Source organism: Ruegeria sp. YS9 (genome assembly GCF_024628725.1).
Classification (GTDB): Bacteria; Pseudomonadota; Alphaproteobacteria; order Rhodobacterales; family Rhodobacteraceae; genus Ruegeria; species Ruegeria atlantica_C.
Map to the genome: position 1 here is coordinate 341,521 of NZ_CP102409.1, position 57,671 is coordinate 399,191.

A 57,671-nucleotide genomic window follows, 5' to 3' on the forward strand; every position below is an offset into this window, starting at 1 on the left:
GTGGCCTCGAGCATTTCCAGATCGAAATTGGTGCGCTGCTCCAGCCGTTGGGCCTCCAGCAACTTGCCCTCACCGACCAGCTGGTCGAGCCGGATGCGCAATTCCTTTTTGATGCCGATGATCGCCTGCTGCATCGTCGGTTTCGGCGTGACGTAGTGCGAGTTCGCATAGACGCGCACCTGTTCCATCGTTGCGGCGCGCTCGCCGGTCAGCGGGTCGAATTCGGTGATGCTTTCCAGTTCCTCACCGAAGAACGAGAATTTCCAGGCGCGATCCTCAAGGTGGGCGGGCCAGATTTCCAGGGAATCGCCCCGTACCCGGAAGCTGCCGCGCTGGAAGGCCTGATCGTTGCGGCGGTATTGCTGGGCCACCAGATCGGCCATCACCTGCCGCTGGTCGTATTCGTTCCCGACCTTCAGATCCTGCGTCATCGCCCCGTAGGTCTCGACCGAGCCGATACCGTAGATGCACGAGACCGAGGCCACGATGATCACGTCATCCCGTTCCAGCAGCGCCCGCGTGGCCGAGTGGCGCATCCGGTCGATCTGTTCGTTGATCTGCGATTCCTTCTCGATATACGTGTCCGACCGCGCGACATAGGCCTCGGGCTGGTAGTAGTCGTAGTAGGAGACGAAGTATTCGACCGCGTTTTCCGGGAAGAAGCCTTTGAACTCGCCATATAGCTGCGCCGCCAATGTCTTGTTGGGGGCAAGGATGATGGCCGGGCGCTGGGTTTCCTCGATCACCTTGGCCATCGTGAAGGTTTTGCCCGTACCGGTCGCCCCCAACAGAACCTGATCGCGCTCGCCATCCAGAATACCGCCCGCAAGTTCCTTGATCGCGGTTGGCTGGTCTCCTGCGGGGGCGAACTCCGTATGCATGACAAACCGTTTGCCGCCTTCCAGTTTCAGGCGGGCCCGAACATCTTCGGTTGTCATTTGGGTCTTGTCGGAATGGGCGTATGGCATGGGCGGGCTCCGGATCAGGCCCTTACATTTGTTCTTATTTTGTCCAACTGCAAGGGCTGATCCGGTACAAATCCCCCAGTTTCGACACTGGGCAGATACGCATCCGGATCGTGATCCGAGCCAACCTTGCCGGCCAGCGCGGCAAACTCGCCGATGAGAGCCTTCGTCATCATCGGTTTGACGGCGATCACGGCAAGGGCTTCGGTCGAGGGCATCGCCCGGATGTTCCCGGGGTTTGCGTCGACGTCCGGAGTGCGTTCGCGATGGATCATCTGATTATCCTTTGGCTGATTGATGGAAGATCATAATAGGTCCAGATGACAGTTTCTGGCATTGGCTTGCTTCGGTGATCCGCGACAATTGTTGTCTTGTCCCGGGCCGCACTCTGACGCATAAACAGGTCCAGCCAAGTGAGTACGGAGAGGCGACATGCGCGCACGGATTTACCAGCCTGCAAGGAATGCGATGACTTCAGGGATGGCCAAGACCCGCAAGTGGGTTCTGGAATATGCCCCCGCTTCGGCACGTGAGGTTGATCCGCTGATGGGCTGGACATCATCCAACGACACGCAAACCCAGATACGCCTGAAATTCGACACCAAGAAAGAGGCGATGGATTACGCCCGGGACAATGGTATCGACGCGCAGGTCAGCGAGCCGCACAAGCGCAAACCCAACCTGCGCGCACGCGGCTACGGGGAAAACTTCGCCACCGACCGCCGTGGTCCCTGGACTCACTGAATGATCGAAATTCGCGAGGCCGACCCGACCTCGGACGTGTTGCGCCCGATTGTCGAAGCGCATTTCGCCCACAGCGAATCGGCCGGCCCTGCGGAAAGCAACCACACGATGAGCGCAGAATCACTGGCCGGACCGGGTATTCGATTCTGTGCGGTTTTCGACGATCAGCAGGCTTTGGGCTGCGGCGCCCTGAAGCTGTTGCCCGATGGCACGGCCGAGGTGAAGTCGGTGCATATCCTTGCACGGGCACGGGGGCGCGGACTGGCGCGCGTCATGATGACTCATCTGGCCGAACTGGCGCGCGCAGAAGGCGTCGAAGCATTGGTTTTGGAAACCGGGGCAGAGCATCTTCCGGAGTATGATGCCGCCCGCAAGCTTTACGAAGCGTTGGGCTATTCCTACTGCGGTCCGATCTTTGGGTACAGCGACGATCCGAACAGCGCATTCATGCGCTTGGCTCTTGAACCCCGCTCGTAAAAACCGCAAGAAGGGTGCAGCGGTCCCTTAGCTCAACTGGATAGAGCAGCTGACTTCTAATCAGCAGGTTGAGGGTTCGAGTCCTTCAGGGATCGCCATTCTCGAACGTCAATTTCAATGAACGCATCGGGCCGCAATGCGGGCCGTTTTCTTGTGGCAGTTGGGAGGGAATGAAGGGCTGGACGAGGGGGTCATGCCAGCCCTTCTAAAGGGGTCACAGTGTGGTAGTGTGTGTTCCTTAACCAAGTATTAACCTGATTCACCATGTTCCGAAATTGGGGGATTCCCGTAGGACGGCCAATGCGCGGATTTCAGCGTGTGGGTTGCGGCCGACGGATCGGGACCCGGGACCATATCGCGATTCTTCAGGGTGATTTGGGGATTGGGCCGTAAAAGCATCAAGGTTGTGAAAAAAATATTGCAACCGGTTGCAAAAGGAATCATTGTTGCGCGCAACAACAAGATTCGGGAGATCTGTATGTTGAACGTCGGATTGTTGGGTGCCGGGCGCATCGGGCGTGTTCATGCGCAGGCGATTGCATCGCATCCCGGCAGCAAACTCATTGCTGTTTCCGACGCCTTGCCCGAGGCCGCAGCCAGCCTTGCCAGCGATCATGGGGCCGAGGCGCGCAGTTCCGAAGAGATCATTGCCGATCCGGAAATCGGCGCGGTTCTGATTGCAACTCCAACAGATACGCATTCTGATCTGATTGAAGCAGCGACAGGCGCAGGAAAAGCCGTTCTGTGTGAAAAGCCCGTTGATTTGGACCTGAAGCGCGCCACGGATTGTCTGAAAACCGTCTCGGAACGCGGCAAGCCGGTCATGATAGGATTCAATCGACGATTTGATCCCAATTTTGCGACCTTGAAGGCGGGGCTGGATGCGGGTGAGATCGGTAAGGCAGAGCTCCTGTCGATCACCTCTTTTGACCCGGCGCCACCACCTGTCAGCTACGTAAAGGTGTCTGGTGGTTTGTTTCGGGACATGATGATCCATGATTTTGACATGGCGAACTTTCTGATGGGGGAGGTTCCCGAAACGATCTCGGCGGTTGGGTCCTCGCTTGTGGATGCTGAAATTGGCGCCGCTGGAGATGTGGATACTGCCGCAGTCACAATGACTTACGCGGATGGCCGCATCGCGGTAATCAAGAACTCGCGACGTGCGGCCTATGGTTATGACCAACGGGTCGAGTTGCTGGGGTCCGAGGGGTTGCTACAGGCTCAGAACATGCTGGAAAACACTGTCGTAAAGTCAACGGCGGACGGTGTCGCGGGTGCCAAGCCGACCTATTTTTTCCTGGAACGCTACATGCCTGCATACCGCGTGGAATGGGCCGCCTTTGTCGACGCAGTTGAACGTGGATCCGAAGTTCCGGTCACGTTGAAGGACGGTGTTGCGGCGCTGGCGATGGCCGAGGCCGCAACCCTGTCGGCGCGGGCAGGAAAACCGGTTCGAATGGAGGAGATTTTGAAACCGGTTGCAAAATGATCGAAATTCTTCAAACTGACATCAGCTCGGCCCAGCGCCGCAGCCACTGAGATTCGGCACAGCCGGATGATTGGGGCCGGTACCCCGACAGAAGATCAGACTGAACCATTGGGAGGAAACTGAAATGAAGAAATTCGTTAAAGGCGCGCTTGCTGCGGGGGCACTGGCCTTGGCCACACCTGCATTTGCGCAGGAAATCGTCGTCGTGTCGCATGGCCAGGCCAATGACGCATTCTGGAACGTCGTGAAAAACGGTGTTGAGCAGGCCGGAAAGGATGTCGGTGTGAACGTGGAATACCGTGCACCTGAAACCTTTGACATGGTGGCCATGTCGCAGCTGATCGACGCCGCCGTGAACCAGGAGCCCGACGGGCTGATCGTCTCGATCCCGGATGCGGACGCGCTTGGCCCCTCGATCGAACGTGCGGTTGCCGCCGGTATCCCGGTGATCTCGATCAACTCGGGCGCGGAAGTGGCCAAGGAACTGGGCGCTCTGCTGCATGTAGGTCAGGACGAATATGATGCGGGCAAGGCGGCTGGTGAAAAGCTGGCCTCGATGGGTGGAACCAATGCGATCTGTGTCAACCACGAGGTCGGCAACGTGTCACTTGACCTGCGCTGCGAAGGCTTCACCGAGGGGTTTGGCGGTAAAGTAACCGTTCTGCCGACCTCGAACGATCCGTCCGAGATCGAGTCCAAGGTTGCTGCCGCTCTGGCCTCTGACGAAAGCGTCGATACCGTTATGGCGCTGGGCGCAAGCTCGGCCGGCGAGCCTTCGGTCGCCGCGGCCAAAGCCTCGGGGCGGGATTTGAATGTTGCCTCGTTCGACCTGTCGGCCAACTTCCTCCAGTCAATCGTGGATGGTGACGCGGCCTTTGCCATCGACCAGCAGCAGTACCTTCAGGGCTATCTGTCGGTGAACTTCATGGGCCTTCACGCCAAATACGGCCTGATGCCGGGCGGTGACGTGCCTTCGGGTCCGAACCTGATCACTCAGGACAAGGCCGCTCAGGTCATCGAACTGTCCGCGCAGGGTATCCGCTGATTTCGGCGCGATCCGACAAACAACAGGATCGGCGCCAACGCGCCGGTCTCACCGAATTGGGAGGAAACCATGAGTGAATCAGCGCCCGTCCTGTCGGACGAAAGGGTCAAGAAAGAACCATTCCTAGCCAAACTGATGAAACGACCCGAGCTGGGCGCCATTGCCGGTGCTGTTCTGGTTTTCCTATTCTTTGCGATTACCGCAGATGAATCGATGTTCACTCTTGCCGGTGTCATGAACTTCATGACACCTGCGGCGCAGTTGGGCATCCTGGCGATCGGTGCGGCACTGCTGATGATCGGTGGAGAGTTCGACCTGTCGATCGGATCGATGGTCGCGTTTTCGGGGCTGTTTTTCGGCGTCTGTGTCGTGACCTGGCAACTGCCGCTGATCTTTGCCATCCCAATGACATTCGTATTTGCGGCCTGTGTCGGTGCGGTCAACGGCAATATCGTGATCCGTTCGGGCCTGCCTTCGTTCATTGTAACGCTGGCGTTTCTGTTCATCCTTCGTGGCCTGTCACTGGTGGGTCTGAAAATGGCGACAGGCGGTTCAACCCAGTTGCGCGGAGTACGCGACGCGGTCGAAAACGACTGGCTGGCCCCCTTCTTTTCGGGCGAAGCATTCGGCAGCCTGTTCGCATGGCTGGCCGCCAACGGCATGATCGATACATTCAAAAGCGGTGCGCCCAAGGTCCCGGGTATTCCGGTCGAAATTCTGTGGTTCATTGTCATTACACTGGCGGCAACCTACGTGCTGCTGCGCACCCCGGTGGGGAACTGGATTTTCGCCTCGGGTGGGGACAGCACGGCTGCATCCAATTCAGGTGTTCCGGTGAATCGCGTCAAGGTTTCACTGTTTATGCTGACGGCCTGCTGCGCCGCCCTTGTGGCGATCATTACCGTCATGGACGCGGGCTCGACCGATGCGCGGCGGGGGTTCCAGAAGGAATTCGAGGCGATCATTGCCGCGGTGATCGGCGGCTGCCTGCTGACCGGCGGATACGGCTCGGCCATCGGGGCTTTCTTCGGCTCGATCATCTTTGGCATGGTCGTCATCGGCCTGACCTATACCGACTTTGATCAGGATTGGTTCCAGGTCTTCCTGGGTGCCATGCTGTTGATTGCCGTTCTGTTCAACAACGCGATCCGCAAGCGCGTAACCGGGGAGCGCTGATATGACCGAAGACACCAAGTTCCACCATGGCGATGCCGTCGGCGATCAGGCGCCCATCGTTCAGATGAAAGACATCGAAAAGCACTTTGGCAATATCATCGCGCTTGCTGGCGTCAGCTTTGACGTCAAACCGGGAGAATGCCATTGCCTGCTGGGCGACAACGGCGCGGGTAAGTCCACCTTCATCAAGACCATGTCCGGGGTGCACAAACCGACCAAGGGCGAGATCATGTTCGAAGGTCAGCCGCTGCATTTCGACACGCCGCGCGATGCAATGGAAGCAGGTATCGCCACGGTGTTTCAGGATCTGGCGATGATCCCGCTGATGAGCGTGACGCGCAATTTCTTCATGGGGCGCGAACCCACCAAAGGCAAAGGTCTGCTCAAGCGGTTCGATGTGGATCATGCAAACGAAGTCTGCATGGAAGAGATGCGCAAGATGGGCATCAATCTGCGCGCGCCGGATCAGGCGGTTGGTACATTGTCAGGCGGCGAACGTCAGACGGTGGCCATCGCGCGGGCGGTGTATTTCGGTGCCAAGATCCTGATCCTGGACGAACCGACCTCGGCACTTGGGGTGCGTCAGACGTCGAATGTTCTGGCCACGATCGACCGGGTGCGCAGCCAGGGTGTCGGCGTGGTTTTCATCAGCCACAACGTGCGCCATGCGCTGGCGGTGGGTGATCGGTTTACCGTGCTGAACCGTGGCAAAACACTGGGCACTGCCAAACGCGGTGAAATCACACCCGAAGAGTTGCAGGACCTGATGGCCGGCGGTCAGGAAATGGCCGAGCTTGAGGGATCACTGGGCGGTACTGTTTAAAGCAAAACACACGGATGCCCCCACGGGGGCATCCATCGGGCGGTGGCACCTGACGTCACTCTGATTTCAGGCTCTGGTAAAAGGCCTGACACCTTCGCAAATGAGAAAACCCGCGGACCGCCGACAGCGGCTCCGAGCTGAAAGGGATCATGATGAGCAAAACAGTCCGATTGACCGCGGCGCAGGCTCTGGTGCGCTATCTCGGGGCGCAGATGAACGAGGCCGGAGAGCCGTTCATCGCAGGTGTGTGGGCGATCTTCGGCCATGGCAACGTGGCAGGTCTGGGCGAGGCGCTGCATGGCGTGAAAGACAGTCTTCCCACCTATCGCGGTCACAACGAACAGACCATGGCACACAGCGCGATTGCTTATGCCAAGCAATTGGGTCGGCGGCGCGCCATGGCGGTGACATCGTCAATCGGACCGGGGGCGACCAATATGGTCACGGCCGCTGCTCTGGCCCATGTAAACCGTCTGCCTGTTTTGTTGCTGCCTGGCGATGTATTTGCGACGCGTGGCCCCGATCCGGTTTTGCAGCAACCCGAAGTGTTCTCGGATGGAACGATCAGTGCGAATGATTGTTTCAGACCGGTCAGCCGGTATTTCGACCGCATCACTCGCCCGGAACATCTGCTGACGGCTCTGCCGCGTGCCTTCCGCACGATGACGGACCCGGCGGATTGCGGCCCGGCGACACTGGCCTTTTGTCAGGACGTGCAGGCCGAGGCCTATGACTATCCCGAAAGCTTCTTTGAACCACGCGTCTGGTATCAGCGCCGCATTCGCCCGGATGAGGGTGAACTGGCCCGTGCCGTTGCCGCGATCAAGGCCGCCAAGCGTCCCGTTATCGTTGCAGGCGGGGGTGTGCATTATTCGGACGCAACCGCCGCGTTGCAGCGCTTTGCCGAAGCACACAATGTCCCGGTGGCCGAGACACAGGCGGGCAAGTCCGCATTGCCCTGGGATCACCCGCTCAACCTTGGTCCCGTTGGTGTGACCGGGGGCGAACCCGCCAATGACATCTGCGCAAAGGCGGATCTTGTGCTGGGCGTCGGCACCCGGTTTCAGGATTTCACTACCGGGTCATGGGGTTTGTTCGCGAACCCCGAGCGTGAGTTGATCAGCCTGAACACCGCCGCCTATGACGCCGAAAAGCACGGAGCGATGCCGTTGCAGGCCGACGCTCGGGTTGGTCTGGGTGAACTCAGCGAAGCGCTGGGCGACCATCGCGCGCCGGATCTGCCTGCGACATTGAAATCTGATTGGTTCGGCAAAGTTGATGCGCTGACGGATGCCCCCACCGACAGCAATGCACTGCCCACGGATATGCAGGTGATCGGTGCCGTGCAGCGGGCCGCCAAGGAAAACACTGTTGCGATGTGCGCCGCCGGCACGATGCCGGGTGAGCTGCACAAGCTGTGGAAGGCGCCGCGCCCCGGTGCCTATCACATGGAATATGGTTTCAGTTGCATGGGGTATGAGATCGCCGGTGCCATGGGCATCAAAATGGCCCAGCCCGACCGCGACGTGATCTGCTTTACCGGTGACGGCACCTATATGATGGCCAACTCGGAAATGGCGACGGCGGCGATGATGGGGATCTCGTTCACCGTTGTCGTCACGGACAACCGCGGGTTTGGGTGCATCAACCGTTTGCAAATGGGGACAGGCGGGGCCGAGTTCAACAACCTTCTTGACCATACCGTGCACGAGACAGCATCCGCCATCGATTTTGCAGCCCATGCGGCAGCGATGGGGGCGACTTCGGTCAAGGTCAGTTCAATTGCCGAGCTTGAAGACGCGCTGGCCAAACGCGGTGAGGTCAACGGCCCCTATGTCGTGGTGATCGACACCGATCCCTACCCATCGACCGAGTATGGCGGAACGTGGTGGGAAGTGGCGGTGCCCGAGGTCAGCACCCGCCCCGAAGTGAATGAAAAACGCGCGGCCTATGAAGCCGCCATCAAGGAAAGAAACACCAAATGAGCGTGAAGATCGGTATCTCTCCGATTGCCTGGCAGAATGACGACCTGCCGGACCTGACCGCAGCCTACACGATGGAGCAGGCGCTGAAAGAAGCGCGCGAGATCGGTTACACAGGTGTTGAACGTGGCCAGAGGATGCCCGGCGACACCGAAGGACTGCGCGCGTATCTCGAAGGCAATGACATTGCGTTGTGTGGCGGTTGGTGTTCCGGCGCCTCGTTAGTCAACGATTTTGCGACTGAACGCGAAACGGTTCGTGAACAGGTCGAACAGTTCGTGGCGCTGAACAGCCCGTGCATCGTCTATGCCGAGTGTTCAAATACCGTGCAGGGGCAGATCGGGACACCGGTGAACAACCGTCCCAAGCTGTCCAAAGACGAGGTTCTGACCTACGCCGCCAAGATCACCGAACTTGCTAAGTGGATGGCAGATCAGGGCATGCCCATGGCCTATCACCACCACATGGGCACGATTATCGAAAGCGAAGATGAGGTGAACTGGCTGATGGAGGGTTCAGGCCCCGAATTGAAGCTGTGCTTCGATACGGGCCATCTGCTGTTTGGAGGCGGCGATGTGATGGCCACGCTGAACCGTTGGGGCGACCGGGTTCATCACGTGCATTTCAAGGATATCCGTCCTGAAATCGTACAGGACACGCGTGAGAACAATCGCAGTTTTCTGGATGCGGTGATCGCGGGCGCGTTCACAGTGCCGGGTGATGGTTGCATCGGCTTTCAGGCCGTGGCCAATGCATTGAAAGCAATGGATTACAACGGCTGGATCGTGGTCGAGGCAGAGCAGGACCCGGCCAAGGCGCCGCCCTATGAGTACTCCAAGAAGGGCTATGACCACATTGTCGAGGTTTGTGGCAAGGCAGGATTGGAGATCAAAGCGTAACAACCCGCCCTTCGAGGCAACACCGAAGCCATGAAAGAGGAGAAAAATCATGGTAAATCAAGAACTCGGTTTCGTCGGCTATTTCGACCGGGAATCCTGTGATCTGGATGAATTCAAGGTGTTGACCTCTCAGTCTCTTTCCGCCGAGACGGTGCCTTTTGCCGCCTCGGTCGAAAAGAACGTGCCCGTCTATGATATGCAGGCACTGCGTTCCGGTTTGGAACAGCCTGATATGCGTAGGGCCTTGCTGGCGGAATGGGGCCGGGTGCTGGGCAGATCCGCCGGTGTGATCGCCTTGAAAGGGGCGTACCCGGATACGTCGATCATTGATCGGGCGACGGATGTGTTTCGTGAAATCATCGAAGAAGAACGCCAGGGTGGCGCCGGTGAGGGCGATCACTTTGCCGCGTCCGGCGCGAATGACCGGGTGTGGAACGCATTGCAGAAACAGTGCCTGCGCGACCCCGAGGGCTTTGCTCTCTATTTCGGGAACACGGCGATTGCGGCGGCCTGTGAAGCATGGCTTGGGCCGAACTATCAGGTGACTGCTCAGGTCAATCAGGTGCGCCCCGGTGGCAAGGCGCAACAGGCGCATCGGGACTATCACCTTGGATTTCAAAGCGCCGAAAGCGCGGCCCGGTATCCGGCACAGGCGCATCTGGTGACGGCCTCGCTGACCCTGCAAGGGGCGGTTGCCCATTGTGACATGCCGGTGGAAAGCGGGCCGACCAAGTTGTTGCCGTTCTCGCAGCTCTACCCGCCGGGCTATCTGGCGTTCCACGATGAAGCACACCGGGCGCATTTCGAAGACAGCTGTATCCAGTTGCCATTGGAAAAGGGTGACGCGGTGTTCTTCAATCCGGCGCTGTTCCATGCGGCGGGCGCGAACAGCAGCACCGACATCAATCGCATGGCAAACCTGCTGCAAATCTCATCTGCCTTCGGGCGCGCGATGGAGGCGGTGGATCGGCGGGCGATGTCTGTGGCGGTGTTCCCGTCTCTGATCGCCTTGAAACAGCGCGGGGCGCTGGACGCAGCGCAGTTGGAGGCCGCAATTGCGGCCACGGCTGAGGGCTATCCCTTCCCGACCAATCTGGACACGGACCCCCCGGTCGGGGGCAATGCGCCGGAAAGCCAGGCGGATATTCTGCGTCACGCGGTTGCGGAAGGGTGGACCCAGGCGCAGCTGGCCAAGTCCCTATCGGCCCGGAACCAAAGGCAAGCTGCCTGAATTCAACACAGGCGGGCGCTCGGGGCCCGCCCAAGAAGGAGAACAAGAATGGCAGACCTGCTGAAGAAACCGATTGGAACCCACGGCAAGGTACATGACATCACTCCGGCCAGCGCGGGATGGAAATACGTGGGCTTTGGGCTTTATCATCTAAAGGCAGGGGATCGCGCAAACGAAGTGACCGCGGATCGTGAGGTCATTCTGGTGATGGTCGAAGGCAAGGCGCGGATCACCGGGGCCGGCCAGGATTGGGGGGTTATGGGTGACCGGATGAACGTCTTTGAAAAGACGCCGCCACATTGCCTGTATTTGCCAAACGAAACGGAATGGGATGCAGTGGCCGAGACCGATTGTGTCATCGCAGTGTGTTCAGCGCCCGGCAAAGGCGGTCATCAGGCGCGCCGCATCGGCCCGGATGGCATTACGCTGACTGAACGCGGCAAGGGCGTGAACACGCGCTATATCAACAACATCGCCATGGAGAATGAGGACTACGCCGACAGCCTGCTGGTGACCGAAGTGTTCACGCCGAATGGCCATTGGTCGTCCTATCCCAGTCACCGCCACGACGAGGATGACTATCCCCGCATCACATATCTGGAAGAGACCTACTACCACCGCCTGAACCCGTCGAACGGATTTGGGATCCAGCGGGTTTACACCGATGACGGCCAGTTGGATGAGACGATGGCGGTATCCGATGGCGACGTTGTGACCGTCCCGCGTGGCCATCACCCTTGCGGTGCACCCTATGGGTTTGAGATGTATTACCTGAACGTCATGGCCGGGCCGCTTCGGAAATGGAGATTCGTTCCAGCCCCCGAGGTCGAATGGATCATGGAGCGTGACGGATGAGCCATACTTTTGCCAATTACCCAAGCCTTGCAGGAAAAACGGTTTTCATCACCGGAGGCGCCGGCGGAATTGGCGCGGAAACCGTTCGGGCCTTTGCCGAACAGGGGGCAAAGGTCGGGTTTTTGGACCTCAACGCCGATGCCGGGCTTGCTTTGCTTTCCGAGCTGGACGGAGAGCATGCATTCGCCCAATGCGATCTGCGCGACATTGACGAGATGAACGCCGCAATAGGGCAATTGGTGGAAGAATTGGGCGACGCGGATGTTCTGGTGAACAATGCGGCCCGGGATGACCGGCACGACTGGCGCGAGGTAACGCCTGACTATTGGGATGAGCGCATGGCGACCAATATCCGCCACATGTTCTTTGCCATTCAGTCGGTGGCACCGGGAATGATCGCCAAGGGCGCAGGGTCGATCATCAATATCGGGTCGAATTCGTGGTGGGAGGCCGGTGCGGGTTTCCCTGCCTATGCCACCGCGAAATCGGCGGTGCATGGCCTGACCCGCACCATGGCGCGCGAGCTGGGCGATCACCGGATCCGGGTCAACACGGTCGTGCCCGGCTGGATCATGACCCAGCGCCAGAAAGACCTGTGGGTCACGCCCGAGGCGCTGGCCAAACAGATCGACCGCCAATGCCTGCCCGACCCGATCGACCCGGTCTATGTGGCGCGGATGGTGCTGTTTCTGGCCTCGGATGACGCGGCCATGTGCAGCGCGGGGAATTTCATGGTCGAGGGCGGCTCGATCTGACGGCCTTGGGGTCTTCCCCGTCCGGAATCGACGTGCGCCGATGCGCTGGTGCCGGTTGACGGATCGACACCCGGCAAGGGAAGATGCGGCATGATTGCCTATGTCACGGTCGGCGCGGACGACATCGCGCGCGCAAAACGGTTCTATTGCGCCTTTCTGCCGGATCTCGGCTATGCGCTGGAGGAAGGCCCAGAAGGGCTGAGTTTCGCCCTGCCGGTGCCGCCGGACCAGCGGCCGGTTCTGCCGGAATTCTATGTCAAGCCACCGTTTGACGGGGCTGCGGCCTCGGCCGGGAATGGTGCGATGGTCGCCTTCGAGGCGCGCAATCAGCAGCAGGTGCGCGACCTGCACGCCGCCGCGCTGCGCGCCGGCGGGTCGGACGAGGGCCAGCCGGGCTTTCGCGCCATGTACGGGCCGCGTTTCTATGTCAGCTATCTGCGGGACCCACAGGGCAACAAGATCGCCCTGTTTTCCAGCAATCCCAATGATCCGGGGCGCGACGACTAGAAGCCGCCTACGTGTTTTGCAGAACGGCTCAGGCCGGGACGGTCAGCGCTGCGGCGGCGCACCAAAGGCGCGGATCACGGTGCGGGCGGCAGCCACGACCGGATCGTGGGTTTCCTTCAGGATCGTCACCCGGTCGAACCGGTCGGGGTCGCGGTTCACGGCCGCGCGCAGGGCGGTGCCGAAGGCCATGCGCAGCTCGGTCCCGATGTTGAACTTGCAGATGGAGGTCTCGCGCGCCAGCCGCGCGCGCTGTTCCACGGGCACGCCCGATCCGCCATGGATCACCAGCGGCACGTTGGTCACGGCCTGAATCCGGCGGATGCGGTCCTCGTCCAGCCCGCCTTCCTTGTTTTGCTGAAGGTGGACGTTTCCGACCGAGATCGCCATCGCATCCACGCCGGTCTGGGTGGCGAAGGTCGCTGCCTCTTCCGGGTCGGTCCCGGCCGAGCCTTCACCACCGGAATAGCCGACGAAGCCGATCTCGCCCTCGCACGAGATCCCGGCGGCATGGGCCATTTCGGCAATCGCGGCGGTTTCGTCGATATTCTGCTGCAAGGGCTTGCGCGATCCGTCGAACATCAGCGAGGTAAACCCGCTGTCCAGCGCGATCTTGCACTCCTCGAACGTATATCCGTGGTCCAGATGCGCCACGACGGGCACCGAGGCGTTTTCGGTGAGATACCGGAACATCTTGCCCAGAACGGGCAGCGGCGTGTGCTCACGGCAGCTGGGGCCGGCTTGCAGGATCACCGGGGCATTCTCGGCCTCGGCCGCGGCGACATAGGCGCGCATGTCCTCCCAGCCCAGCGTTACCAGGCCGCCGACGGCATAGCCCTGTTCATAGGCCGGTTGCAGGACGTCTTTGAGCGTAGCGAGGGTCATTTGAATTTGGCGATCATGTCTTTGATGCCCGGGATCGTTTCGATCTGATAGGCATGGGTGGGTTGGAAGTACTGCACCAGCGACCGCTGGGTCAGCCCGCCGAGAATGGTGAAGTAATACATCTCGTATCCCGGCAGCACGCAGCAGGGGTGATACCCCTTGTCGATGCAGATCGTCGAGCCATCGACGATGTGATAGGCATCGCCCGGTTCGTTGTCCTCGCGTTGCAGCATCTGTAGGCCCGAGCCCCAGTTGGGTTTGAAACGGAAATTGTAGGTTTCGTCATGCCGGGTCTCGTCCGACAGGCGGTTGGTGTCGTGCTTGTGGCTGGGAAAGCCCGACCAGCCGCCCTGACCCACGGTGAACAGCTCACTCACCAACAGGCGACCGACCTTGTCATGCTGTTTCTGGCCCAGGATATGCTTGATCTTGCGATGGGTCTTGGTGTCGTCGCTGCCATATTGCACCAGGTCATGCTCGCGCACGTCGAACGGGTCCAGCACCTTGTCGTATTTGGCGCCGGCCACGAACACCTCGGCCGTGTCCGAGACGCAGACCATCTGCGCCCTGGCCCCCGACGGAACATAGGCGCCTTCGGGCTCGCCATCCCAGACATCTTCGCCGCGGTTGCCCAGATGGGCAAAGCGCACGCCCTCGACCTCCACGTCGACGCTGCCGGTGGCGGGCACGATGCAGGTCTCGTATCCCGGGACCTGGTATTCAAAGGCTTCGCCCCGCTTCAACTTGACGATGTTGAAATAGTTCAGCGGCACGGTCGGGTCATCGACATCGACGATGGGTTTGTTCTGGTTGTCGTAGGGCGCGATATGCATGGGGTTCTCCTATGTGGCCGGGCCGGGATGAGAAGCGAGGAACGCGTCCAGTTCCGGGGTCGTCGGCATGGCGGGCGCGCAACCGGGATGCGACACCACGATCGACGCGCAGGCCGAACCGCGCATGACTGCGTCTTTCAGATCGTGCCCCGCTGCGATCGAGGCCAGCAGACCGGCCATGAAACTGTCGCCGGCCCCGTTGGGTTTGACAGCCGTAACCGGGTAAATACCGGTTCGCAGCTCTTGCCCGTCCACCAACGTGACAGCGCCTTTTTCACCCATCTTGTAGATGACGATCCGACCGGGTTTTTCAGCAAGTTCCCGGGCCTTGGCAAACCCCTTTTCGATGCCGCCGGCCATGAACCCGAACTCTTCGTCATTGCCGACGATCAGGTCGCTGGCGTCACCTGCCCGCGACAGAACTTCGGCAGCCACCTCGGCCGAGGGCCAGCTGTAGGGGCGGTAATCGATATCGAAGATGATCGGCAGACCTGCGTTCCGGGCGTTCTCGAATGCCCGGAATGTGGCGCTGCGCGACGGTTCGGACGCAAAGACCGTTCCAGCCGAGATGATTGCCGAGAAAGACGGATAATCGACCCTGTCCATGTCCTCTTCGGTGACCTGGAAATCAACGGCCCCGTTGCGATAGATCACATTCTGAAAATCCTCGGTCCGGCTTTCGTACACCGCCAGAGACATGCGGTATTCGCCGCCCAAAACGCGGATATAGGATGTGCCCACGCCGTAATGCCGCAACCGGTTCAGACAGAACCGTCCGATCGCATCATCCGAGACGGACGTGATCAGCGACGCCTCACTGCCCAACTTGACCAACCCGGCACAAATATTGGCGGAAGACCCGCCAAGATCGGCATGGAAAGTGTCGGCATCCTCGCTTCTGACGCCGATCGGGTCGGCGTACAGGTCCATACCTGCGCGACCCAGAACGGCGAAGCGGTTTCCTTTGATACCATCCATCAAAGCGCTCAAGTTTTGTCCTCCGGCAGAGTGGGGTCGGCAAAGTTTGGACCTTGCGTTGAATCGATTCACACGATACTGATTTTGCAACCGGTTGCAAATGATATGTTCGGAGCCGTTACAGATGCCTGAAATCGGAATTGGAATCGTCGGCGGCGGCTATATGGGCAAGGCCCATTCCGTAGCCATGTCTGCGGTCGGTGCGGTGTTCAACACGGCATTGCGACCCCGGCTCGAGGTCATTTGTGCCTCCAGCCCCGAAAGCGCTGAACGTTACAGGACAGCCTACGGGTACAAACGCGCGACCCACGACTGGCGTGTATTGGTTGAGGACCCACAGGTCGAGGCAATCGTCATCGCCTCGCCTCAATCCACGCATCGTCAGATTGCCGAAGCGGCTTTTGCACTGGGCAAACCGGTTCTGTGTGAAAAGCCATTGGGCGCGTCGCTTGCGGACAGTCAGGCTATGGTTGCTGCTGCCGAGGCTTCGGGTGCGGTCAACATGGTGGGGTTCAACTATATTCGCACGCCCGCAAGCCAATTCGCCCGGCAGCTGATCGCCGACGGAGAGATTGGGGATGTCACTTGGTTCCGGGGGGAGCACACCGAAGATTTCTATGCCGACCCACGCGCTCCGGCGACCTGGCGCACGACGGGCATGGCCAATGGCACAATCGGAGATCTGGCACCGCACATGGTCAACGGTGCGTTGGCACTGGTTGGACCCATCGCACAGGTGATGGCGGATGTTGAAACGGTTCACAAAACCCGACCTGGTGGTGAGGTGACAAACGACGACCACGCCCAGATGATGTGCCGGTTCGAAAACGGGGTTATGGGCAACCTGTATTTCAGCCGCGTCGCGACGGGGCGAAAAATGGGCTATGCTTATGAAATATCGGGAACAAAGGGCGCGATCCGCTTCGATCAGGAAGACCAGAACGCGCTGTGGCTGTATAAGCGGGAAGGGCCCGAAGCCACGCGCGGGTTTGCCAAGATCCTGACCGGCCCGGCGCATCCGGATTACGAGCCCTTCTGTCAGGGCCCGGGCCATGGAACGGGCTATCAGGACCAGATCATTATCGAGGCCAAAGACTTTCTTCAGGCCATCCACACCGGAAAAGCCACCTGGCCCACCTTTCGCGACGGGCATGAGGTCAACCGCGTGCTTGCTGCCGCCCTGGCGTCGTCAGAGCAGCGGCAGTGGAAAGACATCCGCGATTTCTGATCGCTCAACCTAAAAGTTCTAATGAGAGACAATGACCATGGCTAAGTTGAGATGGGGCATGATCGGTGGTGGTGAAGGCAGCCAGATTGGCCCCGCGCACCGCTTGGGGGCACAGGCTGACGGGCTGTTTGAATTTGCCGCTGGCGCGCTGGATCACCGGCCCGAAGCGGGCCGGGAATACGCGCAGCGATTGGGCGTTGCGGCCGATCGCGCCTATGGCGACTGGCAAGAGATGCTGGCAGGCGAGAAAAACCGTGAAGACCGGGTTGACCTGGTGACCATCGCCACACCCAACTCGACCCATTTCGAGATTGCCAAGGCGTATCTTGAAGCAGGCTTCAATGTCCTGTGCGAAAAGCCGATGACCATGACCGTGGAAGAGGGTGAGGAAATAGTCCGCGTCGCCGAAGCTTCGGGTAAGATCTGCGCGGTGAACTACTGCTATTCGGCCTATCCCATGGTGCGTCAGGCCCGCGCGATGGTGCGCGCGGGCGAAATCGGACAGGTGCGTCTTGTGGTGACCAATTTCAGCCATGGCCACCACGGGGATGCCACCGATGCGGACAATCCGCGTGTGCGGTGGCGCTATGATCCTGCGATGGCAGGCGTTTCCGGGCAGTTTGCCGATTGCGGTATCCATGCCCTGCATATGGCCAGTTTTATCTGCGATGATGAGGTGAAGACGCTTTCGGCCGATATGGCCTCAACGATCGCAAGCCGGGAATTGGAAGACGATGCAATGATCAACTTCCGTATGGAAGGCGGCACGGTCGGGCGTCTTTGGACATCTTCTGTGGCGATCGGGCGCCAGCATGGTTTTGACATACAGGTCTTTGGCGAAACCGGCGGTTTGCGCTGGGCGTCAGAGCAACCCAACCAGTTGATCTATACCCCGGTCGGTGGGCGCACCCAGATCATCGAAAAGGGCGAGGGCGGCCTGCATGACGACGCCATGCGTCTGTCTCGGGTCGCCATCGCGCACCCCGAAGGCTTCCCGCTGGCCGTTGCCAATATCTATTGCGATCTGGCGGATGCGATCCGCGGTGAAAGCCGGGATGGGCTGCCCAACGCGGCGGATGGCGTGCGATCGATCGCCGCGGTCCACGCGGCTGTTGCGTCGGGCAAAGCAGATGGTGCCTGGCAGGACGCGCGCCCGCCGATGTTCCGCTGATCAGGGGCGGGGCCGCAACGTGCCCCGCTCGACCACCCGGCAGGGGAAAATCCGCGCCTCGGGGTAGCGGTCGGGCGTTTTCAGCATCTCTTCCACCAGATCGACCGACGAGGTGATGATCTGCTTGATCGGCTGATGGATGGTCGTCAGGTTGATATATTCCCAGCGCGACATCTCCATGTCGTTCAGGCCGATGATCCCGATGTCAGAACCCGGTTTCAGCCCGTGATCAGCCAGCGCCGACAGCGCCCCGATCGAAAGGATGTCGTCGCCGCAGAAATAGGCCTGCGCCGGGTCACCGGCCAGCAGGCGCAACATCTCGGCCCGCCCCGCTTCGAAGGAATAAGCCCCGGCGAAGGAGTGGCTGACCGGAATATGCGGATGGTTGGCCATTTCTTCGATAAAGCCCCGCTGCCGGTCCAGCGACGAGGTCGCATCGACCGGCCCGCCCATATAGCCCACGCTGGCATAGCCCCGCGCGACCAGCTCGCGCGCGGCCATGCGCCCGCATTCCACATTGTCGATCCCGACCACATGCACCTCGGGCGAGGTCGCCGACCGTCCGAACGTATGCACCACCGGCACACCCGCGTCGTGGAACGCCTTGGCAAAGCTGGGCGGCAGGGTTGACGAGGCGACGATCACCGCATCCACCGAGTACTGCCGCAGCATGCGCACGGAATTGGCGGGCTCGGTCTCGTCGGTCAGGTTCACGATCAGCGGGCGCAGGCCGCGTTCCTGCAAGGCACGTGTAAACTGGTCGAAGACTTCCAGGAAAATCGGGTTGTGAAAGTTGTTCGAAATCAATCCGATCAGCTTGGTGCGCCCGGTCGTCAGAGACGAAGCCAGAGCATTGGGGCTGTAGCCAAGCTCACGGGCCGCCTTTTCAACCTTGCTGCGCGTTTTTGCGGAAACCGAGGCACCTTCGGTAAAGGTGCGCGACACGGCAGAGCGTGAAACGCCGGCCAAGGCGGCCACGTCTTTCAGGGTCACACTCACGCTGCGGGACTCCGATTACAGCGAGGCAGGAAAGCAGGTAAGTTTGGCATTGCCCGAGCATTATGCATCATCGACCTGAACTTGCAACCGGTTGCAACCCTGCTTCGGCGGTTCAACCCTGTTTGAGTGTCGAGACTTTGAAGGCAAAAAGGAAGGTAATGAGACACTCGAACTCCTGACATCTTCAGTATAACCGAAGCGCATTTTCCAATCCGCAGATGCACCAAGACGCCGTCTTGCATTGCCACCAAGCGCACAAGTTCCCAGAGATGCCTGGTGTTGTCAGCGATTTGAAGTTGCACAAACTGCGGGACGGTTCAAGGGCATATCCTTTCTTGCCGTTTTCAAGGTCACGTTCGATCAAGCCAAAACAGGCATGCGTCGCCAAAAGGGCCATGGGGCAATTGCTTTTTCAACCCTTGCCATCCCTTGGTGGACAAACATGAGGGAAGCAGTGGAACGCCAATCCGCCCATTCGCAGCGCAGTTCCTATCCAAGGCGGAATTTGGTTGGCGTCACTCCGGTCTGGCTTCGAAAAAATCGAGTGAAGTGGGACTTGTCGGAATAGCCAAGCATGAGGCCGATCTCGGCAACTGTCTTTTTGCTGTCTCTGAGGTACTCCTTGGCGACATCGACCCGCAGCCGCCTCAGTTCTCGGGGAAGTGTTGTCTGATGATTGTGAAGTGCTTTCAGGAACCGCTCGGGCTGGATACCCAGCAATCCGGCCACAACCTCCGGCCCCAGTTCTGACTCGTCCAGTTTTCCACGCAGGACAGAGCGCAAAGCGGCCACCACGGTTACGTCTTCATTGTGCCGGGTCGTGGTTTTCGGCGCTTCGGGATCCTTTGCCGCATGGTGCAAAAACAACCATTCCACGGGAAAACTGATCTTCATTCCGGGGTTGGTTCCAAGGCCGACTTCGATACCCTTGTAGTCGAGAGGCAAGCCAAGGATGTATCTGCTTTCCCATCGCACTCGGGACGGATCCCACGCATTTCCCACCATGCTTTGCAACAGGCGCACATAGATGGCAGCCCCAAACCCGGTAACCTGAACCGGCGGAACGTTGGGTTCCTGTTGCCGCTCGATCCGATAGATCGCTTTGTCAGCTTCCACGACAAGGCTGTGCCGCACGGCGTTTGACTCTTGTGGCACAAGCCTGACGAACCGGGCAAAAAACTCGAACAGCGTGTTCGAGGATTGCAGCGACCGGGCGAATGGCGGCCATCCTTGCAGGTCAAACGTCTCTCCTACATTCAGACCAATGTATCGATCCCCTGACAATTCGGAGAAGGCATTCAACAGACCATAGACCAGTTCTGAGTGGACATAGACAGATGGGTCGGACAGCAGGTCGGCCTTCAAGCCGACCTGATCCAAGGCCGGTTGCGGATTGATCCTGCGGTCGGTGAGATATTGCAGAAAAGGGGCGGCCAGCGCGAGGCGGATAAAGCCTTCGCTATGCGCTTCAGAAGTAGAACCGAGTGGCACGCCCGTCACCCTTGTTTGAACCAATGGTTTCGTTCAGTGGCCCTTTTTACGGCCACATTCGCACATGTTAGTCCAAAAGTGGCAACCCGCCCAAGAGTTTTCGGGCTACACTTGGCAAAACGTGAATGTGAAGGGAGAACCTATGACCAGCATGCGAATGTCCCTTGGCCCGGCGGTAATGGTTGCGGCAGCTTTTGGTTTTTCGGCGGCTGCGCTGGCTCAGGATCAAGAAGATCCTCAAACGCTGTTCACCAATGTACACGTCTTTGATGGCGTGAATGAACAGCGTATCGAGAATACCAATGTTCTGGTCGAGGGCAACCTGATCAAGACTGTTTCAACCGAAGCGGTCGACGCGCCCAATGCCGTTGTGATTGACGGCGGAGGGCGGACGTTGAGCCCGGGCTTTGTCGAGACCCACGCCCATTTGATGCTGATGGGGCCCACTCTGCCCGCGATGGAAGCCAACGTGACATGGGAAGACTTTGCCATTCATGGCGCACGAATGGCTGAAATGTACCTGATGCAGGGGTTCACCACGGTCAGGGATGCAGGTGGGGCCAATGGCGGGCTGCGCCGGGCAATTGAGGCGGGGCAAATCGACGGCCCGCGTTTCTTTCCGTCAGGTGCGTTCATCGGTACGCGAGGTGGTCACGCTGACTTTGCCAATTTTACTGCACCGCCGGGCTCAGAGACCAACATGAGCCGCCTGAACATGGCGCAGGAAGTCAGCGGCGTGGATGACGTTTACAGGTTTGCTCGCAACAATTTCCGAATGGGTGCGACACAGTTGAAATTCATGCAATCCGGGGGCGTCGTCTCGGCCTTCGACCCCTGGCAATTGCTGGCCGGATCTCCCGAGGAAATCAGAGCCGCCGTGCAAGTGGCAAATGAGTATGGCAGTTATGTCATGGCGCATTCTTATCGCAAGGAAGCAATCCTCGCAGCGCTCGACGCAGGTGTGATGTCGATCGAACATGGATTCTCGTTCGACTGTGACATTGCCCGGGTCATGAACGAAAAAGGGGCCTACATTACCACCAACCTGACGGCCTTCGACCCCGGATTGCTGGACATTCCGGCGGTGGCAAACGTGCCGTCGAGCCTGGCCAAGGCACAATCCGCCTCGGCCACATTTGCAGGCTATATCGACAATATGAAGGAATGCCCGGTGAAACGGGGATTCCAGACCGATTGTGTTGGTTCAGTCGAGGCTTGCAATATCCAGATTGCCTATGAGAAACACCTGAACAATGAGTTTTTCGGGCCCTATCAGTCGATGGTTACTCTGACGTCGATCGGCGGCGAGATCGTGGCGCTGTCCGGCGATTTCATGAACCCGTATACGGCCGGAAAACTGGGTGTGATCGAGGAAGGGGCCTATGCTGATATCCTGCTGATCGACGGAAACCCGCTTGCAGACTTTTCCGTCGTTGGAACCGGGGATCAATGGTTTGGCGCCGAAACGAGGCCGGAAAGCCCGGAAACGATCCGACTGATTATGAAGGACGGTGTGATATACAAGAACACGCTGGAGTGACCCCAAAAACGGTTGGAGAGATTTCATGGTCCCTTGGTTTTGCGCCGCAGTTTTCGCTGGCTTGGTCCTGAGCGGTCATTCCGCAATGGCAGCGCCCCATGCGACGCTTGACTGGTCTGACCTTCCGGACCCGTCCGTGCAGGTGTTTGATGACCCCTATCGTGATCTCAGCCCTGAACAGTTTGACGATGTCCTTTTCGTCGTGCGCTTGCGCGGCAGGTTGCAGCAGGATGTCGGCAGCGTCGAGGAAAGACAGAAATGGCAAGAGCTTCTGACCGAGACCGAAGACGCCTTGGCCGAGGGTGGCGTTGATGTCGATTGGCTGCTCGATCAGCGCGAGGATGTGAAAGAGCGGCGAAAAAAGGCAGGAACAAGGGGAAATCCGCGATTCAATGGCCAGACGGTTACATTGACGGGCTTTGCCATTCCCGCGCCGAACGATCCGGACGGGCGAGCAGTGGCGTATTTGGTACCAGAACGCGGGATGTGCAGCCACATGCCTCCGCCTCCGCCCAATCAGATGATCCGGGTGCGGTTGAACGGCGACTGGGCCCCCAGTTACTTCCATGAACCTGTTCGGCTCACTGGTACGCTGACGATTGAACCCTCGGTTCAGAACATAATGGTCGTGGATGGGCCTGTGCCGATGAATGCGACCTTCAAATTGGAGACGGACAGCGTTGAAACGCTGGAAACAAAGGCCGACGGTCTGGAATGGAGGCAGCGTGCAGCCGATCGCGTCCGAGCTGCCGGCAATCGCAAAACCGGCGGCGCAAAGGCGTCGGAATGATAGGGCGCCTTGTTGCCGCATTGAGTATTGCCTGCGCGGGTATGGCGTCTGCCCAGGGGTTGTCCGGGCCTTCTTCGGTCGAGGCCGAGCTGAAACCTGGCGATGGCCTGACCGATCCGCAATACCGTTCCGAGTTTCCGCGCAATATCGCGCCGGGTTGGTTTCGGTGGAAAGACCGGCTGGCCGAGGGCGGGTTTCGTTTCAACGTGGATTACCTGGCGTTGGGCCAATCCACGAACGCTGATTTGGGAACTGGCGAAGCCGCAGGTGGAATCGCTCGCGTCTACGGCAGTTGGCAGGCAACCGAGCGGGGTTCTCTGACATTCAAAATCGAAGATCGGCACGGATACACCGATGTTGCCCCGCAATTCCTCGGGCTGGACGGAGGCGCATTGTCGATCACCGGGACTGCCTTCAACGACAACGGTTTGCTGCTGACCAACCTGTTCTGGACCCAAAGGGCCGAGAACGGCGCGTGGACGCTGCAAGTCGGCCAGATTGATGTGACGGACTTTGTGGATATCTATGGGTTGGTCAGCCCCTACAGCGGGTTCCAAAACCTGTCGTTCAACACCAACCCGACAATCAACACGCCCAACCAGGGAATTGGCATTGCCGGTGGGATAAAGCTGAACGAAAACTTCTATGCCGTTGCCAGCGTTGCAGACGCAAACGCCGATCCGTCTGATCCAAGTCTTGACGTGTTCAGCGATGGCAATCTCTTCAAATCGTTTGAAATTGGCTACACGTCGGGCTTTGATCGCATCTATTTCGACAATATCCACCTGACCCTCTGGCATGCGGATGCGGCCGACGATGGCAGCCGTGCAGAAGATTACGGGGGTGTGTTTTCCGCGGCATGGTTTGTCGACAACAAATGGATGCCGTTCTTTCGGGCAGGGGCGTCGAAAGGCACGGCAGCGCTGTATGATCGTTCGGTTTCTGTCGGGTTGGGCTATTACGGTCGAAACACAGATCTGGCCGGCTTGGGTTTGAACTGGGCCGAGGCAAGAAACATCGACGGCGATCAGTTCACGCTGGAAGCATTCTATCGCTTTTCGATCTCACCCGGGCTGCAAATCACGCCGTCGCTACAGTTCATCTCCAATCCGCTGCTGAACCCCAATCAGGATAGCATCACGCTGTTCAGCCTGCGAACCCGGATCGTTTTTTGATGCGGCTCGAAAGCTGCAACTCACACGAAGCCAATTTGGGAGGCTCAGTCATGAAAACTATGTTGGCCGCAAGCGCCATTGCAATCGTATTCGGTGCCGCCCTGCACGCGAGCGAGGAAAGCAAGACATGGGATGCGTCAGATAAGGCGAAGCAATTTGTGAAGGACACAATCGTGCTTGGCATGTTGGCCAGTCCCTACGGCACCGGGTGGACTGAAGACGAACAGCTGCACATTTACTTCGCGCGCGCTCGGGACAACGGCATAACAGGTCACGAGATGACGCTGGCCGCAGCGGATATGTCTTTTGAGACCTTTCTTGATCAGCACTACCACTTCCGGTCGGCGATGGCGCAGCAGCCGGAAAACTACCTGATCGTGAACGAAACCCGTGATATCGAGACCGCCCATATTCAAGGCAAGACGGCCGTCATCTGGAACAGCCAAACTGCCACAATCCTGAACGGCGACCTCAAGAAGATGGCCTTGCTAAAGGATATGGGGATCAAGAGTATGATCCTGGCCTACAACGATATCTTCCGCACCGGGTCGGGACAGTTGGCAGCCTATAACGGGCGCGACATCGGTCTGACACCTTGGGGGAAGTCGGTCATCGATGAAATGGTGCGGTTCGGTATCCTGCTTGACCTGAGCCACACCGGATCCAAAACAGCCAACGACGCCATGGACTACATGGACGAGAACTATCCGGGCGTGCCCTACGTCTACACCCACTCAGTCCCCGCCGGCCTTTACGCGAACGAACCCGGTGCGACGCCACGCGGGTGTTATCGGGCCATTCCCGACGACGAGGCCCTGCGTGCGGCCAAATCGGGGGGGTACATTTCTCCCACATTCACCGAATGGATGATGGACGGCGTTTGGCCTGAAGATATCTCACCCAAACAGGCCGCTGACATGATTGATTATTATGTCCAGCTTGTCGGAGTGGACCACGTCGGGATCGCAACGGATGATATGTTCTCGACCGAGCTTGTCGTGCAGTTCGCCACTGAAAACGCAAGCATGTATGATGATGGCGGTTATATGATCGACGCCTTCAACAAGGGGGCCACCGGTAACGGTGAACTGGCCAAGATACTTGCGGCAATCACCGATGATCTTTGGGCGCGCGGCTATTCCGATGAAGACCTCGAAAAGATCTATGGCGGCAACAAGATGCGGGTTTACGCGCAAGTGTGGGAAGGCAAGCCCCCCGAACGATTTCTGAAAGAACACCCCCCGCGCCTGCGTCTCAGACAGGAACTGAGAGAAGGGTTCTATTCGCGATAGATGTCCAGGACCGGCCTCAATGATGATTGGCCCCGGATACGGAACAGCGCAGAAATTTTTGGGGAAAGGATGGTGGGTGATGAGAGACTCGAACTCCCGACAAAGTATTATAAAGCAATGGGTTATATGTCGTATTGTAACTGTGTAACCGACTTTAGAATGGCCCAAACTACCAAACGTAAGCCTAGGCTTTCAACAGTCCCTCATTGTGGGTCAGAGCACGACATCTTATTCCGAGCCCAACCCTCTGGGCGTAAGTGTTTCCCGCGCGAAGATCAAACAGTCATCCTGGTCCGATCTGGTAGATGGTCGATCTTCGAAGGCGGCCTAGGGTCAGGACGCATTGATTTCCCGCGCATGACGTGATTCACGGCCCCAAAAACGGAGCGGTGATATGAGCGACCTTTACTGGCTGAGCGATGAGCAGATGGCCAAGCTTACCCCTTTTTTCCCGAAGTCGCACGGCAAGCCACGTGTCGATGACAAGCGCGTCCTGAGTGGGATTATCTTCATCAATCGCAATGGTTTGCGCTGGCGTGACGCTCCTGCCGCCTATGGTCCGCACAAGACGCTCTACAGCCGCTGGAAGCGCTGGAGCGAGAAAGGCATCTTTGCGCGGATGATGGCGGGTCTGGCCGCCGAACACGGCGAACAGAAGACCGTGATGATCGACGCGACCTACCTCAAGGCCCATCGAACAGCGACCAGTCTGGCCGCGAAAAAGGGGGGCGTGGGCGCCTGATCGGTCGAACCAAAGGCGGCATGAACACCAAACTGCACGCCATCTGCGATAGCCAAGGCCGCCCACTCAACCTGTTCGTCACCGCCGGTCAGGTCAGCGACTACATCGGTGCGCGGGCGTTGCTCAGCAGCCTGCCAAAGGTCGACTGGCTGCTCGGGGATCGCGGTTACGATGCCGATTGGTTCCGGGAAGCGTTGCAAGACAAAGGGATACGCGCCTGCATCCCTGGACGAAAGCAGCGCAAGAAAGCCGTCAGATACGATAAGCGTCGATACAAACGCCGAAACCGGATCGAGATCATGTTCGGCAGGCTGAAGGATTGGCGGCGCGTGGCAACCCGCTACGACCGTTGCCCAAAGGTCTTCCTCTCTGCCATCGCTCTGGCCGCGCTCGTCATCTACTGGTTATGAATCCTGACCCTAAGTACCTGCGAGATATTAAGACCACTTTTACGTGTTCGTCAGTCTGTCTCACCACTTTGCTTGCCCATCAAATCCAAGCGAACGACAAGGGCACTGCCGACTTCGCCGATACGCCTAGTGCACTCAGAACGATGTTTGAGCGTCTTGATACTTGGTTGCAGGTCAGGCCTGTAAAACCTAAGGTATCCAGCCCGTTCAGCAATGAAGATTTTGCCGTTTGCTGGACCGACGACCAATATTCGAATTTTCGAGACAAGGTGAACAAATATCGCGCCTGGATCGACGACGCCTTTGAGGAAACCGACAGAAACAAGAGTATATCAAAGTGGCGGCGTGTGTTTGGAGATGACTTCGGCAAGATAGAAGGCGAACAGCAGGCAAAATCTGTCACGGCGAAAGCGGTTGATCATCTTCGCGAAGACGTAAGAGCCTTACCCGCTACGGCAATAGGCTTTGTTGGCGACGTTGTCGACTTAGTGAAACAGTATGGCGCACGAGCGATACCCTGCACGCTCTCGAATCTTCCATATCTTTCACAACCAACTTGGCGGGCAGTAGGAAACCATCTGTTTTCGGCGTATCTTACGGCAACACTACACCGTTCGCGCGGGGGCGCAACCGTCTGTGACGTGAGCAGCGGCGACGTTGTTGCCAAGAAAATGAAATTGAAATTCACTGCGAGACTTGCCACTGGAATGCCCCTCAATGGGCAGGACTATAGGATCGAGTGGCGCGTCACAAACACCGGGGAAGAAGCCCTTGCAAAAGGCCAGCTTCGCGGATCGTTCGTCGGTTCCAATTCTGGTGGTGATCGTTGGGAAAACCTCGAATTTCGTGGAGTTCATTTCGTCGAGGCATTTGTCATACGAAAGCGTGACGGTATTCAGGTTAGCCGAAGTGATCCCTTCTATGTAGTGATCGAATAGCTGAGGAAAGGTAGGACCAGTTCAGGAGTTCACGCGCTATTGCTAGTCACAGTTGTCGACTAATGTGGCCAACTTCAGAAATTCGGGCTGTGAGCGAAGCATGGGCGAGTGTCGCTCAACGGCAGCACTGGGCCGCCCGCGAAGACGGCCCAGTCAGGCTAGTCTCTCAAAATGTATCTGCAAATTGGCCAACTGGATTACCGGCACTGCACCCGTAGGAGAAAGAAGGATGAGCCGCGCAACTTCGGCAAAGCTCGAGTGGCGAGGGGAAATCTCTTCAAGTTTTTCGAGCAAGTGCCGTCCCGCACTAGTATCTCTGAGGTAACTGAGGTGTGTAACAGTCTTAGCCAATATCAAAACCGATTGCTCATCGAGGGACCGGCAATCTAACTCAGCCCCAAAATCGGTTTCAAAGAAATCAGGGAGATTGGAACCATCGACCATCATCTCCTCAGTTAGTCCATCAACAATCTTGATGAGTTCCAACTTACTCAGCCCATCATGCGAAAGTATCGAAGAGACCATCCGATCAACTGATTTTATCGCATCCGAAGAGCTACGACTTTGAGAAAGTGCGAAAAACTCTGGATCTTGGCAGAGCTGTCCAACCTGTCGCCAAACATCGACCCAGTTTCCGTCTCGCCCGTGCAAATTCAGTTCTTCCCCTAGACCACTGGCGCGTTCGACCAGGTAACTTGCACAAAAAAAATCTTGAAAATATCGATGGCTAAATGCCCAAGTGTCTGGGTTAAGCTCCTGAATAATACCAGTTCGGTCAGTTATTTCTTGCAGAATTGCGCGCGCGCCAAGGGTCTCGCTGTCAAATGGCAATATGCCCTCCAACAGCTCGGCTTCGAATTGAGCACCTTGTACGGACTGTAATCTATAAGCAAGCCTTCCCAGTGTGGATTGGATAGACTCTACCGAGATGTTTGTGTCGCGATCTATACCTCTCCGAGCATCCCACCTTTCGATTAGCTGGGCTACCAACTCTCGACACAACACACCAATGTTAAATGGAAGAGAACCGCGAAGCCGAAACATGCCAAGCGCAAGACTTAGAGAAAACGGGTTTTTCAAAAACTCACGCAAGTCGGGATTCGCGTCAAGTACACGAGTAAATCTCCTAGCGGAGTTTGGGTCTTCGAGAACTAACTGGCAATACTCGTTTACCTGAGCTCGACTGAACGGATGTAGTTTTGCCTTTTTGAACGTACCCCAGAGGCCGTAATCAAGTGACTTTAGTTGCCTTGATGTCACTATCGTACTTGAAGACGGACGGCTCTCCAAAAAACCTTCCAACCAGCTTCCGAATGCTGACCTATCTCTTACGTTGAGCTCATCCAGCCCGTCAAAAACAAAGAGGGTCTTTCCATCTGCCCCCATGTTAACAACATGGTTCCTGCCTGCTTGCTCCTCCTCTGAGACCAGCCACGTCTCGAACTCATTTGATTTATGAGCAAAATCTCTAAGCTGAAAATAGAATACTAATGGAGGGTCTGCCTTTCGCCGTTTTCGTCTACCCTCATTTAAGTATACTTGTGTCAGATAACGTACAAAGCTGGTCTTTCCCGCTCCTGGTTGTCCCACCAGCAAAATTCTGGAGTCTCTTCTGATCGTACTCGGATGAGTGATTGTTGATTGAGATTCATCATCCCACTCAACTACAGGTGCAATATATTTCGATGGTAGATCAATCTGGTAATTATGAAAAAAGACATCGGAGTTTCGTGACCGTACTAGCCATTTGGAGACCCAATCAGCGTCAGGAAGCGTGTCATCTGAGCCACGTTTCGGGCTGTTTTCGTCAATCGGACGAAAGTCCTCGTCCAACATGATGTAGTGACTAAAGACTTTCTCATTCTTGGGTACATGAACTCTGCAATTTTTGAATTCTGTCCCATCGATGGATACGGTTGATGTCTCCGTATCGAACTCCCGAACAATCTCTTCCTCAAACTGCTCCAAAAAGTTTTCGTCGCGCCAATCTCTGATATCAACATCTTCCGTCCGCGCGCGATACTTGCCATTGCCTTCGACGAGTGGGACGTAAATTTTCATGAGCCGCCTCCAAATTCGTCTTCTTTATGCTGGATAAACGTGTCCCAAATTTCTCCAAAACCTGTTTCGAATATGAGCGTCTTTGACTCCCAAAACAGCGCTCCTCTTTCCTCTTTCGGCACTTTACCTAGAATAGACCGATAGAACAGGTTCCAAATCTCGTCAGGTTTGCAGCCGTCCATCATGGGTTGGTAAATTTCTCGAATTGTATTGATGCAGTCTTCCGTGGGAGAGTACGTCCGATGCATAAATTTGAACATTCGCATGGCAATATGAGCCTTACGATTGACAGGGTGACTCAGGCTTGGGTCATTTACAACGTTTAGGATTTTCTTCTTGGCGTCTTCTATTCCGTGTCCGCAAGGATCGACATAGACGGCATTGAGAGGATCATAATAAACAGCGTTACATGAAAAATCTCGAAGACGATGATCATAGTCTAGATCGGCACCAAATTGGGCATCGTTGGTGCCCGGAGCCTGCAGAAAGAAGTTCTTAACATCTATTAGCGTACCCTTTCGTGCCTTCCGAACGCCAGCATTCCGTCCAATGCTCATAAATCCGTTTTTCTCATGCCTAGACCATCCGCCAGGCCCAAACATTGCCTCAGCGATTGATGACAGAATGTAGAACGGAATAGTAGAAACTAGGTCGACGTCGTTGGCTTGATCACCATTAAGTACGTCTCTGACTGAACCGCCAACCAAGAAAACTTCATAACCTCTCTGCCAGATTTCCTCAATTAGATCAATATACTTAGGCCCAGGTTCGATGTGCTTGTTGAGTAGCAGATCAAGCTTGTGTTTCTCTTCGCTACTCGCCTGCTGGATAACCGTTTGGCTGGAGCATCGAGTATAGCAACCTGCCAGCCTTTCGCCCGGGTTTGCGGGTCGCACACTGAAGACGTCATTCAGAGGGACCGTGCTGCCGGATTCACTGTTTTTTACGATCGGTTGATCGTAGATGTCGTAACCATGAAAAGTCCCGGAGTACTTTATTTCTCCACGGTAGTACACGACGTCTTCACCGGGGCGCGGTGTTAAACTCGGTGGAATCGCTCGTTGAAAACTATCTGTCAATTTGGCGTTGCCTTAATGTGCGTAGAAAAATTGGTGCTCGATAACCTCGCTGGTTAAAGATAACGAGACATTCTCCAAGGGACAATGATCGATGTGTGTTGGTGTCGGAACCGCGACAAGAGCATCTACCTTGCTCGAACTTGCTTGGGACCGCTGCCTGTGCTGGCTTTACAGGTAGAACTAAAGACACTAGGCAAATCGTCTTCGATCCGGAAACCCGACCAAGGTGAGCCGTCGCATATGCAACGAATGTCGGCAATCAAAGATTGCGGCGCAACATCGAGGGCGATCCATAAACGGCAGTAAAGGGCCGTCCTCGCGTGAACAACGAGGGCCTGAATTTAGGTCGTTGACTTGATCAAAACTCGCCGTGATGTTCGCCGCTCCATCGAATGAAGTCCGCCAGCGCGCGTGTGAGCTGTCCATCGACGTCCGATTCCACCGTACATTCCCATACGACGAGCGTCCGCCAACCCAGATCATGCAGTTGCTGAATGGCCTCGGCGTCCCGGCGCATGTTGGCTGCAAACTTTTCATGCCAGAACGCGACATTTGACTTTGGGGTGGCAGCTTTCGGGCATCCGGTATGCCGATGCCAAAAACAACCGTGAACGAAAATGGCAGTACGCCACTTCGGCAGCACGATGTCAGGGGACCCAGGAAGCCTCCGGACATTCAAACGAAACCGGAAGCCTTGCGCATGCAATGCCTTGCGCAACAGGGTTTCAGGTCTCGTATTGGTGCCGCGAATGCGCGACATCATCCGTGAACGGGTCTTACGATCAACTGTATCGGCCATTTGCTCAACATAATGCCCGCGGACCGGATTTCGACCTGGAACATCTGCGGAAACCTGGTAGAACCTCCGCAGTAGAGGAAGGACATGCCAAAAGAATTCGCCATCATTGACCTTTTTGCCGGTCCTGGAGGTCTGGGCGAGGGATTTTCTCAGGCTGGGCGCGACCCCGGCGCACCGATGAAGATCAAGCTGTCGGTTGAGATGGACGACCACGCGATTCAGACGCTCCAGTTGCGAGCTTTTCTTCGGTCCTTCGACGAGTTTCCGCAAGAATACCATGATGCTCTGAATTGCGGTTCGCAGCTGCCCGATTGGGCCGACCTGTATCCAGTCAACTGGAGGCTCGCGACGGAAGAAGCTCGGCGACGTGTTTTGGGGGAGCCCGGCGTTTTCGAGGAACTTGCGGTCGAACTTGATCAAGCTCGCGAAAACCATCACGGCAACACGATCCTGATCGGCGGTCCGCCCTGCCAAGCCTATTCACTGGTCGGGCGAGCCCGAAACAAAGGCAAGGCTGGATACGTGCCCGAGGACGACCACAGGCATTTTCTCTACCGTGAATACGTACGCATTCTGGACAGGCTTCGCCCGGCGGCATTCGTCATGGAAAACGTCAAGGGAATGCTGTCAAGCAAGGTGGATGGAGGCGGCATCTTCAGCAGGGTTCTAGATGATCTTGAGTCCGCCGGAGACGGCTACCACCTACTACCTCTGTCCAAACCCGCCCCTTCGGACGGATCGCGAGCTGCAGCCCGGGACTTCCTGATCAGAGCCGAGGACCACGGTGTTCCGCAGGCGCGGCACCGAGTGATTATTCTCGGAGTTCGGAGCGATCTCGCCAAGGGAATCGAACTCGAAGGGCCCATCCCCATCCTCGGCAGCCCACAGGCCCCCGTGACGGTGGCTGAAGTCCTGCGCGATCTGCCCCGATTAAGAAGTGGGCTGAGCCGCGGCGACGATGCTGATGAGTGGCAGGCTGCCGTGCAGGATCAAGCTTTCGCCATCGCCGCTTTGGACGCGGCGCCTGAGGAGGTTCGCAAAATCGCTCACGCCATGGCCAGAGCCAACAGATTACCCCGACTCCGCACCGGCACCCGGCGAAAACGCTCCTGTGAATTGCCGGCCCATCTTGCGGATTGGTTGTTGGACGATCGGCTTAAGGTCGTTCTCCAGCACGAGACCAGGGGGCACATTCCGGACGATCTGGGACGCTATCTTTTTTCGTCGGCATTTACCCGGGCGTTTGGCAGGTCCCCGAAGCTTGCGGAGTTTCCCGAGTTTTTGCAGCCGGCGCACCGAAATCGGGGGTCCGGCGATTTTGCCGACCGCTTCCGGACGCAATGCGCGGATCGGCCGTCGACAACCGTCACCAGCCACATTTCCAAGGATGGCCACTATTTCATCCACCCCGATACCATACAGTGTCGATCGCTGACCGTCCGCGAAGCCGCGCGTCTGCAGATGTTCCCGGACAACTACTTGTTCTGCGGTCCGCGCACCAAACAGTACCATCAGGTCGGCAACGCGGTTCCTCCCTATCTGGCATTTCAGATCGCAAAAGCGGTGCGGCGGCTGCTGGGCTGACGGCAGGCTATTGCGCCGCAGCAGCCTCGGATTCCCTGAACCCGTTTTCCATCAATTTGTTCAGAACCTCGATCGCGAACTGAGACTGTTTTTCCGTCGGTATTCTCGTCGGCATCTTCGAGCAGACGTCCAGCACTCCGTATTCCGATGGTGACAACAGCTTGTTGGAGCGCCCCCAAGTCTTGGCCTGTGCCCAGAACTGTCCACCGAGTTCAAAGACACGGGTCTGAGCCTCGACGCTTTTCGTCAGGTTCTCGTCATCCGAGACGTCGTCATCTTCCGACTTGGCCTCTTCCGGCTCAATCAGAATATCCCCGAACTCCTCCGGGTAGGACAGTTCACGCTTGCGGAAGGCTTCCCAGCAGGCCTGCTTCTTCGCCCACTCGCTCATGTTCCGAATGCCCTCAGGCGGGTTGGTGATCGCCTCCTGCGCCTCGGCGGCTGCGACAAGCAGCGCACCCTCCAGAGTTGCGGGAGCGTCCTGCGACCGCCAGACCCGGCTCAGATCGACCACTAGGTCCCGCTCGGCCGCGTCACGTGCGACCTTGGCGATGGCATAGGTCACGATGTTGGCACGGTAACCTCCTTCGTACCAGTCCTGGGCCGACACCAGCTTTTCCATTTTGCGGAAGATGATCGCCTTGGAAATCAAATGGCGATACCAGGCCTCGTTGATGCGCGCACCATTCTTGCCCCACACCTTTTCGATAGTCTTGGCAAAGTCAGCAAAGTTCTTCTGCGCACCCAACGAAACCATGTGGGGCTTGCCGCTCCAAGTGTTTTCGAATTTGGCGAGGTCTGTCTTGGTGAAGAACTGGCGCCGTGGAAACTCGGCGTCCCACTTCTTCCGCTCCGCAGGGGTTTTCTTGCTGCGCTCGTCTGCGTACTGGCCCCGGGCCCGTTCGTAGAACCATTTGGTTTCGCGGTACCCGTTGATGCCGACCGGCGCCAGGATTTTCCGCGAAAGCTCCTCGATCTTGATGTGGAAGGGGTGGTTGGCGAAGAAATCCGCCGCATTTACCTTGTTCTGGCTGTTGGCGAATTCCGAGATGCGCGGAACGACGGTATCCGACAAGATCGGTGGAACGACGCTCAATTTCATCTGGACGAAGATGTCTTTCAGACCCTCGCCGGCCAGTTTCCGCGCTGCGTGAATTGACGCTGTCGTCTGCCCGCCGTTCACAATCTGAAGGTTGTCGGCCTTGGTGATGACCAGTCCTTCTTCGGTCGGTGCCAGCTCAACACTTTCAGCAGTTGCAGCCAGACCGTTGTTGTAGGCCAGGAACATGTGGGGCTCTTCCAAGATGGTCTTTCGGATTCCCTTGTTCACGTTGCCCCGGGCCTGCAGAAAGCTGCGAACGTTGGATTCCAGCAGGCGCGCACCCCACTTGTCGTAGATGGCAGCCAGCTGGGAGCCTGGTATGACCGCGATGTAGCTTTCCAGTGCGGCATCCGACCCTGAGGCTTTCAGAACCGGGATGCCACCGCCAAAATCCTCGGCGAAGTCGATCGTCAGGTCGGCCCGCGCCTTGCCCTGCTCGACAAAGGCCTGCAGGCGCTTGAGATCCCAGACGTTGTACGTGACCGGCTTGTCATCGATGTTGCCGGCCGGCATGGCGTCAACCTTGGCCCTGTTGTCCGAGTTCGTGACGAAGATCAGCTTGATCTTCTCGATGCCGTTCCAGCGGGTGTTGATTAGATCGGCTAGACCCGCTCCGAGGCTGGTTTCTTCCAAACTCTCTCTGAACGCCTCGCGCCGGGCGTGGCGGAGAAATTCGACCAGTTTGTTGAACTGAGCTTTCAGATCAGCCCCACGCGTCAACCGTACTTCAGGCGTAATCTGAAAATCACACAGGATTAGCGACAGGACACCATCGCTTTCCGCGGGATCGCCTCCGTATCCGCTGACTTGCAGGTGGACTACGCGCCGTCCTTGTTGTTCGCTTCCCTGAAAATAGGCATAGTCGCACTGATCGATCTCGCCTGCTTCGGTCAGGATTTCGCCGACTTTCTCGAAAAACGCTTCCTGAGTGTACAGGCCCAACGCATCCGCGTCGCCTTGGATGTCTGCGATGAAACTCTGGTGGAAATCTGCAAGATCCGACATTCGTCAACAACTCCGCAAAATCTGGTTCAGGTCTTCTGACCGCTCAAAGGCTGCGCAGGCATCCAGACGGATCGCATAGCTCACCTCTTCGACGCCCGGCGGCAGAGGTGGCACCAACCTGGGGAAACCTTCTCTGACTTCGAATGTCCGCACCGTCCCCAGATACCAGCGGCGGTTTTCCTCGACCGTTTCGTCCTGATATCCGGTCGCCGCGAGCCTCTGCTCCCAAAGGTCCAGTGCCTCAATGTCCGCATCGAACAACTGGGCCGTGCAGCGGACGTGATCGGCCAGGTTTTGTCCTTCGTCTCCCAGCAGGGTGTCGACGTCGTGCACCCGCAGGCAGAACCTCGCGCCTTCGATGTCCGACAATTGCGCTTCCGATGAAATGCGCACCTTGGGGTGCGCGCCGCTGCGCCGTGCCTTAATCTCGAAATACAGTCCGGGCAGCTCAAAATCCTTGGCGCTGTTCTCAGGGCCTTTCCAGGCATCCACGGCTTGGGTCGGTCCGATGTTCTGAACCAGCTCTCTGAGGAAGGCTAGCTCGGCCACCAGACCCTGCTGTTCTTCAATAGACAGGCCGCGCCTGCCGCCGCTGCGCAGCAGGTGATGCCAGCGCAGCGTTCGACTGACTGCGCGCGATAGGGCGTGCTGCGGTTCGCTCGCCTGTTCAGCCGCGGCTACGACGTCTCGGCACAACGTCTCGAACAAGTCGATGTGGGCCTTTTCCTGCAAGGTGATGCAATAGGAGTTCCGGCCATCGACGACTCGGTAGAACACCCCGATATGCTTCAGCTTGGGCAGCGAGCATACTTCGGACATATCATCCGACATCCGCAGAAGCAGGGCAGGCGCGTTGTCGGGCATGCGCACCCAGAAGAAATCATGGCACCCCTTGCTGTTCACACGCCGCGCCCCGCTAGGGGGCAGTCCGTCCCACGGCGTCTCAGTCATCTTCGAAGGCTCCATCATCCTCTTCATCCGACCCATAGATCTCGCGGAACTTCTGGGTATTGATGATGTACTCCACCCGATCGCTCGGCTTGGCGGATTGGGGGAAGCTGATGCTCCAGCCGATGACGGGCCGATCTGGGATCCGGTCCAAGTGCGGGAGATCGCCTTCCTCCGGCGGCCGGACCTTGACGACATGGAGCACGAACAGCGGCTTGTCGCGCACCTGCCTGTATATTCTATCCGGGAATGAAGGCCGGTGGGATTCAGGCTTTCCGTCCTCTTTCAAGCTCTGAAGGTATTCCTCTTCTGCCTGTTTCGCCTTCACCGGCTCGACACCGATCTTTTCCACGCCGCGTGAGGCGATACGAGCACGTTTACCGCTCATGGAAAGCATGTGGTCAGTCAGATCCTTGTAGCCGACGCTGCGCACCTGAGGGCCTACCCTCCACCCGGCGATATCGAACAGCTCCGTGTCGCCGGAAACGCTGGTGACCAACACGTCCCATTTCTCCAGTTCGTCATGCTGTCGCTCGCCGATGTAGGATCGGATGGGCGTGGTTTGCGTCAGGAAGGCCTGTTCGTGGTTGCGCCACGCCAGCAGGAAGTTGTCAATCAGGTTCACCGAGACATCGCGGATCAGGAAGCCACCGGTTTCCTTTTTGGCTGAAGACCGGTGGAAACCTGCGCTGGATAGGCCCTCCAGGAATTTCCGGGCGGCGTCTTCGTTGGCTGAAATATCTGCCGGTTTGGCGCTGATCTTGGCCGTTTCGACCCAAGCGTTGGACAGCCCGATCAGCACGTGCTTCTGGCCCGACCCCATCTTGTTGCGCGCGGTCACCAACAGTGATGCAGGATGGCTGCGCACGGCCAAACCGAAATCGGCGGGCGAGGCCTTTGCCTTCTCCATCTTCTTGAGTTCCAGATGGAGCTCCTCACTGGCCTCGGCGATGTGGGCGTACCAGTCGATCGCCTCTGATGGCATCCAGATCCGACACAGATCTTCGTACCCGCCGCGGTAGCCGAACCACCGACCCATCTGCATCAGGGTGTCGTACATCATGGTGTTGCGCAGGAACCAGGTGATCGTTAGGCCTTCGAGAGTAAGCCCCCGCGACAGTGAGAAACCGCCGACTGAGATCACGGTCTGACCGACGGGGGATTCACCGGAATAGTCCAAGCCATTGGATCGGCTGTTGACCTCGACGACCTTGGCTGGCGCCACGGCGTCCAGCATGGCGCTTTGGATCGGATCCCAATCCAGTTCGGCTTCCGCGTATTCCCGTTGCCAGGTTTTCTGCAAGGCGGCGATCTGAGGGTCGCGTAGTCCGTCCCTGCCACGCGATCCGTTGACCCGCAGAGAATCGAGAATCGCACCTAGGTATTCGTGTAGACGGTTCCGCAATCTGCCTTGGACATCAGTGAAACGGCTCGCGTTGACCAGCATCGAACAATGAGAAGATGCCTGACCGCGTAGGTTCCTGATGGTGCGGGCGATCAGAAATGCTCGGGCTGCCTCCTTGAGGCTTTCAGGCAGTTCATCCACCTTACGGTCGATCTTGTGTTTGATCGGCAGGATATCTTCGTTGTCACGGATGGTGCGCAGCCAGACAGGATCACCTTCGTCAGGGATGCCGTCGATGAAGATTTTCTTCGCGCCGAAGTAGTTCGACGGCGCGTCCAACCCGACGATGAAGTGTTTGGGGAACAGGTCTTCCTTCAACACGTCGTCGTACTGATCGGGATCGACGAAGATGTTGGCGAAAGGCGTCGCAGTGTAGCCGACATAGCAGCTGCGATGAAACATATTCAGAAGATCGCGGATCTGACTGTTGATCTTCGTGATATCTTCTTTGGAATACTTGGTGTTGATGGACGCGTTGTCAGCCTCGTCATCGATCAGCAGCATGGGCTGGTCGATCATTTGATCGTCGCCACGTGCGCTGTTCTCGCGCAGCCAGTCCAGAAGGTTCTTCAAAGTGCTGTGGTTCTTCTTAATCACCAGCACCACGGGCACCTTGTAGGAGTCGATCTGGCTGGTGTTGGTAGACGCGGTGCCTTTTTTGAAGTCGAACAAGGTGTTAGTGAGACTCACCGGAACCTTGCGGTCGTCGAAAAGCCCGACACCGATGGCCCGGTTTCCCTTTTTGCCTTGGGTTGCAAGGCGCCCCGTGTCGCGGCCGATGAAGCCCTCGTCGATCCGCTCCTGGGTCTGGTTGCGCAGATTGTTGTGGATCCCGGCAATGACAACGATAAGCCGATACCCTGCGTCGGCGGCTTTGCAGATGAGCCCGGTGTAGTTCGCCGTCTTACCGCTCTGGACGTGACCAACCACCATGCCCCGGCGATCCCACTTTTCGGCCAGTCCCGGGTTGCCTAGCCGCCCAAGTATTCGGTCGGTGATCTGGTCCAGACCGGTTACGACGTCCTGCGGAAGACCATTCTTGTGCAATAGCTTCTTGTAGCGGTCCCAGTAATAAGGATCGATGCTGGCCTTGGCTTCGTCCAACCAGGGGCGGAAACTCTCGTCGTCGACGGTTGCGCCAAGTCCCATGGTTATGCCGAACCGCTCTTCAATGTCGCGAGCCAGCTGTTCCAACGCCTCTGGAGCGGCATTCACGTTGAGAGCAGCGTTCATGGTCTTGATGAAGCTTCTAAGATCGTCGCCGCTCTTGCGCTCATGCGCCAGAGACTGGGAAACGACGTTATCCAGATGCTTGAGTTGTGCGCTCACTAATGTTCTCCTTGCTCGATTTCTTCAGCCAGCTGCCGGACGGAATCCTTGTGATTCACGAATGGCTCGGTTGAACACAGGGTCTTGAGGATTTCGGAACCTGTCATGCCGGTCTTCAGTAGTTCCCGAATGGCGGTTTCGGCCATTTCCGACAGATCGGCGAAATCCGACCTGTCCGACTCGACACTTTCGGCACCGCCAAGCATGTCGGCATGCAGCGCTGCGACAGGCAGACCGGACCCCAGAAGCGTGATGCAGGCCCGAAAACCGTGTCGGAACTCCTCGGGCAGGAGATCCGAAAAGCCTTTGATCGACGGGTGTTCTATGTTTGGCCGGTACACGATCCCGCCATCTTTCTGGATGCGGTTCCAAAGCGGCAGGTTTTCTTCTGACACCAGCTTTCGGCCGCGACGCTGATATGTGCGTTTGGAGGTTCCTTGGAGCCTTTCGACGATCTTGCGAAGACGCTCCCGAACGATGGGCGGCATCTGGGCTGACGCTTTGCGCACGTCGATCTTCCAGTCCGCGTCCATCGTGTTGGGGATGTCGACCCTGACACGCGACAGTTTCGTCAGCTCGGTCTGCCTAGCTAGGCCCAGCCAGCTACCTGCGATGATAAGGCGCTTTTCCCTGTAGATGTAGAACCCCTGCGATCGCAGATGCCCCTCGGGCCCGCCCAGCTCCTCCCATTCGGCTCTCGACATCATCTTGTGATGCGGCAGTGTATAGCATTGGGTAACGACCTCGCCTCTGACCAAGGGCAGAACTTCTTCCGGATCGACCTGCGTTGCCTTGTGGGTCGTGGCGAAAGGGTCATTCGGCGCAAGAAGCCGACCGTTCAAAAGGAGTTTCAACTTGGGTCTGCTTCCCTCCATGTAGCGGTGGAAGCAAAGGCGCAGGTGCCGTTCCGCGCCCGACAGCGCCTTGTTGATCTCAGCGGATCGTTTGGCCGTGTCGTGCCGGAAATTAGTCGAGAGTCGGTCCAACTTGCGCCAGAGGACTATTGTTCCGGTCTCGGGCAGTCTGTCTACTGCAGGAAGGCCATGGAGGTCGTCCTCCAGATCCACGTTCCAGACATTCTTTTTCGCCACCTTGTCCAGATCCCAAGTGGCCCCCGAAGTATGTCCGTCCCTGCGGGAAATCACAGTAAGCTGGCGGCATTGCGAAAAGCTGGCGCTCTTCAACCCCAAGCCAAAGCGACCAAGATCGTGTCCTTCGCGCTCGGCCAACGGGTTTTTTGAACCCGGTCGCATGGCTTCTATGAGTTCTGCCTCCGTCATGCCGGATCCATCATCGACGATCGCGATCCAAGGTTCGTCGGTAGTTGTTTCGGCCAGAACCTCGACGCGTCCGGCTCCGGAGGTGACCGAATTGTCGATGATGTCGGCCATGGCAGTTTCTAGGGTATATCCGAAGTCCCGCATGCCTTCGATCAACGATGCGGCATGTGGTGTGGCATCCGCCTGCCTTTTTCCGTTGATTTGTAGGTTGCCTTGGACTGATTGCACGGCTTCTTCTCGCTGTCTGTCGTATTTGCTTGAAATCTGCAGTCTTTTCTCGAGTCCCGAATTGACACCAGTTCCTGCGAAAGGTGAAGAGGTCATTTCGGTTTCTCTCCCAAATTCGGATCGGGCCGTCGCGTTCGCAGAGTTCGCCCCGCGGCCGCGTTCAATTGCCTTCAACAGTTAAAATGGTGATGCGCACTAAGTGAAACCACCTGCCTGAGGTTTGAAAGTCTGCCATTTCCTTTCGATCTGGCGCCATTTTTAATGAAAGTTGAGATCAACAAGATGGTAGGCGTCGCCCGAGGTGGATGTGTCCGCTGACCAGGTGGTCCTCGGATCGATGCAAGCAGTTGAAGAGTATTCCGCAATATGTCGAAGTATTCCACTTGATCCCGTGTCGCCAATGCCATTTGGCATTTAGCTTTTGAAGGACTGCAACTCAGAAAAAAGGAAGCGGATATGAAAAAGCCGAACCGCAATGCCGACATCAAGAACCCTAACAAAGGTACTCCGGGGCAGAACAAGACTCATGCCAAGGCGCAAGGAAATCGCGGCAAGCAGCTGAACCCCCACAACAAACTTGCGGGTTCAAAAAAGCCGTGATTCATATTGTACGGGGCCGTTTGTCGGCCCCGGCAATTTTAGAAAGAACAATGACCAAAAAACCAACTTCGAAAAAGGACAAGTTCCCTCAAACAAAAGAACTTGTGCGTATCGCCTTGAATGATGGAATGACCCAGGCAGCAATTGCAACCATGTGCAGAACTCAGCAGTCACAGGTGAGCAAATGGAAGTCGGGCGAGCGATTGGCGGCCCGCGGTCAGGTAACAGAGTTACTCAAACGATATGGCGACAAATTCCGCCGTGTTCCTTTCAAACTCTATCAGACGAGGGGCAATTCCAGCGCGTCTGAGCAGTTGGTGCGTGTCGAAGGGAAGTTGATACTGAGAGAGAAGTTCCGCGCGACATGTGGTCTTGCAGGGCGCAATCGTGATGGTTGCACGGCGCTACGCATCTCTGTCCATCATCAAAAAGATGAATTCTTTGTTGTCGTGGTCGAAAACACCTGTGCACCTTTCCCTGGCCCAGGTCTCCGCCACCAAGTTCCCACTATCACGGATCGGCATGCATCATGGTTTTTGTGCGGAACGCTTGCGGCGGCGATAAAGGAGTGCAACATCGGGGAACTGCTGAACTGGATGTATAGCCTTGGTAGGAGCAAATCAGTCGATGATTTCCCGGGACTGTTCGAGCTTCCATTTCTTGTGACAGAATCGCTTTTGAACCACGGGTTCAAGTTGAAAGGTATTGTGGAATTCAAGGTGCCTGAATAGACTGGCGGTCCACAACCAGACAGCCCAACCAGGCATCCCGGCACCGCCAAGTAACGGAAAAGGTGCGTCAGGTTCGTGAGCAGTACTGCACGCCACGCGGTCGAGCCTTTTGCTTTCGCGTCGCGCACGAACCGTTTTGGACCGAACGGGACGACCCGAGCCAAAGCCTAACCCGCGATGGCAGGCTCCTCCCCAAGGGGTTAGGGGTGGGACAGCCGCCAAGCCGCGAGCCTGGCTCGCCGCTTGGCGGCGCTTTTTTCGTTTTATGGGTGGGAGTTTGAGCGCCAAGGGTATGATAGCCTTCGGGGCCGGTTGTCCAGTTTGCTTGGAAACCAATTTGTTGGTTTGCGGCAGGCTGGAAGGAGGGGCGATCGGTCCTTGCAACCACTCCTTGCAAAAAATCTAACAATGACAGGCGCGTCGGTTCGCCTCAAAATTTGACCCCGGATTTTGCAAAAATGGCCAAATGTCAAACTAAGGATGGTGCTGAACCATCTATACAGCATGGGGAACTTAGAGCGGCGTAGGGAAAAGGTGGAAGTATACGGGCCGTCGGTCGGGAGCACTCCTCCCGACGATCTCTGTTCACACATCTCTGGAGATCACCAAGCCTTTTAGGGCGCGCCTGCGTTCTTGCCTCCTCACGGGAAAGCCTAAGCCGTCGAGAGTATTCTTTTTTCCGGCACGATTTTTTACTTCTTGAGTATTCGCAAGTTTCCCATCTCGGAACGTTAAAAGATCTACTTGGCCTGTTCGGGCGCGTAAGCTCTCTATATGGCTCGTGCTGAGCCAAGCTGTACGCTGGCCTGAGTTGAATAAGTGTTCTTCTCTATGCCAAGTGTGACCCAGCATGTGTTTCGTCGCTCAGAGAGCTTTTCTGGCTTGCGTTCGGTTGCGTTTCTTCCAGAGAGTCATGTTTTATTGGGTTTTTGCGCTTAATAGGTTTACCTTTTGGTTTGAAAAACCTGATTTCGGGCCGGATCTGTCAACTTAATGTAAACTTAGTGTAAACCTTTTGGCCTGAAACCGGCTGTTTTGACAGGTATAAGGTTTACATTCCGTCGAACCCGGGAAGGCGGATGTAAACCTTTGTCAACCTTGTGCAACCTCAGTTCAATCAGCGAGGGACCCAGCGAGGCAGGGTTCACCAGCCATTCCGCGCCGCAATCTCGAAAACCCGTTCCATTTTTCTTTTTGAGGTCGACAAAGGCGCCTCAATAGCTGCACTCTCCGTAAGGTAGGCTCAGGATCACTCCCGTTGCTCACGTCACGGAGGAACCGCAACCAGGCGAGCTCATTCATTGTCAGGACGTCTTTCTGGTCATACATGGCTCCTACCTCCCGAAGATAGTCTTGATCGCCGTCTCTGACCGACTGGTCAACCGAGGATCGGTGTTGTTGGAGGCCTTGCGAATTGCCTTTAGCCAGCCAAGTTCATTCGACGTGACAGGTTCTCCGAACACCTCGAAAACTGCCTCAGCTGCAGTCAGGCCGATCGACTGCTCAATTGCGAGGCGCATAAGGTAGGCAGCGTCGCATTCCAGAGCTTTCGCTAAAGCCGGGACGCGATCCAATGCCACCTTGGAACTACCCTGCTTGATCATTGTAATCATGTTCGGGTTGACGTATCCCACCTGCGCCGCGATCTCGGCTTGGCTCTTGGTAGGTTTCAGCTCGAGCACCCTTCGTTCGACATACGTCGCCATCCGGGTGTCTCCATACGGTTTATTTGTCATCGCTATCCTCTCAGAAGTGATGCAGCACGCGCTGCATGTCTTCGATATAGCGATGATCTGGATGGGAATGCGCGGCGGGAGAAGCAGAAGAAAAGGCCTCCAGAAGGGGCAACTCGGGATCTTGCGAACCCTAGTTCCCACTCAGTTCATACCAAGGCAACGGTTCTATCGCATTTATCTTTGCTGTTAGAGTTACATCGCCATAGTCGTCACCTGCCGTCTTTCCGGCATGCCCTTGGATGGCATCAACCACGCGATCTGAGATACCAAGTTCACGACACTGAGTCTTGAAACGATGCCGCCACGCATGATTGGGCAGCAAACCTTCTGGCGCCAGCCCGGACTTACTAAGCCATGCTGCAACCTGATTTGCGATACGCTTTGCTTTGCGTGAATAGTCCTCTTGTTTCGTGCCGCCATGGAACATTGGGCCGGGATTCGAGGCTTCGACAAAATCGATGAAGCCCTCGCTTATGATCTGGGGATGCAGCGGGGCGTCACGATATCCACCTGTCTTGATTGAACCAGCGTCGGGCGTGATCCTGACAACCCAATGCCCATCGATCTTGCGCACGTCTTCTTTTCGAAGCTGGGTAATCTCAGATATGCGCGCGCCGGTAAAGGCGCAGATGATTGGTGCCCATCGCTTTGCATCGACCAAGTGCGATTTTTCCCTGACGTAGCCACGCTCATCTTCGTTGGGTTGATAGGTGCGGCTGGCCCTCAAGACCTTGTTAGCTTCGGTCACCACGTAGCCGCGTTCTCTGGTGTGTTGTTTCTTAGGCTTTGCTTGCCGCACATTGGCAGTTGGGTTCTCAGTCAGCATTTCGTTTTCGACCGCCCACGAAAATAATGACCTGATGGTTGAGAGATACACGTCACTGACTGTCTTGGCGGACAAATCATTCATCAGGCAATCACGCCACGCTATCAGGTCTTTCTTAGTGACCCGTGTGGCGTCGTCGTGTTTCAGGTGTTTGACGAGCTTATCAATGACCGGCTGTTGTCGGCCTGTGCCAGACCGCATGAACCCGGCTTGCTGACGGTGCGCAACATAGCCTTTCCAGAGCTGTTTAATGCTGACCGGAGTAGGGGCGTTTTCCGAGGGCTGTGCGTTCACAATGATTGATGCGGTGGGTTTGCCTGTAAAATCGCCTTCATCGCGCTCAGCGACGTGCGCAAGTGCTTCTAGCTCCGCATGGCAAAGGGCACGAGCTATCTCACGCCATTCGGTGCTGCCCGGTGCTGCATCAAGGTTGCCAGCGGCCCTGAAGCGTTCAATCTGCGCACCGACCAGTTCACCCAGTTCTGCGTCATTGGCGTTTCCGGCTATGGCGGTGCGTAGGCGTTCGACCAGCAGGTCATCGATGCCAACTGCAGAGTAGCGTGGATCATTTCTAAGCTGATCATCTAAGGCCATGCGCTGGTGGTAGTGGCTGTGCGCGATCTGGCCTGGTGCCAGCGGAAAGCGGGCTGGGGAGTTGGGTTGCTGGTTCGGGTTCGCTTTTTGCTCAGCCACTGCGATCTGGTGTTGAATCTGCGTAACAGCCCCGGGCAAAAGCTTGAGCGCCTCGCGGCGATCACCGCCCAGCGGGATACGCAGTTCGGTCTTGCCGATGATTCCGCGCAGGTCTTTCGGAACCACAACACGTGCGTGATACCGTCCGGAACGGTTTACGAGGTGACGAACTCTGCCTGCCATGGGAACTCCTTTTGTAACCAAAGTTGTAACCTTGAAGCGGACAAATGCCCCTATTTGCAAGGCTTTTCTTTTATATCAAAAGGTTAGGATGGTGGGTGATGAGAGACTCGAACTCCCGACATCTTCGGTGTAAACGAAGCGCTCTACCAACTGAGCTAATCACCCGTGATGCTGCATTTAGCCAAGCCTGCGGGCAGGTGCAAGAGGGTCTGGAAGATTTTCTTGCGTTCCGTCTTCGGCGGCCGATCAACGGGGCATCATGCAAGCAGTAGGCAGAACAAGCGGGCGCTCTGGGCGCCTTTCGGGCCGGAAGGTGCACAGCCTAATTTTCAGACAGATCGATGGAAAACGCCTTGCTGAACCTGCGACCCATCACGTGTAAATGGCCAAAGGCGCTTGCGCGCCACCGGTGGCGTCCGATATCCCCGGAGAGACTGAAACAAACCGGTCGGGAGTTTACATGACCCTATCCTTCGCCCGCCGATTTTGGATGGTGGCATTGGTCCTTGGCGTGACGGCGCTGGCCCCGATCCGGGCCGGTGCAGAAGGCATTCTGGTCTTTGCAGCGGCCAGCCTCAAGACCGCATTGGACGAAATCGTTGCCGGATACGAAAACCAGACCGGTCAGAGCGTTTCCGTTTCCTATGCGGCGTCGTCGGTTCTGGCGCGGCAGATTCAGCAAGGCGCACCTGCGGATGTGTTTGTCTCGGCCAATACGGATTGGATGGATGTGTTGGAGCAGGATGGTCTAATTCGGACAGAGTCTCGAGTGGATCTGCTGAGCAACGGTCTGGTTCTGGTCGGGGCTGAAGATCATGCGCAAGTGGGTGAAATCCAGCCCGGATATGACCTTAGGACGGACTTGAAAGAAGGCTATCTGGCCATGGCATTGGTTGATGCGGTGCCTGCCGGGATTTATGGCAAAGCTGCTTTGCAGAGCCTGAACCAGTGGGAAGCTGTGCGGACACAGGTGGCGCAGGCCGACAATGTGCGCGCTGCGCTGGCTCTGGTTGCGGCAGGGGCCGCGCCACTTGGGATCGTGTACCAATCAGACGCCAGGGTGGAAGAAAGGGTCCGGGTCGTAGCGACTTTCCCTGCCGATCTGCATCCACCGATAATTTACCCTGCGGCCCTGACCCTCAATGCAAAAGAAGGAGCACACGATTTCCTTGAACACCTGAAGACGGATGTTGTCACGGCTGTATTTCTGGAGCAGGGATTTACCCTGCCGGGCAGGTGATTGCCTTGAATTGGTTGGGACCTGCCGAAGTAGAAGCCTTGAAACTTTCATTGCGCGTGTCCTTCTGGGCGACGCTGGCGACGTTGCCGTTTGGGATATTTGTCGCTTATGCTCTAGCGCGTTGGCGGTTTCCCGGGCGACAGGTTTTGAACGGTCTGGTGCATTTGCCTTTGATCCTGCCGCCCGTTGTCACCGGATACCTGCTGTTGCTGACCTTCGGCATTCAAGGGCCGCTGGGGCGGATCTTGGCCGAGTTCGGGATCGTAGTGGCCTTTCGCTGGACAGGCGCGGCCCTTGCCGCCGGGATCATGGCCTTCCCTTTGATGGTCCGGGCGATACGTTTGTCGATCGAAGCGGTGGACCCGAAGCTGGAACAGGCAGGGGCAACTCTGGGCGCGTCGCGTCCGATGGTGTTTTGTACGGTGACCTTGCCGATGATTTTGCCAGGGGTCATAGCCGGGGCTATTCTGGCCTTCGCCAAGGCCATGGGTGAATTCGGTGCGACGATTACCTTCGTGTCCAACATCCCGGGTCAGACGCAAACATTGCCTTCGGCTGTTTACGCGTTTTTGCAGGTCCCGGGCGGCGAGGCCGCTGCGACGCGGCTGGTTCTGATCTCGATCGTCATCGCGATGAGCGCGTTGTTGCTTTCAGAATATGTGGGACGCCGCGCCGCCGCGCGGGTGGCCGGATCATGAGCTTGTCTGTTCGGTTGCACCATGATCTGCCGGGGATCGATCTGGACGTCAGTTTTGATGCACCCCCTGGCGTAACAGTGCTGTTCGGGCGCTCGGGATCGGGAAAGACCACCATCGTCAACGCAGTCGCAGGGTTGCTGCGGCCCCGGGCGGGCCGGGTGGCGGTAGATGACTGGGTTCTGTTCGACACGGAACAGGGGCTCTGGCTGCCGCCGCATCGGCGTCGATTGGGGTATATTTTTCAGGAAGGGCGGTTGTTCCCTCATCTGACCGTGCGCCAGAACCTTGCCTATGGGCGATGGTTCGCGCCGAAGAATACACGGCGCGAAGACCCCGACAAGGTCATCGACATGCTGGGCATCGGTCATCTGCTGGACCGCAGACCTGCCGGGTTGTCAGGCGGAGAGAAACAACGCGTCGCCATCGGGCGGGCCTTGTTGGCAAGCCCGCGATTGATCCTTGCCGATGAACCGCTGGCGGCACTGGATGATGGGCGAAAAGCGGAAATCCTGCCCTATTTCGAGCGCCTCAGGGATGAGGTTTCGGTTCCGATCCTCTATGTGACGCACTCGGCTGCTGAAGTGGCCCGATTGGCAACGTCCGTCGTTGCGTTGCAGGATGGCAAGGCCGTTCGTCATGGGCCCGCATCCGAAGTTCTTGCCGACCCGTCTGTGGCCCCTACGGGTGTCCGTGCCGTCGGGGCCGTGTTGCAGGTTCAGGTTGCAAAACATCATTCCGATGGGCTGACGGAATTGAATGCCAATGGCGCGCGGTTGTTTCTGCCTCGTATCGGACATGAGATCGGAGCCAACTTGCGTATTCGTATTCCTGCGCAGGAAGTGATCCTGTCGAACAAAAAACCCGAGGGGCTTTCGGCGCTGAATGTGCTCAGCGGTACTGTCGAAGAGATCCGGTCGGGCGAGGGACCCGGTGCGATCGTGTCCGTAAGGACTCCGGCGGGCAATGTGCTGGCGCGGGTCACGCGCCGATCTGTTGTGGCCCTGAACCTGCAACCGGGCAGCACATGTCATGCGGTGATCAAGACGGTTGCGTTGGCCCCGCAGGATGTCGGCGGACATATCGTGGCCGGTAGTTAGTCTCATGCGAGCGCGCGGGCTTCGTGTTCGCGCAGTATCAGACGAGCCGCGCGCCCGAATCCGATATGACCCGAGGTCGGCCTGTCCGGGAAAATTGCGGCCAGCTCTCGCAACGCGTCAGAGGACAAGGCATACAGCGCCTCTTCCCCCAGAAACAGGCTTTCGGCCAGCGCTCCGTTGGCGCTCAGGATTTCGTGGCGGTCCAGCAGGACGTGGAGATACTCGATGGCTTCAACAGATGTATCGATGCCAATGCCGGGCCATCCGCACAGGTGTTTGGCGGCAACCAGGGCTTCGGATGCGCCGAAAAGCAACTCGACCTTCGGGCCCTTTACCAGAATTCTGTGCTGTTGCGACACGAGAAGGTCGCAAGAGGGTTCGTTCGGCCCCAGACTGTCCGCCGAGATACGAACGGGGCGCAAAGCAGGTTCATCGCATAATCGTTCGCGTGGAATCCTGCTGCTTTCGATCCAGCGGATAGGTTGCAGACCGTGATCGGCAGTGGCCACCATATGCCCTGCGCCCAGCGTTTCGATCGCAAGCGGGCCGCTTTCAGTTTCGATCAGAGTTCCGGCCGCAAAACAGACGCCTTCAATCCTGATGACCACCTCCACCGGATCCGGTGTGCCAGTGAATGGAAGGGTGAATGGTCCGACTTGCGTTGTACCCGAGACGCTGATGAAGAAAGAATCGAAGACAACCTCGCCTTTGTCGAGGCCATCGAAAAATGTCGGGTCGACGGTATAGGTCCACTCTCCTGTGTTCGGGTCAATCGAGGCGGTACCGTTGGCGGGCTGTGCCGCAATCGTCCAGGTTTGCGTGACCGGATTGAAGTTTCCATTGTCCAGAGTGGGTTGCCCCGTCTCAACGTTGGGTGGAAACCCAGTCACATCCCCGGTCAGTTCGCCTGTGATCGGAACTGAAACCAATTAACCCTCGCCTTGCTGCAACACGCGTTCAAATTCCTTCTTGCGATACAGGCGCATGTGAACCTCGCCCGCTTCATCCCGCGTCCATTCGACAATGCGATTGCGTGTCATGTCACTGTCCATCCGGTTGGTGCGCACACGCGGGTGCGGGATTTCCTGCTTGAGGATATCAACAATTTGGCTGGTCTGTCCAAACGGAGCCACAAGATCAATGATCCAGAAGGATGATCCGCTGGTGAAATCCGTGTCGGAAAGGGGCTTTTCTTTCACCGCATAACGGAATTCGGCTTCGGGGCTGAGCCCGGCGAAGGTGACAAAACCACGGGGGAATCCGTGCTGTCGGAAGATATGGTACTGGCCCAGGCGAAACGGAGTTTCGAACGCGTACAAAACCTGTGCCAGACTGCGTTTCTGATGTGTTTTCGTCAAACCCGCCAGAAAGAACATAGCGCCCAGATCCGCGTATTTTTCCGGCGTGAAATCGAACCAGTCTTTTGGAAACGTCTTGCTCAAAGAGATGCCCAACAGTGTAACGGGAACCAAAAGTCTACAGCGAGTGTACTGCTTTCCTGCAATATGGGTAGAATAAATTCTTTGATGTGGTCAGTGTTGCCGGCTCGTTGGCCTGTCCTGCTTTACTCGCAGGTCGTCCCGACTATGCTATTGGTATCGGACCCTTGTTTCGGGATATCTGGATTATGCGTTCATTCAAGACTTTGGCTGCTGCCGTGCTTTTGTCGATACCTGCGATGGCCGAGGCTGTCGGGTTCGGCCTGTCCGTTCGGCCGCAATTTCGTACGGAAATCACGCCAATGCCGGACGGTGTCTACGAGGTCAAGGCCATCGGATCGTCGGCGCCCGTGAACTATTGGTGTGGGATCGGGGACTATGCGATCCGCAGTCTGGGCGTGCCAAACAACCAGCGGATCTATATCTGGCGCGCCTATGAACCCGGTGTCCGGACCGTGCAATTCTCGCTGAGCCCGCCGCCGGGGGCGGATACCAAGCCGGGATATTCCATCACCGTCAGGAAGGTTGGGGCCAATATGTCGGCGTCGTCGGCGCAGAACTACTGCTATGACAATTTCATCATGGACACGTTCTAAGCGTCAGACCCATTTCGCCATCGGCGGCAGGCTCATCAGAACGGCGTCCGGGTCATGTCCGGTTTCCAGTCCGAACTTGGTGCCCCGGTCATAGACCAGATTGTATTCCGCATAAAGACCGCGATGCACCAGCTGGGTGTCTTTGTCGGCGTCCGAGAAACCCTGTACGCGCCGCTTTTCAACCAATGGCAGGAAGGCCGGCAGGAAAGCCCGACCGATATCCTGCGTCAGGGCGAAATCGGCCTGCCAGTCCCCGGTGCAATAGTCATCCATGAAAATGCCGCCCACGCCGCGTGCGCGTTTGCGGTGGGGGATATAGAAATATTCGTCCGCCCACTCTTTCAGGCGTGGATAGTGCCCGGGACCATGCGGGTCCAAATGGGCCTTTTGGGTCGCGTGGAAATGCGCCGTGTCTTCATCATACTCGATGCAGGGGTTCAGATCCGACCCGCCGCCGAACCACCAGGCGTGCGGGGTCCAGAACATGCGGGTGTTCATGTGCACCGCCGGGACATGGGGGTTCTGCATATGCGCCACGAGGCTGATCCCCGAGGCCCAGAAACGCGGGTCTTCGGTCATCCCGGGAATGCCTTTGCGCGCTGCCATTGCCTGTTGTGCACGCTCGCCCAGGGTCCCGTAAACCGTCGAGACATTGACCCCGACCTTTTCAAACACGCGCCCGCCGCGCATCACGGACATCAGACCGCCCCCTGCGTCAGAGCCGTCCTCGGACTGGCGTTTGGTTTCCTTCACTTCAAAGCGGCCGGGTTTTGCGTCGGAAAACGGGCCGGTGTCGTGGCTGTCCTCCAGTGCTTCGAATGCGGCGACAATATCGTCGCGCAATTGGCGGAACCAGGCAGAGGCGGTGTTTTTTTCTGTTTCGAACATGGGTCTTAATGCGCAGGTGCGGCAACGGGGTCAAGCAATGTGCGGCCACCGTCGATTGTCAGGATCTGGCCGGTGATGAATCCGGCTGCATCCGATGCCAGATACTGCGCAGTTTCCGTCAATTCGGTGGCCGACGCGATGCGGGCAAGCGGTGTGTGCTTTTCGATGTCGTCGCGGAATTCTCGGTTCTCTCTCAGGGTCGATTGCAGGGATGCACTCATGACCGAGCCGAGCGCAATCGAATTGACCCGGATGCGGTTCGGCGCCAACGCCACGGCTAGTGAACGTGTCAACTGATCCAGCGCGGCGGTAGACACGGAATAGGCCATCAGGTCCGGATGCGTGCGGCGGGCCGCGATGGATGACAGGTTGATGATCGATCCGGCCGGGTTTTCATCGTCATCCCCGGCCTGTTTGATCATGCGTTTCGCGACCAGCTGGCTGAGCCGCAGCGCAGGCATCAGGTTCTGGTTCAGCAAGGTGCGCATCGAGTCGTCATCGGGGTCCAGCGGATCAGACTGGATCACCTGGCGCGCGCCGTTGATCAGAATATCCACCTGATCAAACGCATCCAGTGTTGCCGACAGCAAATTGGCAATGGTCAGTTTTTCGCGCAGATCGCCTGCGAAGTAGCGAATATTGCCGTCTTCTGCCTGTTCCCCAAGCTCATCGATCAGACGTTTTTCATCTATATCGGCGAACATGACATTTGCGCCCGCATCCGCGAAATGCCGACCTATGGCCAGCCCGATGCCATTGGCTCCGCCTGTAACGATTGCTGTCTTGCCTGCGATGGAAAAGGACATCCGAATCCTCCTGAATTGGGGGCAGGTTAGCTGGCCTTATCGCCGAGGGCGAGAGGCCTCAAACACCTTGAACCGGTTGTCGCCGGCGGCTTCATCGACCCGAGCGAAGTGTTCGTTCAGAGTGGTTTCGTAGGGGAGATGGCGATTTGCCACCATCCAGAGCGTTCCGTTGCGCATCAGATTGCGTGCCGCTGCTGCGATGAAACCCTGCCCCAGCGCAGGGTCGGCACTGCGTGAGGTGTGAAACGGGGGGTTCATTACGATGGTGTCCATTGGCTCTGGCGCAGACCAGGTGACGGCGTCAGCCCAATAAAACCGGGACTTCGGGTCAGAGGCGTTGATGCGCGCACAGGCAAGGGCCGTGTGATCTGCTTCGACAAGATGTACGGATTTCACAGTGTCGCGCTTCAGGATCTCTGCGGTCAGATACCCCCATCCGGCACCCAGATCGGCCACGCGCGGCCCCAGCTTGGCGGGCAAGGCCTTCAGCAACATGGCCGAAGCGGGATCGATCCCGTCCGCTGAAAACACACCCGGTGCCGTGTGGTACCCATCGACGATCTGTGTCTTTGGCGCAGCCCAATCTGCAAAGCTCTGCGGGTCGGCCTGAAACCAGAAGATTTTCCCGTGTGCTTTGGACAGAGGTCCTTCGACCGAGATCCTTTTGCGAACATCTTTCAGAATGCTGTCCACGCCATCGGTCTTTGCGCCATCGATCACGACAACGCCGCGGGCTCGTGAACTGGCCAGATGGATCATTGCCCGCGCCAGCGCCTTGGCGCGCGGCAAAAACACAATGGCATCCTGACAGAGGCCGTCTGTTTCTGGCACCGTGTCAAAGCCCTGCGCAGCAAAATGGTCGTGAAAAGGTTTGAACGGTTGCACCACCTGCGCTTCATTGGGAAGCGCCGACAGATCATGGGCCGGAACAGGGCAGATCACGCTAAGGGGCGACGACAGCGACAGGCCGTTCTGCAATGCAAGTTCCAGGCGAGGGGACATGGGCAATTCCGGCAAATATGGGTGATTGTCAGGCAAAAAGCCCTATTCTTCGCGTTCCATGGTGCATTGCAGCGGGTGCTGGTGCCTGCGGGCGAAATCCATGACCTGGCCTACTTTGGTCTCGGCAATCTCATGGCTGAAGACCCCGACGACGGCCACACCTTTTTTGTGCACGGTCAGCATGATCTCGAACGCTTCTGCATGGGTCATGCCGAAGAAACGTTCCAGAACATGAACCACGAATTCCATCGGCGTGTAATCGTCGTTCAGCAACAGCACCTTGTACAAAGGCGGACGCTTGGTTTTTGGGCGCGTCTGCACCAGAACGGACGCGTCGCTGTCGTCGTCCGGTTCGTCAGACATCATCCAGGTCTTTTCCAGCATCGTAGGCAACTGTCCGATTCAGTTTTGGGGTTTATCTTCGCGCTTATATAACGTGGGGATGGCCGGTGAAAAGAGCAAGCGGACGTAAACGAGATGACTGACAAGCTGACGACAATCGGTTTCGATGCGGATGATACTCTGTGGCACAATGAGCGTTTTTTTCAGCTGACGCAGGCGCATTTTGCTGAATTGCTGGCCGAGCATGCCGACCGGGACCATCTGATGGAGCGGCTTCTGGCGGCCGAAAAGCGCAACATTCGACATTATGGCTATGGTATCAAGGGCTTTGTCCTATCGATGATCGAAACCGCGATCGAGGTCACGGACGACCGTGTTCCGGCCTCGGTCATTCGCCAATTGATCGAAGCCGGCCAAGAGATGCTGGCCTATCCGATCGAGCTGTTGCCCCATGCCCGCGACGCGGTGGAAGGCATGACCGGCTTGTGTCGGGTTGTCTTGATCACCAAAGGGGACCTGATCGACCAGGAACGGAAACTGGCCCAGTCGGGTCTGGGCGAACTGTTCGACGCGGTGGAAATCGTGTCTGAAAAGACCCCTGACACTTACCGGTCTATATTTGAGCGGCATGGCGATGGCCCGACGAGCGCGATGATGGTTGGCAATTCCATGCGATCTGACGTCGTGGCTCCGATTCAGGCAGGAAGCTGGGGGGTTCATGTCCCGCACGGCCTGATCTGGGAGGTGGAGCATGCTGAAGCCCCGGTCGACAGTCCCCGATTCCGGGAGTTGAGGGATTTGGGCGGTCTGGCCGATCTGGTGCACAGCCTGAAGTGATGTTGCCTTTTGGCCGCAGTTCCACGAAAACCCTGCCGGGCGTTGACCAAGTTCTGCCTCAATCGCGCATCTGGTGGGCTTTGGGCGGCATCTGTCTAGATATAGCCCTGTTCGGGCGGCCTGACGAAACCGCGAAAAGCTCAGCTTTCGGTTTATTTCACCAAGTCTCTGTGATAGTCTGTACGATAATAAAACAAAATTTGCTGACCGGGAAAACCCGGCGGCGCGAGGCAGACAGAGGCAATAATCGTGCAGATTCGGCGGACAGTTCCGGCCCGAATGGGCTTTCTTCTCATAGTGTTGCTATGTGCTCTGGCGATTGCGCCGCTCAGGTCCATGGCGGCACCTTACGCGGCGATGGTGATTGATGCCCGAACCGGAGAGGTTCTGCATTCGCGCAATGCTGACACAAGACTTCACCCGGCATCGCTGACCAAGATGATGACGCTTTATATCGCGTTCGAAGCGGTGCGGAACGGTGAGATCACGCTGGATACCCCGGTTCGGATCACCAAAAAGGCAGCAGCCGAGCCGCCATCGAAGCTGGGGCTGCGCGCCGGTCAGACGATTGCTTTTCGCTATCTGATCCGCGCGGCTGCCGTGAAATCGGCCAATGATGCCGCCACGGCCATCGGCATTGCCATCAGCGGATCCGAGGCAGCTTTTGCGCGGCGCATGACGCGAACCGCCAAGGCGATGGGGATGAGCCGCACGACCTTCAAGAACGCCCATGGTTTGACCGAAGCGGGTCATCTTTCGACCGCACGTGACATGACCACGCTGGGTCGGCATCTGCTGTATGACTATCCGCAATACTACAATCTGTTCTCGCGCCAATCGACCTATGCAGGGATCAAAACCGTTCCCAACACCAACCGCCGCCTGCTGGCGGCCTACAAGGGCGCCGACGGCATCAAAACCGGGTACACCCGTGCAGCGGGGTTCAATCTTGTGGCATCGGCAAAGCGCAAGGATGAACGCATCATCGCCACCGTTTTCGGCGGAAAGTCCGGCGCCTCTCGGAATGCCAAGGTTGCCGAGCTTCTGGATTTGGGCTTCCGCCGCGCCCCGTCGCGTGCGCCCATTCGCAAACCTGCCCGACCGGCCTATGCTGGAAATACCGGATTGGGTGTCGGGACGCAGGTCGCCAGCGTGAGCGGCGCGCCAAAATCCAGTTTGCGCCCGGTTCGGCGCCCGACCGCGGCAACGCAAGTCGCAAGCACGGTTGCAGCGGCGGCTGACGAGAATCGCGACAGCATTACCAGCGCGATCGCGGCGGCCATTGCAGAGGCGGATATCGCGCCAACTGCACCGCCTGTGGAAACATCCGATACCCGTCCGGCATTGCGCCCCGAAAACCTGGTTCTGGCTTCGACGGATTCCACGAAACAGCCAGAGCCTGAGCAGGAGGTTGTCACTCGGTTGTCTTCGTCAGGTGGGCACCTGTGGGGGGTCAATGTGGGTCGCTATACCACGCGGTATGAGGCCGAGAAGGTTTTGCTGAAAACCGCATTGTCGGAAATGACCACTCTGGAAGGCACGCTGCGCAAGGTGAACCAAAGCGCGCGCGGGTTTGACGCAACCTTTCAGGGCATGACGCGCGAACAGGCGGATCTGGCCTGTCGCCGTTTGCAGGCCCGCAACGTCACCTGTTTCATGATCGGGCCATCATAAGGTTCGGCATTCTCTCTCCTGAACGGGTCTGGGCTGCGGTTTTCCGCAGCCCTTTTTTCAGTCGAAAACGTGACCGTGCTGGTATTGTTCATCCTGCCCGGCGGCAGCCGTCAGGGCGGCGACGTTGTCCTTGGTGAAGAACCCGTCGTATTTGTGACACCGCTCGATATACTCGGTAATCAGCAGGGTGTGCTTGGAGTGTTTCGAGAAGATCTGTTTCAGGTTAGGGTCGTCTTTGCACTCACCCACCACATGGGCCAGGAACGGCACACCCTCGTCCTTCAGGGTGTTCACCACGAAATCGACGTTCTTTTCCCCGGTACCGTGATCGCCATCCTGAATCTCGACCGCCATGTGGTGCAGGCGACGGCCAAAATTGCGCACGAAATCTTCGGTCGGCATCGGCAGTTTGGCGAAGGAGTTGACGAAGGATGGCGTGTTGTTTGCGGTGAATACCTTGGCCGGAGACTTTTTGTCATCGTCCACATTGCCGTTGCGGTTCACGTTGGTCGATGAGTTCATGTCGAATATGTTGTAAGCGCCCCAGAAATAGTAGGGCACCATGGTCAGGAACTCGAGAATCGCATCCTCGCGCTCGCCCGCCAGCACCCGCGTCGCAAGATGGTCGATTCCCAGCATCAGCGGGGCGATCCTGCTTTCGGTTCCAAAGGCGGCGGCCTGTTCCAGGCGGGCCTGTTCCGTATCGCTCAGCAACACGCGATCCCCAAGGCCCAGACTGTCGGTATCGTTAAAGTCGTGGGTCGAATACCCGACGCGGTTGCAGGTGAAATCGGACGGGGTGGTGAAACGGTACCCGTCTGATGTGTAGAACGGGTTTTCGGTGTCGCCGGAATACTCGAAGCGTATGTTCTGATCCTCAAGTGCTCGGGTCAGCGCGTCCAGATCACAGGCAGCGAAAACCTCACCTACGTAACGCGTCTGAGGATTGTTGCGCGCAAGCGGGTACATGCGGTTGATGCGGGGGATGAAATCTTCAAACCCGGGGCTGAGCGGGGCCATCAGGATCAGCGCGGGATAGTCGGGATGTGAATGCAGTACCGAAAACCTGTGGGTCTGCCCCAGATAGCTGGCGGTGTGTCGATACGGCGTCATCACGTAAAGCTCGACCATTGTGTCGAACACCGCGTCGGGTTCAACCTGAATGATGATGGCCCGCATTGCGCCGACCTGATCCGCAATGCCCGAGCTTGTCCGGCGTTCGTAAATCTTCGGAAGGTATTCATTGAAGAAATCCGAGTTCTTCTTGTCGCCCCGGGGCTGATAAGACATCAAATCAAATGACATTCCACGACCTCCTTGCACTTGCCCGCTGCGGGTCAATGCATTGTTTGCAATTATGGTATTCAGAATATGCGTTTGCCCGTCATGCTAGGCGCTGAGGCCTGCACGGGCAACAGTCGTGAAATTGGGCTGCCGACGTTAACGCATGATGTTCAGCGGGTGAATTTCGTCACCTCGACACCGCCCCCGATCAGGCTTTCGCGAACTGAACGGGCGATCTGAACGGCAGTTGGTCCGTCCCCGTGCAGGCAAATCGTGTCGATGGATGTCTCCAGCCGCTTGCCGCTTTCGGTGATGATCGCGCCTTCACGCACCATGTTCAGGATGCGTGGTCCGGCGACATCTGCGTCGTGGATCACCGCGCCGGGCAGGCTGCGGTCAACCAATGTTCCGTCGTCATTATAGGCACGGTCAGCAAAGATCTCGCCCACCCATTTGCAGCCCAGCTCGCGCACGGCGTCTTCCTGTTTCGTCACGGCAAGAACCATCACGATGATGTCGGGATCGACGTCCAGCGCGCCCTGATAGCAGGCCCGCGCCATATCCATATCGACCGAACACATATTGGCCAGTGCGCCGTGCAATTTCAGATGCCGCACTTTGGTGCCGACCGCCTTGGCCATGCCCATCGCCGCACCCAACTGATACCGCACAAGGTTGCGCAGATTTTCCTGGGACAGCTTCATGTTCCGGCGACCAAAACCTTGCAGGTCCGGAAACCCGGGATGCGCGCCGATGCCG

General features: G+C 57.5%; 53 protein-coding genes and 2 tRNA genes (2 of these 55 only partly in view). 30 read left to right on the forward strand and 25 right to left on the reverse strand.

The genetic code is table 11. The annotated features are described in order from the left end of the window. Together uvrB and NOR97_RS01810 are read right to left on the reverse strand one after the other, a co-directional pair. Positions 1–968: the 5' end (the start) of an excinuclease ABC subunit UvrB gene (gene uvrB, locus NOR97_RS01805; RefSeq protein WP_306978689.1), read on the reverse strand. It extends 1,219 nt beyond the left edge of the window; the window shows 968 of its 2,187 coding nt (coding positions 1–968); its start codon is at positions 966–968; the stop codon falls past the left edge of the window. A gap of 14 nt (positions 969–982) precedes the next feature. Then, complete coding sequence (locus NOR97_RS01810) at positions 983–1,240, reverse strand: hypothetical protein (RefSeq protein WP_170347326.1); 258 nt, start codon at positions 1,238–1,240, stop codon at positions 983–985. A 157-nt stretch (positions 1,241–1,397) separates the two neighbouring features. Between NOR97_RS01810 and NOR97_RS01815 the strand changes: the two genes are divergently transcribed. The 13 genes from NOR97_RS01815 (at position 1,398) to NOR97_RS01875 (ending at position 12,951) form a co-directional block, all read left to right on the forward strand. After that, positions 1,398–1,709, forward strand: coding sequence for an ETC complex I subunit (locus NOR97_RS01815; protein ID WP_152459136.1), 312 nt, complete (start codon positions 1,398–1,400; stop codon positions 1,707–1,709). Beyond that, positions 1,710–2,186 carry a GNAT family N-acetyltransferase gene (locus tag NOR97_RS01820; protein WP_170347327.1) on the forward strand — a complete coding sequence of 159 codons (477 nt, stop codon included), beginning with the start codon at positions 1,710–1,712 and terminating at the stop codon, positions 2,184–2,186. It begins immediately after the preceding gene. Between the two features lie 21 nt (positions 2,187–2,207). After that, positions 2,208–2,284 (forward strand) — tRNA-Arg (locus tag NOR97_RS01825). Positions 2,285–2,664: 380 nt separating this feature from the next. After that, positions 2,665–3,678, forward strand: a complete 1,014-nt coding sequence (gene iolG, locus NOR97_RS01830) for an inositol 2-dehydrogenase (protein WP_257600024.1) — start codon at positions 2,665–2,667, stop codon at positions 3,676–3,678. 124 nt (positions 3,679–3,802) lie between these two features. Continuing rightward, positions 3,803–4,723 carry a sugar ABC transporter substrate-binding protein gene (locus tag NOR97_RS01835; protein WP_170347329.1) on the forward strand — a complete coding sequence of 307 codons (921 nt, stop codon included), beginning with the start codon at positions 3,803–3,805 and terminating at the stop codon, positions 4,721–4,723. 69 nt (positions 4,724–4,792) lie between these two features. Beyond that, positions 4,793–5,899 (forward strand): ABC transporter permease, encoded by a 1,107-nt coding sequence (locus NOR97_RS01840; protein WP_257600025.1) that lies wholly within the window; start codon positions 4,793–4,795, stop codon positions 5,897–5,899. A 1-nt stretch (position 5,900) separates the two neighbouring features. After that, positions 5,901–6,722: an ATP-binding cassette domain-containing protein gene (locus NOR97_RS01845; protein ID WP_170347331.1), complete on the forward strand. Its 822-nt coding sequence runs from the start codon at positions 5,901–5,903 to the stop codon at positions 6,720–6,722. Positions 6,723–6,874: 152 nt separating this feature from the next. Then, positions 6,875–8,707 (forward strand): 3D-(3,5/4)-trihydroxycyclohexane-1,2-dione acylhydrolase (decyclizing), encoded by a 1,833-nt coding sequence (gene iolD / locus NOR97_RS01850; RefSeq protein WP_257600026.1) that lies wholly within the window; start codon positions 6,875–6,877, stop codon positions 8,705–8,707. Further along, positions 8,704–9,603, forward strand: a complete 900-nt coding sequence (iolE, locus tag NOR97_RS01855; RefSeq protein ID WP_257600027.1) for a myo-inosose-2 dehydratase — start codon at positions 8,704–8,706, stop codon at positions 9,601–9,603. The genes iolD and iolE overlap by 4 nt, the downstream gene beginning before the upstream one ends. 49 nt (positions 9,604–9,652) lie before the next feature. Then, positions 9,653–10,834, forward strand: coding sequence for a phytanoyl-CoA dioxygenase family protein (locus tag NOR97_RS01860; protein WP_257600028.1), 1,182 nt, complete (start codon positions 9,653–9,655; stop codon positions 10,832–10,834). A 48-nt stretch (positions 10,835–10,882) separates the two neighbouring features. Next, positions 10,883–11,689, forward strand: a complete 807-nt coding sequence (gene iolB / locus NOR97_RS01865) for a 5-deoxy-glucuronate isomerase (protein WP_257600029.1) — start codon at positions 10,883–10,885, stop codon at positions 11,687–11,689. Further along, entirely contained in the window at positions 11,686–12,444 is a 759-nt protein-coding gene (locus NOR97_RS01870; RefSeq protein WP_257600030.1) for an SDR family NAD(P)-dependent oxidoreductase, read from the forward strand. The genes iolB and NOR97_RS01870 overlap by 4 nt, the downstream gene beginning before the upstream one ends. 90 nt (positions 12,445–12,534) lie before the next feature. Continuing rightward, a complete protein-coding gene (locus tag NOR97_RS01875) occupies positions 12,535–12,951 on the forward strand; it encodes a VOC family protein (protein WP_257600031.1) in 417 nt (138 codons plus the stop codon). A gap of 42 nt (positions 12,952–12,993) precedes the next feature. Here the strand turns inward: NOR97_RS01875 and NOR97_RS01880 are convergent, their stop codons facing one another. The 3 genes from NOR97_RS01880 to iolC are packed head-to-tail and all read right to left on the reverse strand — an operon-like array spanning position 12,994 to position 15,644. Beyond that, positions 12,994–13,833 carry a class II fructose-bisphosphate aldolase gene (locus NOR97_RS01880; RefSeq protein WP_257600032.1) on the reverse strand — a complete coding sequence of 280 codons (840 nt, stop codon included), beginning with the start codon at positions 13,831–13,833 and terminating at the stop codon, positions 12,994–12,996. Continuing rightward, a complete protein-coding gene (locus NOR97_RS01885; protein ID WP_257600033.1) occupies positions 13,830–14,666 on the reverse strand; it encodes a 5-deoxy-glucuronate isomerase in 837 nt (278 codons plus the stop codon). The genes NOR97_RS01880 and NOR97_RS01885 overlap by 4 nt, the downstream gene beginning before the upstream one ends. A gap of 9 nt (positions 14,667–14,675) precedes the next feature. Further along, positions 14,676–15,644, reverse strand: a complete 969-nt coding sequence (gene iolC, locus NOR97_RS01890; RefSeq protein WP_170347340.1) for a 5-dehydro-2-deoxygluconokinase — start codon at positions 15,642–15,644, stop codon at positions 14,676–14,678. A 124-nt stretch (positions 15,645–15,768) separates the two neighbouring features. Here iolC and NOR97_RS01895 point away from each other — a divergent pair, with 124 nt between their 5' ends. After that, on the forward strand, positions 15,769–16,872 hold the full coding sequence (locus NOR97_RS01895; protein WP_170347341.1) for a Gfo/Idh/MocA family protein: 1,104 nt from the start codon (positions 15,769–15,771) through the stop codon (positions 16,870–16,872). A gap of 37 nt (positions 16,873–16,909) precedes the next feature. Next, the gene (locus NOR97_RS01900) at positions 16,910–18,043 is read left to right on the forward strand and encodes a Gfo/Idh/MocA family protein (protein WP_257600034.1); all 1,134 of its coding nucleotides are present in this window, start codon (positions 16,910–16,912) and stop codon (positions 18,041–18,043) included. On the opposite strand, the gene NOR97_RS01905 is transcribed toward NOR97_RS01900, so the two are convergent. Beyond that, a complete protein-coding gene (locus NOR97_RS01905) occupies positions 18,044–19,042 on the reverse strand; it encodes a LacI family DNA-binding transcriptional regulator (protein WP_257600035.1) in 999 nt (332 codons plus the stop codon). Positions 19,043–19,531: 489 nt separating this feature from the next. Continuing rightward, positions 19,532–20,533, reverse strand: a complete 1,002-nt coding sequence (locus NOR97_RS01910; protein ID WP_257600036.1) for an AraC family transcriptional regulator — start codon at positions 20,531–20,533, stop codon at positions 19,532–19,534. A 142-nt stretch (positions 20,534–20,675) separates the two neighbouring features. Between NOR97_RS01910 and NOR97_RS01915 the strand changes: the two genes are divergently transcribed. From NOR97_RS01915 to NOR97_RS01940, 6 genes are all read left to right on the forward strand, one after another. After that, positions 20,676–22,073: an amidohydrolase family protein gene (locus NOR97_RS01915; RefSeq protein ID WP_257600037.1), complete on the forward strand. Its 1,398-nt coding sequence runs from the start codon at positions 20,676–20,678 to the stop codon at positions 22,071–22,073. Between the two features lie 25 nt (positions 22,074–22,098). Next, the gene (locus NOR97_RS01920; protein ID WP_257600038.1) at positions 22,099–22,863 is read left to right on the forward strand and encodes a DUF3299 domain-containing protein; all 765 of its coding nucleotides are present in this window, start codon (positions 22,099–22,101) and stop codon (positions 22,861–22,863) included. Further along, on the forward strand, positions 22,860–24,038 hold the full coding sequence (locus tag NOR97_RS01925; protein ID WP_257600039.1) for a carbohydrate porin: 1,179 nt from the start codon (positions 22,860–22,862) through the stop codon (positions 24,036–24,038). Before NOR97_RS01920 ends, NOR97_RS01925 begins: the two co-directional genes overlap by 4 nt. A gap of 50 nt (positions 24,039–24,088) precedes the next feature. After that, complete coding sequence (locus tag NOR97_RS01930) at positions 24,089–25,330, forward strand: dipeptidase (RefSeq protein WP_257600040.1); 1,242 nt, start codon at positions 24,089–24,091, stop codon at positions 25,328–25,330. Positions 25,331–25,724: 394 nt separating this feature from the next. Beyond that, a protein-coding gene (locus NOR97_RS01935) for an IS5 family transposase (RefSeq protein WP_257599340.1) occupies positions 25,725–26,482 on the forward strand; the annotation gives its coding sequence in 2 pieces (ribosomal slippage) (positions 25,725–26,049 and positions 26,049–26,482; 759 coding nt in all). Between the two features lie 143 nt (positions 26,483–26,625). Next, a complete protein-coding gene (locus tag NOR97_RS01940) occupies positions 26,626–27,420 on the forward strand; it encodes a hypothetical protein (RefSeq protein ID WP_257600041.1) in 795 nt (264 codons plus the stop codon). Between the two features lie 153 nt (positions 27,421–27,573). Here the strand turns inward: NOR97_RS01940 and NOR97_RS01945 are convergent, their stop codons facing one another. The 3 genes from NOR97_RS01945 to NOR97_RS01955 all read right to left on the reverse strand — a co-directional run bounded on the left by NOR97_RS01945 (position 27,574) and on the right by NOR97_RS01955 (position 31,359). Next, positions 27,574–29,481, reverse strand: coding sequence for an NACHT domain-containing NTPase (locus NOR97_RS01945; protein ID WP_257600042.1), 1,908 nt, complete (start codon positions 29,479–29,481; stop codon positions 27,574–27,576). Beyond that, a complete protein-coding gene (locus NOR97_RS01950; RefSeq protein ID WP_257600043.1) occupies positions 29,478–30,560 on the reverse strand; it encodes a hypothetical protein in 1,083 nt (360 codons plus the stop codon). Before NOR97_RS01950 ends, NOR97_RS01945 begins: the two co-directional genes overlap by 4 nt. Before the next feature lie 358 nt (positions 30,561–30,918). Then, positions 30,919–31,359 (reverse strand): very short patch repair endonuclease, encoded by a 441-nt coding sequence (locus tag NOR97_RS01955; RefSeq protein WP_257600044.1) that lies wholly within the window; start codon positions 31,357–31,359, stop codon positions 30,919–30,921. An 84-nt stretch (positions 31,360–31,443) separates the two neighbouring features. Here NOR97_RS01955 and NOR97_RS01960 point away from each other — a divergent pair, with 84 nt between their 5' ends. Then, positions 31,444–32,943 (forward strand): DNA cytosine methyltransferase, encoded by a 1,500-nt coding sequence (locus NOR97_RS01960; protein WP_257600045.1) that lies wholly within the window; start codon positions 31,444–31,446, stop codon positions 32,941–32,943. 7 nt (positions 32,944–32,950) lie between these two features. On the opposite strand, the gene NOR97_RS01965 is transcribed toward NOR97_RS01960, so the two are convergent. Genes NOR97_RS01965 through NOR97_RS01980 form a run of 4 tightly spaced genes read right to left on the reverse strand, consistent with a single transcriptional unit; the run spans position 32,951 to position 40,123 of the window. Next, positions 32,951–35,050: an AIPR family protein gene (locus NOR97_RS01965; RefSeq protein WP_257600046.1), complete on the reverse strand. Its 2,100-nt coding sequence runs from the start codon at positions 35,048–35,050 to the stop codon at positions 32,951–32,953. Positions 35,051–35,053: 3 nt separating this feature from the next. Then, the gene (locus NOR97_RS01970; RefSeq protein WP_257600047.1) at positions 35,054–36,001 is read right to left on the reverse strand and encodes a PD-(D/E)XK motif protein; all 948 of its coding nucleotides are present in this window, start codon (positions 35,999–36,001) and stop codon (positions 35,054–35,056) included. Then, the gene (locus tag NOR97_RS01975; protein ID WP_257600048.1) at positions 35,994–38,732 is read right to left on the reverse strand and encodes a Z1 domain-containing protein; all 2,739 of its coding nucleotides are present in this window, start codon (positions 38,730–38,732) and stop codon (positions 35,994–35,996) included. Before NOR97_RS01975 ends, NOR97_RS01970 begins: the two co-directional genes overlap by 8 nt. Further along, positions 38,732–40,123 (reverse strand): ATP-binding protein, encoded by a 1,392-nt coding sequence (locus NOR97_RS01980; protein WP_257600049.1) that lies wholly within the window; start codon positions 40,121–40,123, stop codon positions 38,732–38,734. The genes NOR97_RS01975 and NOR97_RS01980 overlap by 1 nt, the downstream gene beginning before the upstream one ends. A 573-nt stretch (positions 40,124–40,696) precedes the next feature. Between NOR97_RS01980 and NOR97_RS01985 the strand changes: the two genes are divergently transcribed. Further along, positions 40,697–40,840: a hypothetical protein gene (locus NOR97_RS01985; protein ID WP_257600050.1), complete on the forward strand. Its 144-nt coding sequence runs from the start codon at positions 40,697–40,699 to the stop codon at positions 40,838–40,840. Positions 40,841–40,890: 50 nt separating this feature from the next. Continuing rightward, positions 40,891–41,571 (forward strand): hypothetical protein, encoded by a 681-nt coding sequence (locus NOR97_RS01990; protein ID WP_257600051.1) that lies wholly within the window; start codon positions 40,891–40,893, stop codon positions 41,569–41,571. Between the two features lie 1,334 nt (positions 41,572–42,905). On the opposite strand, the gene NOR97_RS01995 is transcribed toward NOR97_RS01990, so the two are convergent. The 3 genes from NOR97_RS01995 to NOR97_RS02005 all read right to left on the reverse strand — a co-directional run bounded on the left by NOR97_RS01995 (position 42,906) and on the right by NOR97_RS02005 (position 45,174). Beyond that, on the reverse strand, positions 42,906–43,277 hold the full coding sequence (locus NOR97_RS01995) for a helix-turn-helix domain-containing protein (protein ID WP_306978690.1): 372 nt from the start codon (positions 43,275–43,277) through the stop codon (positions 42,906–42,908). Positions 43,278–43,437: 160 nt separating this feature from the next. Continuing rightward, the gene (locus tag NOR97_RS02000) at positions 43,438–45,009 is read right to left on the reverse strand and encodes a DUF6538 domain-containing protein (RefSeq protein ID WP_257600053.1); all 1,572 of its coding nucleotides are present in this window, start codon (positions 45,007–45,009) and stop codon (positions 43,438–43,440) included. Positions 45,010–45,098: 89 nt separating this feature from the next. Then, a tRNA-Val gene (locus NOR97_RS02005) sits at positions 45,099–45,174 on the reverse strand. Between the two features lie 295 nt (positions 45,175–45,469). Between NOR97_RS02005 and modA the strand changes: the two genes are divergently transcribed. Genes modA through modC form a run of 3 tightly spaced genes read left to right on the forward strand, consistent with a single transcriptional unit; the run spans position 45,470 to position 48,044 of the window. Beyond that, positions 45,470–46,249: a molybdate ABC transporter substrate-binding protein gene (gene modA / locus NOR97_RS02010; RefSeq protein WP_257600054.1), complete on the forward strand. Its 780-nt coding sequence runs from the start codon at positions 45,470–45,472 to the stop codon at positions 46,247–46,249. A 5-nt stretch (positions 46,250–46,254) separates the two neighbouring features. Further along, positions 46,255–46,947, forward strand: a complete 693-nt coding sequence (gene modB / locus NOR97_RS02015; RefSeq protein ID WP_170347349.1) for a molybdate ABC transporter permease subunit — start codon at positions 46,255–46,257, stop codon at positions 46,945–46,947. Further along, a complete protein-coding gene (modC, locus tag NOR97_RS02020; RefSeq protein WP_170347350.1) occupies positions 46,944–48,044 on the forward strand; it encodes a molybdenum ABC transporter ATP-binding protein in 1,101 nt (366 codons plus the stop codon). The genes modB and modC overlap by 4 nt, the downstream gene beginning before the upstream one ends. Before the next feature lie 2 nt (positions 48,045–48,046). On the opposite strand, the gene NOR97_RS02025 is transcribed toward modC, so the two are convergent. Further along, the gene (locus NOR97_RS02025; RefSeq protein WP_257600055.1) at positions 48,047–48,973 is read right to left on the reverse strand and encodes a Hint domain-containing protein; all 927 of its coding nucleotides are present in this window, start codon (positions 48,971–48,973) and stop codon (positions 48,047–48,049) included. Next, complete coding sequence (locus NOR97_RS02030) at positions 48,974–49,486, reverse strand: toxin-activating lysine-acyltransferase (RefSeq protein ID WP_171172747.1); 513 nt, start codon at positions 49,484–49,486, stop codon at positions 48,974–48,976. It abuts the gene before it with no gap. 185 nt (positions 49,487–49,671) lie between these two features. Here NOR97_RS02030 and NOR97_RS02035 point away from each other — a divergent pair, with 185 nt between their 5' ends. Continuing rightward, entirely contained in the window at positions 49,672–50,079 is a 408-nt protein-coding gene (locus NOR97_RS02035; protein ID WP_257600056.1) for a hypothetical protein, read from the forward strand. 3 nt (positions 50,080–50,082) lie between these two features. Here the strand turns inward: NOR97_RS02035 and hemF are convergent, their stop codons facing one another. From hemF to clpS, 4 genes are read right to left on the reverse strand one after another with little or no spacing between them, the layout of a single operon-like run. Continuing rightward, entirely contained in the window at positions 50,083–50,967 is an 885-nt protein-coding gene (gene hemF / locus NOR97_RS02040; RefSeq protein WP_257600057.1) for an oxygen-dependent coproporphyrinogen oxidase, read from the reverse strand. A gap of 5 nt (positions 50,968–50,972) precedes the next feature. Next, positions 50,973–51,773, reverse strand: a complete 801-nt coding sequence (locus tag NOR97_RS02045) for an SDR family NAD(P)-dependent oxidoreductase (RefSeq protein ID WP_170347355.1) — start codon at positions 51,771–51,773, stop codon at positions 50,973–50,975. A 36-nt stretch (positions 51,774–51,809) separates the two neighbouring features. Beyond that, entirely contained in the window at positions 51,810–52,775 is a 966-nt protein-coding gene (locus NOR97_RS02050; RefSeq protein ID WP_257600058.1) for a class I SAM-dependent methyltransferase, read from the reverse strand. 42 nt (positions 52,776–52,817) lie between these two features. Continuing rightward, positions 52,818–53,159, reverse strand: a complete 342-nt coding sequence (gene clpS, locus NOR97_RS02055; protein WP_152456986.1) for an ATP-dependent Clp protease adapter ClpS — start codon at positions 53,157–53,159, stop codon at positions 52,818–52,820. A 93-nt stretch (positions 53,160–53,252) separates the two neighbouring features. On the opposite strand from clpS, the gene NOR97_RS02060 reads away from it, so the two are divergent. Continuing rightward, positions 53,253–53,954 carry an HAD family hydrolase gene (locus NOR97_RS02060; RefSeq protein WP_257600059.1) on the forward strand — a complete coding sequence of 234 codons (702 nt, stop codon included), beginning with the start codon at positions 53,253–53,255 and terminating at the stop codon, positions 53,952–53,954. A 279-nt stretch (positions 53,955–54,233) separates the two neighbouring features. Then, positions 54,234–55,628: a D-alanyl-D-alanine carboxypeptidase family protein gene (locus tag NOR97_RS02065; RefSeq protein ID WP_257600060.1), complete on the forward strand. Its 1,395-nt coding sequence runs from the start codon at positions 54,234–54,236 to the stop codon at positions 55,626–55,628. Positions 55,629–55,685: 57 nt separating this feature from the next. Here NOR97_RS02065 and NOR97_RS02070 read toward each other — a convergent pair whose 3' ends face one another. Beyond that, positions 55,686–56,933: a hypothetical protein gene (locus tag NOR97_RS02070; RefSeq protein ID WP_257600061.1), complete on the reverse strand. Its 1,248-nt coding sequence runs from the start codon at positions 56,931–56,933 to the stop codon at positions 55,686–55,688. Positions 56,934–57,082: 149 nt separating this feature from the next. Continuing rightward, positions 57,083–57,671, reverse strand: partial view of a LamB/YcsF family protein gene (locus tag NOR97_RS02075; protein WP_257600062.1) — the 3' portion only. 173 nt of this gene lie beyond the right edge of the window; the window shows 589 of its 762 coding nt (coding positions 174–762); its start codon lies beyond the right edge, outside the window; it ends in the stop codon at positions 57,083–57,085.

Coding starts and splice junctions, on each gene's coding strand:
- NOR97_RS01810 (WP_170347326.1), bottom strand. CDS start 1,240: ATGATCCATCGCGAACGCACTCCGGACGTCGACGCAAACCCCGGGAAC.
- NOR97_RS01815 (WP_152459136.1), top strand. CDS start 1,398: ATGCGCGCACGGATTTACCAGCCTGCAAGGAATGCGATGACTTCAGGG.
- NOR97_RS01820 (WP_170347327.1), top strand. CDS start 1,710: ATGATCGAAATTCGCGAGGCCGACCCGACCTCGGACGTGTTGCGCCCG.
- iolG (WP_257600024.1), top strand. CDS start 2,665: ATGTTGAACGTCGGATTGTTGGGTGCCGGGCGCATCGGGCGTGTTCAT.
- NOR97_RS01835 (WP_170347329.1), top strand. CDS start 3,803: ATGAAGAAATTCGTTAAAGGCGCGCTTGCTGCGGGGGCACTGGCCTTG.
- NOR97_RS01840 (WP_257600025.1), top strand. CDS start 4,793: ATGAGTGAATCAGCGCCCGTCCTGTCGGACGAAAGGGTCAAGAAAGAA.
- NOR97_RS01845 (WP_170347331.1), top strand. CDS start 5,901: ATGACCGAAGACACCAAGTTCCACCATGGCGATGCCGTCGGCGATCAG.
- iolD (WP_257600026.1), top strand. CDS start 6,875: ATGAGCAAAACAGTCCGATTGACCGCGGCGCAGGCTCTGGTGCGCTAT.
- iolE (WP_257600027.1), top strand. CDS start 8,704: ATGAGCGTGAAGATCGGTATCTCTCCGATTGCCTGGCAGAATGACGAC.
- NOR97_RS01860 (WP_257600028.1), top strand. CDS start 9,653: ATGGTAAATCAAGAACTCGGTTTCGTCGGCTATTTCGACCGGGAATCC.
- iolB (WP_257600029.1), top strand. CDS start 10,883: ATGGCAGACCTGCTGAAGAAACCGATTGGAACCCACGGCAAGGTACAT.
- NOR97_RS01870 (WP_257600030.1), top strand. CDS start 11,686: ATGAGCCATACTTTTGCCAATTACCCAAGCCTTGCAGGAAAAACGGTT.
- NOR97_RS01875 (WP_257600031.1), top strand. CDS start 12,535: ATGATTGCCTATGTCACGGTCGGCGCGGACGACATCGCGCGCGCAAAA.
- NOR97_RS01880 (WP_257600032.1), bottom strand. CDS start 13,833: ATGACCCTCGCTACGCTCAAAGACGTCCTGCAACCGGCCTATGAACAG.
- NOR97_RS01885 (WP_257600033.1), bottom strand. CDS start 14,666: ATGCATATCGCGCCCTACGACAACCAGAACAAACCCATCGTCGATGTC.
- iolC (WP_170347340.1), bottom strand. CDS start 15,644: ATGGATGGTATCAAAGGAAACCGCTTCGCCGTTCTGGGTCGCGCAGGT.
- NOR97_RS01895 (WP_170347341.1), top strand. CDS start 15,769: ATGCCTGAAATCGGAATTGGAATCGTCGGCGGCGGCTATATGGGCAAG.
- NOR97_RS01900 (WP_257600034.1), top strand. CDS start 16,910: ATGGCTAAGTTGAGATGGGGCATGATCGGTGGTGGTGAAGGCAGCCAG.
- NOR97_RS01915 (WP_257600037.1), top strand. CDS start 20,676: ATGACCAGCATGCGAATGTCCCTTGGCCCGGCGGTAATGGTTGCGGCA.
- NOR97_RS01920 (WP_257600038.1), top strand. CDS start 22,099: ATGGTCCCTTGGTTTTGCGCCGCAGTTTTCGCTGGCTTGGTCCTGAGC.
- NOR97_RS01925 (WP_257600039.1), top strand. CDS start 22,860: ATGATAGGGCGCCTTGTTGCCGCATTGAGTATTGCCTGCGCGGGTATG.
- NOR97_RS01930 (WP_257600040.1), top strand. CDS start 24,089: ATGAAAACTATGTTGGCCGCAAGCGCCATTGCAATCGTATTCGGTGCC.
- NOR97_RS01940 (WP_257600041.1), top strand. CDS start 26,626: ATGTTTGAGCGTCTTGATACTTGGTTGCAGGTCAGGCCTGTAAAACCT.
- NOR97_RS01945 (WP_257600042.1), bottom strand. CDS start 29,481: ATGAAAATTTACGTCCCACTCGTCGAAGGCAATGGCAAGTATCGCGCG.
- NOR97_RS01955 (WP_257600044.1), bottom strand. CDS start 31,359: ATGGCCGATACAGTTGATCGTAAGACCCGTTCACGGATGATGTCGCGC.
- NOR97_RS01960 (WP_257600045.1), top strand. CDS start 31,444: ATGCCAAAAGAATTCGCCATCATTGACCTTTTTGCCGGTCCTGGAGGT.
- NOR97_RS01965 (WP_257600046.1), bottom strand. CDS start 35,050: ATGTCGGATCTTGCAGATTTCCACCAGAGTTTCATCGCAGACATCCAA.
- NOR97_RS01970 (WP_257600047.1), bottom strand. CDS start 36,001: ATGACTGAGACGCCGTGGGACGGACTGCCCCCTAGCGGGGCGCGGCGT.
- NOR97_RS01980 (WP_257600049.1), bottom strand. CDS start 40,123: ATGGCCGACATCATCGACAATTCGGTCACCTCCGGAGCCGGACGCGTC.
- NOR97_RS01985 (WP_257600050.1), top strand. CDS start 40,697: ATGAAAAAGCCGAACCGCAATGCCGACATCAAGAACCCTAACAAAGGT.
- NOR97_RS01990 (WP_257600051.1), top strand. CDS start 40,891: ATGACCAAAAAACCAACTTCGAAAAAGGACAAGTTCCCTCAAACAAAA.
- NOR97_RS01995 (WP_306978690.1), bottom strand. CDS start 43,277: ATGGCGACGTATGTCGAACGAAGGGTGCTCGAGCTGAAACCTACCAAG.
- NOR97_RS02000 (WP_257600053.1), bottom strand. CDS start 45,009: ATGGCAGGCAGAGTTCGTCACCTCGTAAACCGTTCCGGACGGTATCAC.
- modA (WP_257600054.1), top strand. CDS start 45,470: ATGACCCTATCCTTCGCCCGCCGATTTTGGATGGTGGCATTGGTCCTT.
- modC (WP_170347350.1), top strand. CDS start 46,944: ATGAGCTTGTCTGTTCGGTTGCACCATGATCTGCCGGGGATCGATCTG.
- NOR97_RS02035 (WP_257600056.1), top strand. CDS start 49,672: ATGCGTTCATTCAAGACTTTGGCTGCTGCCGTGCTTTTGTCGATACCT.
- hemF (WP_257600057.1), bottom strand. CDS start 50,967: ATGTTCGAAACAGAAAAAAACACCGCCTCTGCCTGGTTCCGCCAATTG.
- NOR97_RS02045 (WP_170347355.1), bottom strand. CDS start 51,773: ATGTCCTTTTCCATCGCAGGCAAGACAGCAATCGTTACAGGCGGAGCC.
- NOR97_RS02050 (WP_257600058.1), bottom strand. CDS start 52,775: ATGTCCCCTCGCCTGGAACTTGCATTGCAGAACGGCCTGTCGCTGTCG.
- clpS (WP_152456986.1), bottom strand. CDS start 53,159: ATGCTGGAAAAGACCTGGATGATGTCTGACGAACCGGACGACGACAGC.
- NOR97_RS02060 (WP_257600059.1), top strand. CDS start 53,253: ATGACTGACAAGCTGACGACAATCGGTTTCGATGCGGATGATACTCTG.
- NOR97_RS02065 (WP_257600060.1), top strand. CDS start 54,234: ATGGGCTTTCTTCTCATAGTGTTGCTATGTGCTCTGGCGATTGCGCCG.
- NOR97_RS02070 (WP_257600061.1), bottom strand. CDS start 56,933: ATGTCATTTGATTTGATGTCTTATCAGCCCCGGGGCGACAAGAAGAAC.